The organism is Mesorhizobium sp. M5C.F.Ca.ET.164.01.1.1 (assembly GCF_004792125.1).
GTDB lineage: Bacteria > Pseudomonadota > Alphaproteobacteria > Rhizobiales > Rhizobiaceae > Mesorhizobium > Mesorhizobium wenxiniae.
Genome location: NZ_SRTG01000002.1, coordinates 740,878 through 795,386 on the forward strand (window position 1 = coordinate 740,878; position 54,509 = coordinate 795,386).

At 62.7% G+C, this 54,509-nt stretch carries 61 protein-coding genes (2 of these 61 only partly in view); 29 read left to right on the top strand and 32 right to left on the bottom strand.

Going from position 1 to position 54,509, the window contains the following annotated elements:
- From EN807_RS20225 to EN807_RS20265, 9 genes are all read right to left on the bottom strand, one after another.
- On the bottom strand, positions 1–202 hold the start of the coding sequence (locus EN807_RS20225; RefSeq protein WP_135936390.1) for a hypothetical protein. It extends 404 nt beyond the left edge of the window; the window shows 202 of its 606 coding nt (coding positions 1–202); its start codon is at positions 200–202; its stop codon lies beyond the left edge, outside the window.
- A gap of 22 nt (positions 203–224) precedes the next feature.
- Positions 225–1,715, bottom strand: coding sequence for a replicative DNA helicase (locus EN807_RS20230; RefSeq protein ID WP_135936391.1), 1,491 nt, complete (start codon positions 1,713–1,715; stop codon positions 225–227).
- Positions 1,716–1,957: 242 nt separating this feature from the next.
- Entirely contained in the window at positions 1,958–2,920 is a 963-nt protein-coding gene (locus tag EN807_RS20235; protein WP_135936392.1) for a small ribosomal subunit Rsm22 family protein, read from the bottom strand.
- Positions 2,921–2,923: 3 nt separating this feature from the next.
- Positions 2,924–3,247: a YnfA family protein gene (locus tag EN807_RS20240; RefSeq protein WP_135936393.1), complete on the bottom strand. Its 324-nt coding sequence runs from the start codon at positions 3,245–3,247 to the stop codon at positions 2,924–2,926.
- An 85-nt stretch (positions 3,248–3,332) separates the two neighbouring features.
- Positions 3,333–4,622 carry a cyclopropane-fatty-acyl-phospholipid synthase family protein gene (locus EN807_RS20245; RefSeq protein ID WP_135936394.1) on the bottom strand — a complete coding sequence of 430 codons (1,290 nt, stop codon included), beginning with the start codon at positions 4,620–4,622 and terminating at the stop codon, positions 3,333–3,335.
- A gap of 277 nt (positions 4,623–4,899) precedes the next feature.
- On the bottom strand, positions 4,900–5,484 hold the full coding sequence (gene rplI / locus EN807_RS20250; protein ID WP_135936395.1) for a 50S ribosomal protein L9: 585 nt from the start codon (positions 5,482–5,484) through the stop codon (positions 4,900–4,902).
- 266 nt (positions 5,485–5,750) lie between these two features.
- A complete protein-coding gene (gene rpsR, locus EN807_RS20255) occupies positions 5,751–5,999 on the bottom strand; it encodes a 30S ribosomal protein S18 (RefSeq protein WP_006203718.1) in 249 nt (82 codons plus the stop codon).
- Positions 5,999–6,493 carry a 30S ribosomal protein S6 gene (gene rpsF, locus EN807_RS20260; protein ID WP_029354402.1) on the bottom strand — a complete coding sequence of 165 codons (495 nt, stop codon included), beginning with the start codon at positions 6,491–6,493 and terminating at the stop codon, positions 5,999–6,001. Before rpsF ends, rpsR begins: the two co-directional genes overlap by 1 nt.
- A 299-nt stretch (positions 6,494–6,792) precedes the next feature.
- On the bottom strand, positions 6,793–8,736 hold the full coding sequence (locus tag EN807_RS20265) for an LTA synthase family protein (RefSeq protein ID WP_127313632.1): 1,944 nt from the start codon (positions 8,734–8,736) through the stop codon (positions 6,793–6,795).
- 247 nt (positions 8,737–8,983) lie between these two features.
- Here EN807_RS20265 and fabD point away from each other — a divergent pair, with 247 nt between their 5' ends.
- The 7 genes from fabD (at position 8,984) to gmk (ending at position 15,534) form a co-directional block, all read left to right on the top strand.
- Positions 8,984–9,925, top strand: coding sequence for an ACP S-malonyltransferase (gene fabD / locus EN807_RS20270; RefSeq protein ID WP_135936396.1), 942 nt, complete (start codon positions 8,984–8,986; stop codon positions 9,923–9,925).
- Between the two features lie 58 nt (positions 9,926–9,983).
- On the top strand, positions 9,984–10,721 hold the full coding sequence (gene fabG, locus EN807_RS20275) for a 3-oxoacyl-[acyl-carrier-protein] reductase (RefSeq protein WP_029354396.1): 738 nt from the start codon (positions 9,984–9,986) through the stop codon (positions 10,719–10,721).
- Positions 10,722–10,910: 189 nt separating this feature from the next.
- Positions 10,911–11,147: an acyl carrier protein gene (locus EN807_RS20280; RefSeq protein ID WP_006203723.1), complete on the top strand. Its 237-nt coding sequence runs from the start codon at positions 10,911–10,913 to the stop codon at positions 11,145–11,147.
- Between the two features lie 34 nt (positions 11,148–11,181).
- Entirely contained in the window at positions 11,182–12,444 is a 1,263-nt protein-coding gene (gene fabF, locus EN807_RS20285; protein WP_135936397.1) for a beta-ketoacyl-ACP synthase II, read from the top strand.
- A 102-nt stretch (positions 12,445–12,546) separates the two neighbouring features.
- Positions 12,547–13,785: an endolytic transglycosylase MltG gene (gene mltG / locus EN807_RS20290; RefSeq protein ID WP_135936398.1), complete on the top strand. Its 1,239-nt coding sequence runs from the start codon at positions 12,547–12,549 to the stop codon at positions 13,783–13,785.
- A 178-nt stretch (positions 13,786–13,963) separates the two neighbouring features.
- A complete protein-coding gene (locus tag EN807_RS20295; RefSeq protein ID WP_135936399.1) occupies positions 13,964–14,854 on the top strand; it encodes a YicC/YloC family endoribonuclease in 891 nt (296 codons plus the stop codon).
- A gap of 5 nt (positions 14,855–14,859) precedes the next feature.
- Positions 14,860–15,534 (top strand): guanylate kinase, encoded by a 675-nt coding sequence (gene gmk, locus EN807_RS20300; RefSeq protein ID WP_027152668.1) that lies wholly within the window; start codon positions 14,860–14,862, stop codon positions 15,532–15,534.
- A gap of 16 nt (positions 15,535–15,550) precedes the next feature.
- Here gmk and rsmA read toward each other — a convergent pair whose 3' ends face one another.
- From rsmA to EN807_RS20335, 7 genes are all read right to left on the bottom strand, one after another.
- Complete coding sequence (gene rsmA, locus EN807_RS20305) at positions 15,551–16,390, bottom strand: 16S rRNA (adenine(1518)-N(6)/adenine(1519)-N(6))-dimethyltransferase RsmA (protein WP_135936400.1); 840 nt, start codon at positions 16,388–16,390, stop codon at positions 15,551–15,553.
- 22 nt (positions 16,391–16,412) lie between these two features.
- On the bottom strand, positions 16,413–17,447 hold the full coding sequence (gene pdxA / locus EN807_RS20310) for a 4-hydroxythreonine-4-phosphate dehydrogenase PdxA (RefSeq protein ID WP_189522525.1): 1,035 nt from the start codon (positions 17,445–17,447) through the stop codon (positions 16,413–16,415).
- On the bottom strand, positions 17,444–18,376 hold the full coding sequence (locus EN807_RS20315) for a peptidylprolyl isomerase (protein ID WP_189522514.1): 933 nt from the start codon (positions 18,374–18,376) through the stop codon (positions 17,444–17,446). The genes pdxA and EN807_RS20315 overlap by 4 nt, the downstream gene beginning before the upstream one ends.
- Positions 18,377–18,613: 237 nt before the next feature.
- The gene (locus EN807_RS20320) at positions 18,614–21,031 is read right to left on the bottom strand and encodes an LPS-assembly protein LptD (protein WP_189522515.1); all 2,418 of its coding nucleotides are present in this window, start codon (positions 21,029–21,031) and stop codon (positions 18,614–18,616) included.
- Positions 21,031–22,113: an LPS export ABC transporter permease LptG gene (gene lptG, locus EN807_RS20325; protein WP_135936403.1), complete on the bottom strand. Its 1,083-nt coding sequence runs from the start codon at positions 22,111–22,113 to the stop codon at positions 21,031–21,033. Before lptG ends, EN807_RS20320 begins: the two co-directional genes overlap by 1 nt.
- 16 nt (positions 22,114–22,129) lie before the next feature.
- The gene (gene lptF / locus EN807_RS20330; RefSeq protein WP_135936404.1) at positions 22,130–23,332 is read right to left on the bottom strand and encodes an LPS export ABC transporter permease LptF; all 1,203 of its coding nucleotides are present in this window, start codon (positions 23,330–23,332) and stop codon (positions 22,130–22,132) included.
- Positions 23,329–23,637 carry a hypothetical protein gene (locus EN807_RS20335; RefSeq protein WP_135936405.1) on the bottom strand — a complete coding sequence of 103 codons (309 nt, stop codon included), beginning with the start codon at positions 23,635–23,637 and terminating at the stop codon, positions 23,329–23,331. Before EN807_RS20335 ends, lptF begins: the two co-directional genes overlap by 4 nt.
- Positions 23,638–23,731: 94 nt before the next feature.
- Between EN807_RS20335 and EN807_RS20340 the strand changes: the two genes are divergently transcribed.
- The 3 genes from EN807_RS20340 to EN807_RS20350 all read left to right on the top strand — a co-directional run bounded on the left by EN807_RS20340 (position 23,732) and on the right by EN807_RS20350 (position 26,232).
- Positions 23,732–24,154 (top strand): NAD(P)-binding protein, encoded by a 423-nt coding sequence (locus tag EN807_RS20340; protein ID WP_246684229.1) that lies wholly within the window; start codon positions 23,732–23,734, stop codon positions 24,152–24,154.
- A gap of 97 nt (positions 24,155–24,251) precedes the next feature.
- Positions 24,252–25,763, top strand: a complete 1,512-nt coding sequence (locus EN807_RS20345) for a leucyl aminopeptidase (protein ID WP_135936499.1) — start codon at positions 24,252–24,254, stop codon at positions 25,761–25,763.
- A 19-nt stretch (positions 25,764–25,782) separates the two neighbouring features.
- Positions 25,783–26,232, top strand: coding sequence for a DNA polymerase III subunit chi (locus tag EN807_RS20350; RefSeq protein WP_135936406.1), 450 nt, complete (start codon positions 25,783–25,785; stop codon positions 26,230–26,232).
- Between the two features lie 129 nt (positions 26,233–26,361).
- On the opposite strand, the gene EN807_RS20355 is transcribed toward EN807_RS20350, so the two are convergent.
- Both EN807_RS20355 and EN807_RS20360 read right to left on the bottom strand, forming a co-directional pair.
- On the bottom strand, positions 26,362–27,195 hold the full coding sequence (locus tag EN807_RS20355; protein WP_348640248.1) for a haloacid dehalogenase type II: 834 nt from the start codon (positions 27,193–27,195) through the stop codon (positions 26,362–26,364).
- A gap of 84 nt (positions 27,196–27,279) precedes the next feature.
- Positions 27,280–27,768: a RidA family protein gene (locus tag EN807_RS20360; protein ID WP_135936407.1), complete on the bottom strand. Its 489-nt coding sequence runs from the start codon at positions 27,766–27,768 to the stop codon at positions 27,280–27,282.
- Positions 27,769–27,965: 197 nt separating this feature from the next.
- Between EN807_RS20360 and EN807_RS20365 the strand changes: the two genes are divergently transcribed.
- The 10 genes from EN807_RS20365 to EN807_RS20410 all read left to right on the top strand — a co-directional run bounded on the left by EN807_RS20365 (position 27,966) and on the right by EN807_RS20410 (position 37,346).
- A complete protein-coding gene (locus EN807_RS20365; RefSeq protein ID WP_135936408.1) occupies positions 27,966–28,658 on the top strand; it encodes a TetR/AcrR family transcriptional regulator C-terminal domain-containing protein in 693 nt (230 codons plus the stop codon).
- Positions 28,659–28,889: 231 nt separating this feature from the next.
- Positions 28,890–29,630 (top strand): FadR/GntR family transcriptional regulator, encoded by a 741-nt coding sequence (locus EN807_RS20370; RefSeq protein ID WP_135936409.1) that lies wholly within the window; start codon positions 28,890–28,892, stop codon positions 29,628–29,630.
- Positions 29,627–30,802 (top strand): PLP-dependent transferase, encoded by a 1,176-nt coding sequence (locus EN807_RS20375; RefSeq protein ID WP_135936410.1) that lies wholly within the window; start codon positions 29,627–29,629, stop codon positions 30,800–30,802. Before EN807_RS20370 ends, EN807_RS20375 begins: the two co-directional genes overlap by 4 nt.
- 27 nt (positions 30,803–30,829) lie before the next feature.
- Positions 30,830–32,089 (top strand): sugar ABC transporter substrate-binding protein, encoded by a 1,260-nt coding sequence (locus tag EN807_RS20380; RefSeq protein WP_135936411.1) that lies wholly within the window; start codon positions 30,830–30,832, stop codon positions 32,087–32,089.
- 103 nt (positions 32,090–32,192) lie between these two features.
- Positions 32,193–33,128, top strand: a complete 936-nt coding sequence (locus tag EN807_RS20385; RefSeq protein WP_135936412.1) for a sugar ABC transporter permease — start codon at positions 32,193–32,195, stop codon at positions 33,126–33,128.
- 19 nt (positions 33,129–33,147) lie between these two features.
- Positions 33,148–33,981: a carbohydrate ABC transporter permease gene (locus EN807_RS20390; RefSeq protein WP_095483211.1), complete on the top strand. Its 834-nt coding sequence runs from the start codon at positions 33,148–33,150 to the stop codon at positions 33,979–33,981.
- A gap of 10 nt (positions 33,982–33,991) precedes the next feature.
- Positions 33,992–35,092: a sn-glycerol-3-phosphate ABC transporter ATP-binding protein UgpC gene (gene ugpC / locus EN807_RS20395; RefSeq protein ID WP_135936413.1), complete on the top strand. Its 1,101-nt coding sequence runs from the start codon at positions 33,992–33,994 to the stop codon at positions 35,090–35,092.
- 194 nt (positions 35,093–35,286) lie between these two features.
- Positions 35,287–35,910 (top strand): hypothetical protein, encoded by a 624-nt coding sequence (locus EN807_RS20400; RefSeq protein WP_135936414.1) that lies wholly within the window; start codon positions 35,287–35,289, stop codon positions 35,908–35,910.
- Between the two features lie 7 nt (positions 35,911–35,917).
- Positions 35,918–36,763, top strand: a complete 846-nt coding sequence (locus EN807_RS20405; RefSeq protein ID WP_135936415.1) for a 23S rRNA (adenine(2030)-N(6))-methyltransferase RlmJ — start codon at positions 35,918–35,920, stop codon at positions 36,761–36,763.
- Between the two features lie 130 nt (positions 36,764–36,893).
- On the top strand, positions 36,894–37,346 hold the full coding sequence (locus tag EN807_RS20410) for a hypothetical protein (protein ID WP_135936416.1): 453 nt from the start codon (positions 36,894–36,896) through the stop codon (positions 37,344–37,346).
- Here EN807_RS20410 and EN807_RS20415 read toward each other — a convergent pair.
- The 3 genes from EN807_RS20415 to EN807_RS35615 are packed head-to-tail and all read right to left on the bottom strand — an operon-like array spanning position 37,316 to position 38,589.
- Positions 37,316–37,657, bottom strand: coding sequence for a transcriptional regulator (locus EN807_RS20415; protein ID WP_189522516.1), 342 nt, complete (start codon positions 37,655–37,657; stop codon positions 37,316–37,318). The two genes, EN807_RS20410 and EN807_RS20415, sit on opposite strands and share 31 nt — an antisense overlap.
- 30 nt (positions 37,658–37,687) lie before the next feature.
- On the bottom strand, positions 37,688–38,041 hold the full coding sequence (locus EN807_RS20420) for a hypothetical protein (protein WP_135936418.1): 354 nt from the start codon (positions 38,039–38,041) through the stop codon (positions 37,688–37,690).
- Between the two features lie 56 nt (positions 38,042–38,097).
- The gene (locus EN807_RS35615) at positions 38,098–38,589 is read right to left on the bottom strand and encodes a hypothetical protein (protein WP_189522517.1); all 492 of its coding nucleotides are present in this window, start codon (positions 38,587–38,589) and stop codon (positions 38,098–38,100) included.
- 491 nt (positions 38,590–39,080) lie between these two features.
- Between EN807_RS35615 and EN807_RS20430 the strand changes: the two genes are divergently transcribed.
- A complete protein-coding gene (locus EN807_RS20430) occupies positions 39,081–39,677 on the top strand; it encodes a glutathione S-transferase family protein (RefSeq protein ID WP_135936420.1) in 597 nt (198 codons plus the stop codon).
- 150 nt (positions 39,678–39,827) lie between these two features.
- On the opposite strand, the gene EN807_RS20435 is transcribed toward EN807_RS20430, so the two are convergent.
- Positions 39,828–40,478, bottom strand: coding sequence for an outer membrane protein (locus EN807_RS20435; protein ID WP_095519591.1), 651 nt, complete (start codon positions 40,476–40,478; stop codon positions 39,828–39,830).
- Between the two features lie 405 nt (positions 40,479–40,883).
- Here EN807_RS20435 and EN807_RS20440 point away from each other — a divergent pair, with 405 nt between their 5' ends.
- The 5 genes from EN807_RS20440 to EN807_RS20460 all read left to right on the top strand — a co-directional run bounded on the left by EN807_RS20440 (position 40,884) and on the right by EN807_RS20460 (position 45,175).
- Positions 40,884–41,660, top strand: coding sequence for an SDR family oxidoreductase (locus tag EN807_RS20440; protein WP_135936421.1), 777 nt, complete (start codon positions 40,884–40,886; stop codon positions 41,658–41,660).
- A complete protein-coding gene (gene uvrC, locus EN807_RS20445) occupies positions 41,657–43,744 on the top strand; it encodes an excinuclease ABC subunit UvrC (RefSeq protein ID WP_135936422.1) in 2,088 nt (695 codons plus the stop codon). Before EN807_RS20440 ends, uvrC begins: the two co-directional genes overlap by 4 nt.
- Positions 43,745–43,843: 99 nt before the next feature.
- A complete protein-coding gene (gene pgsA, locus EN807_RS20450) occupies positions 43,844–44,440 on the top strand; it encodes a CDP-diacylglycerol--glycerol-3-phosphate 3-phosphatidyltransferase (protein ID WP_127316551.1) in 597 nt (198 codons plus the stop codon).
- A gap of 1 nt (position 44,441) precedes the next feature.
- Positions 44,442–44,699, top strand: a complete 258-nt coding sequence (gene moaD, locus EN807_RS20455) for a molybdopterin converting factor subunit 1 (RefSeq protein WP_135936423.1) — start codon at positions 44,442–44,444, stop codon at positions 44,697–44,699.
- Between the two features lie 2 nt (positions 44,700–44,701).
- A complete protein-coding gene (locus EN807_RS20460) occupies positions 44,702–45,175 on the top strand; it encodes a molybdenum cofactor biosynthesis protein MoaE (protein WP_135936424.1) in 474 nt (157 codons plus the stop codon).
- Between the two features lie 44 nt (positions 45,176–45,219).
- Here EN807_RS20460 and EN807_RS20465 read toward each other — a convergent pair whose 3' ends face one another.
- Genes EN807_RS20465 through EN807_RS20480 form a run of 4 tightly spaced genes read right to left on the bottom strand, consistent with a single transcriptional unit; the run spans position 45,220 to position 47,786 of the window.
- Entirely contained in the window at positions 45,220–45,723 is a 504-nt protein-coding gene (locus EN807_RS20465; protein WP_135936425.1) for a DoxX family protein, read from the bottom strand.
- Entirely contained in the window at positions 45,720–46,520 is an 801-nt protein-coding gene (locus EN807_RS20470; RefSeq protein ID WP_135936426.1) for a DNA-binding domain-containing protein, read from the bottom strand. The genes EN807_RS20465 and EN807_RS20470 overlap by 4 nt, the downstream gene beginning before the upstream one ends.
- Positions 46,507–47,430, bottom strand: a complete 924-nt coding sequence (locus EN807_RS20475; protein WP_135936427.1) for a DUF692 domain-containing protein — start codon at positions 47,428–47,430, stop codon at positions 46,507–46,509. Before EN807_RS20475 ends, EN807_RS20470 begins: the two co-directional genes overlap by 14 nt.
- Positions 47,431–47,462: 32 nt before the next feature.
- The gene (locus tag EN807_RS20480; RefSeq protein WP_065008956.1) at positions 47,463–47,786 is read right to left on the bottom strand and encodes a DUF2282 domain-containing protein; all 324 of its coding nucleotides are present in this window, start codon (positions 47,784–47,786) and stop codon (positions 47,463–47,465) included.
- A 281-nt stretch (positions 47,787–48,067) separates the two neighbouring features.
- On the opposite strand from EN807_RS20480, the gene EN807_RS20485 reads away from it, so the two are divergent.
- Positions 48,068–48,832 (top strand): YbaY family lipoprotein, encoded by a 765-nt coding sequence (locus EN807_RS20485; protein ID WP_135936428.1) that lies wholly within the window; start codon positions 48,068–48,070, stop codon positions 48,830–48,832.
- Between the two features lie 137 nt (positions 48,833–48,969).
- Here EN807_RS20485 and ndk read toward each other — a convergent pair whose 3' ends face one another.
- The 4 genes from ndk to EN807_RS20505 form a co-directional block, all read right to left on the bottom strand.
- Entirely contained in the window at positions 48,970–49,392 is a 423-nt protein-coding gene (gene ndk, locus EN807_RS20490) for a nucleoside-diphosphate kinase (RefSeq protein ID WP_135936429.1), read from the bottom strand.
- A gap of 129 nt (positions 49,393–49,521) precedes the next feature.
- Positions 49,522–49,818, bottom strand: coding sequence for a DUF1905 domain-containing protein (locus EN807_RS20495; RefSeq protein ID WP_029354315.1), 297 nt, complete (start codon positions 49,816–49,818; stop codon positions 49,522–49,524).
- Positions 49,819–49,948: 130 nt separating this feature from the next.
- Positions 49,949–50,584 (bottom strand): 5,6-dimethylbenzimidazole synthase, encoded by a 636-nt coding sequence (bluB, locus tag EN807_RS20500; RefSeq protein ID WP_135936430.1) that lies wholly within the window; start codon positions 50,582–50,584, stop codon positions 49,949–49,951.
- An 89-nt stretch (positions 50,585–50,673) separates the two neighbouring features.
- Positions 50,674–51,369 carry a glutathione S-transferase family protein gene (locus tag EN807_RS20505; RefSeq protein WP_065008960.1) on the bottom strand — a complete coding sequence of 232 codons (696 nt, stop codon included), beginning with the start codon at positions 51,367–51,369 and terminating at the stop codon, positions 50,674–50,676.
- Positions 51,370–51,460: 91 nt separating this feature from the next.
- Between EN807_RS20505 and EN807_RS20510 the strand changes: the two genes are divergently transcribed.
- Entirely contained in the window at positions 51,461–51,973 is a 513-nt protein-coding gene (locus EN807_RS20510) for a DinB family protein (protein ID WP_065008961.1), read from the top strand.
- Positions 51,974–52,073: 100 nt separating this feature from the next.
- Positions 52,074–52,862 (top strand): GGDEF domain-containing protein, encoded by a 789-nt coding sequence (locus EN807_RS20515; RefSeq protein WP_127210807.1) that lies wholly within the window; start codon positions 52,074–52,076, stop codon positions 52,860–52,862.
- An 86-nt stretch (positions 52,863–52,948) separates the two neighbouring features.
- Here the strand turns inward: EN807_RS20515 and EN807_RS20520 are convergent, their stop codons facing one another.
- Together EN807_RS20520 and EN807_RS20525 are read right to left on the bottom strand one after the other, a co-directional pair.
- Positions 52,949–53,251: a DUF982 domain-containing protein gene (locus tag EN807_RS20520; protein ID WP_135936431.1), complete on the bottom strand. Its 303-nt coding sequence runs from the start codon at positions 53,249–53,251 to the stop codon at positions 52,949–52,951.
- Between the two features lie 156 nt (positions 53,252–53,407).
- A protein-coding gene (locus EN807_RS20525; protein WP_135936432.1) for an ATP-dependent helicase crosses the window boundary here: on the bottom strand, positions 53,408–54,509 show its 3' portion. It continues 980 nt past the right edge of the window; the window shows 1,102 of its 2,082 coding nt (coding positions 981–2,082); its start codon lies beyond the right edge, outside the window; it ends in the stop codon at positions 53,408–53,410.

Consider the following 54,509-nt stretch of genomic DNA (forward strand, 5'->3'; position numbering starts at 1 on the left):
CCTTGGCAAGGAATTTCCTCACCAATGTAACGTTCTCGGATGTCGGTTCATTCGAGTAGCAAAACACCAATATCGCGGTGTTGGACTCCAGGCGATAAGCCGACCCTGCGGATTTCAAATAGTCAGTGAGTTGAGAGCGTTCGTCCTCAGAGATTTCATACTCTTCGAATTTCATTCTCTGATAGATATTGTTGAAATCCAACTGGCTGCTCTGAGATCAAAAACTACTCGAACCTGTCCGGCAAATGATGCTCCTCGGCGAGGTCGGAGAAGCGGGTGAACTCGCCCTGGAAGGCGAGGCTGACCGAGCCGGTCGGCCCGTGGCGCTGCTTGGCGACGATGACTTCCGCCTTGCCGCGCATCTCGTTCATTTCGTTTTCCCATTTGATGTATTCGTCGGTGCCGGGCTTCGGCTCGCGGTTCTTCAGATAGTATTCCTCGCGATAGACGAACATCACCACGTCGGCGTCCTGCTCGATCGAGCCCGATTCGCGCAGATCGGAGAGCTGCGGGCGCTTGTCGTCGCGGCTTTCGACCTGGCGCGACAGCTGCGACAGCGCGATGATCGGCACGGCAAGCTCCTTGGCCAGCGCCTTCAGGCCGGTGGTGATCTCGGTGATTTCCTGCACGCGGTTCTGCGAGGATTTGGCGCTCGACCCCTGCATGAGCTGGATATAGTCGATGACGATGACGTCGAGACCACGCTGGCGCTTCAGCCGGCGCGCGCGCGCCGAGAGCTGGGCGATCGAGATACCGCCGGTTTGATCGATGAACAGCGGAATCTTCTGCATGGTCTGCGAGCAGGCGACCAGCTTTTCGAAGTCCATCTCGCTGATCTCGCCGCGGCGGATTTTTGACGACGGGATTTCGGTCTGCTCGGAAATGATGCGGGTGGCGAGCTGTTCCGACGACATTTCGAGCGAGAAGAAGCCGACGACGCCGCCATTGGCCGCCTTGAACGAGCCGTCGGCCTGTTGCGCCGGCACATAGGCTTCGGCGATGTTGAAGGCCATGTTGGTGGCGAGCGAGGTCTTGCCCATGCCGGGGCGGCCGGCGATGATGATCAGATCGGATGGCTGCAGGCCGCCCATGCGGCGGTCGAGATCGCGCAGGCCCGTGGCGACGCCCGACAGGTGGCCGTCGCGCATATAGGCGGCGTTGGCCATGTCTACGGCGGTTTTGACCGCATCGGTGAAGCTCTCGAAGCCGCCATCGTAGCGGCCGGTCTCGGCCAGTTCGAACAGGCGCCGTTCGGCATCCTCGATCTGCTCGGAGGGCGACATGTCGACCGGCGCATCGTAGGCGATGTTGACCATGTCTTCGCCGACGGTGATCAGTGCGCGTCGCGTGGCGAGATCATAGATGGCACGGCCGTAGTCGGCGGCGTTGACGACGGTGACCGCTTCGACGGCCAGCCGTACCACATATTGAGCAACCGTCATGTCGCCGACCTTCTCGTCGGCAGGCAGGAAGGTCTTCAGCGTGATCGGTGTCGCAATCTTGCCCATACGGATGAGTTCGGCGGCGACTTCGAAGATTTTTCTATGCAGCGGCTCGTAAAAATGGCCGGATTTCAGGAAATCCGAGACGCGGTAGAAAGCATCGTTATTGACGAGGATGGCGCCGAGCAGCGCCTGCTCGGCTTCGATGTTGTTCGGTGCCTCGCGATAGAGCGGTGTTTCCGCCACGCCGAATTTTCGTGCTGCCTCTGCCATGATGTCCCCGATTTCGATCCCGGCTCCTCGATATCAGAATGGGAAAAATCAGTGCTGACTTATCTGCAACAGTACCTGTCCAACCGGCTTTGATGCCCACTGTTCACAGGAACGATAAACCGTCCACAGGACGGAATTCCCGTGCTCCGATTCCGGTTGACTCGGTAAGGTCGTGATTCTGCGCGATAGCTAGAACAAATGAAGAACAAAATCAAGTGTGTAGTGGACGCGGGCCGAAGCCGCTAGACGGAATCACCCCAGTCCAGCCGCCGCGCCGCCTTAAACAGTTCACCGTGGCGCTTGGTGAACAGTTTCTCGTCGGCACTGCCGTCCTTTTCGCAAAGTTTCAGCAGGACCTTGCCGGAGCCGGATTTCGGCGGCGCGATCACCCGAGCGGCGCGGGATGGGGCAGCTTGCCGTGAGGCAGCGACGTAGATGAATTTCTCATCCTCCCATGGCACGTCGGCGTCTTTGGCAAGCCGGTGCAGGCGCGAACGCGCGACACGGCGCGAAAAATGGCACCAGTCGGGCGGCACGAGCGGGCAGGGAGCCTCATGCGGGCAAGGCGCAAGCACATGCGCGCCCGCCTCGACCAGCTGCCGGCGCACGGCAAGGATGCGCTGCCATCCGGCCGGCGTGCCCGGCTCGACGACCAGCAGCGTGTTGTCGGTCAGGTGCCAGAGCCGGTCGATGAGTTTTGGCAGCGACGCCGGTCCGATCTCGTCCAGCACATAGGCGCAGGTGACCAGCTCAGCCGGCTTGAGATCGGCGAGATCGAGGGTGACATCGCCGGCCTGCCAGGCGACCATGGCCGTCATCGCCTCAGTGGCAAGCGCCTCGCCGACCCGGCGCACCGCGGCGCTCGCCTCGATGAGCACCGCCTGCTCGAGGTCGGGCCAGACATCGAGCGCGGCCCAGAGCACCGTACCAGGGCCGGCGCCTATATCGAGCAGGGTTTTCGGAGCATAATCGGGTCTTGCCTCGCTGAGCGCATCGAGGCTGGCACGGACGGCGGCATAGGTCGCCGGCAGCCGCGTCGCCAGATAGGCCTTGACCGCCATCTCCTCGGCCATGTGCAGGCGGCCGTCGCGCAGTTCGGCGCGGTAACGGTCCGACAGCGTTTTTGCCGCTTGCTTCAGCGTCGGCAGCGGCACTTTTTCGAGGAGGCGCTCGACGCCCTGTCGAAGCGGGATAGGCAGTTCCATAGCTCAGGCACCCCGAGGTGCGAGCAGGATGACCGAGGTGCCGACGATGCAGAGCGCGGACCCGGCAAGATCCCAATGGTCGGGACGCACGCCTTCCACCAGCCACAGCCATCCGAGCGAGGCGGCGATGTAAATGCCGCCATAGGCAGCATAGGCACGGCCCGCCGCGCTGACGTCTACCAGCGCCAGCAGGAAGCCGAACAATGCGAGCGAGGCCAGGCCTGGCGCCAGCCACAGCAGCGACTTTTCCAGCCGCCACCACGCCCAGATCGAAAAGCAGCCGGCGATCTCGGCGAGGGCAGCAACGATGAAGATGAGATAGGTCATGAAAAAAGGTCTCGCGGCGACGACGAGACCTTTTTCAGCGTGCGGGCCGGCAAAGGCAAGCCGCAATGGGGCGATCGCCGGCAGTCTATTCCGTATCCGCCACCTTGCGCCGCCGCGCGGGCTTGGCGGTAGGGGCTTTTGGGCGATGTCCCATGTCGCGCATCTCCAGCGCCTTCTCGCATTTGGCCATATAGTCGCGAGACATCGGCAGCGTGTCGTTCTTCTTGGCGATCTGGATTTGGAAGATCACCAGATCCTGCCAGCGGAAGGCGGCTTCCGAGGCTGCTAGGTAGAACTCCCACATACGGCAGAAACGCTCGTCGTAAATCGCCTTAGCCTTGTCGCGGTTTGCGGCGAAGCGCTCGCCCCAGTGCTTCAGCGTGTCGGCATAATGCAGCCGCAGGATTTCGATGTCGGTGACGATGAGGCCCGACTTTTCGATCGCAGGCATCACTTCCGAGAGCGAGGGGATATAGCCGCCCGGGAAGATGTATTTGCGGACGAAGGCGCTGGTTGCCCACGGCACGCCGGAGCGGCCGATCGTGTGCAGCAGCATGACGCCGTCCGGCTTCAAGAGCGTCGCCGATTTGTCGAAGAAGGTGCGGTAGTGGTTGACGCCGACATGCTCGAACATGCCGACCGAGACGATGCGGTCGAAGCGCTCGTTGAGCTCGCGATAATCCCTCAATTCGAAATGCACGCGGTTTTCCAGGCCTTGCGCATGGGCGCGGTCGGTGGCGACGCCATGCTGCTCGGTCGACAACGTCACACCTTGCACGTCTACGTCGAAGGACTTGGCGAGATAGAGGCCGAGCCCGCCCCAGCCGGAGCCGATGTCGAGCACCGTCTGACCGGCCTTCAGCCTGAGCTTGGCGGCGATGTGGCGCTTCTTGGCGGCCTGGGCTTCGTCGAGCGTCATATCCGGCCGCTCGAAATAGGCGCAGGAATACTGCATGTCCTCGTCCAGGAAGAGCCGGTAGAGCTCGCCCGATAGATCGTAGTGGCGCTGCACGTTGCGGCGCGCGCGCGCCGCCGTGTTGATCTGCTGCAGGCGGCGGAAGGCGTGGCGCAGACCCTCGATTGCCTTCGACCAGGTGGCATCGATGCCGCCGCTACCCATGTTCTGGAAAGCGATACGCATCACCCCCAGCACGCCGCCCTCGAGTATGTCGAGTTCGCCGTCCATGTAGGCCTCCGGCACCGCCAGCATCGGATCGAAGGTGATGGCGCGCTCGGCATGCGCGGTCTTGATGTGCATGTGCACCGGATCGCCAGTGCCGTCGCCGAAAATCACCGAGAGGCCTTTCGGTCCGGTGACTTTGAGGTTGCCGGTGCGCACCAGGCGGTCGAGAATGCGTTTCAGCAGAATATTCATGACCAATATCCCCTCTCGGCCAGACGCGCTATCTCGGCGCATGGCCCCGAAAATCGGATCCCATTTTCGGAAAGGATCATGCGCCAAAACAAGTTCTACAGCTTCCTTTGCGCGTCAAAAGGACGCGCCGCACTGTAGTCTGCCTCAACATATAGGGGTTCGAAAAGTTCCTTTTGGCACAAAAATGCCCAGGCGAGGGGCCCGGGCATTGGTCCAGAAGTGACTGGAAGCCGACGAAACGCTTTCAAGCGCCGCTCTGACGCCTTGTGACGTGCAATCAGCCGTTGTCTTCGCCGCCTTCGAACTCGGCATTGGGATCGAAGAAGTTGTCCGGGCGCGCATTGTCGTTGATGTCGTCGCCATAGATAGCTTCGGCTGTGGTCAGCGTCTCGCCCTTGGCCTGGCGCTCGGCTTCGTCGGCGGTGCGGGCGATGTTGAGCGTAATGGTGACCTCGACTTCCGGATGCAGCGCGATCGCCACATTGGTAAGGCCGATGGTCTTGATCGGCTGGTTGAGCAGGATCTGGTTGCGGTTGACCGAAAAGCCTTCCGCCGTCAAAAGCTCTGCGATGTCGCGGGTCGACACCGAGCCGTAGAGTTGGCCGGTTTCGCCGGCCGATCGCACGGCGATGAAGCTCTTGCCGTCGAGCTTTTCCGAAATCTGCATGGCCTCGGACTTGCGCTCGAGGTTGCGGGCTTCGAGCTGGGCGCGCTGGCCTTCGAATTTCTTCTTGTTCGCTTCGTTGGCGCGCAGCGCCTTGCCCTGCGGCAGCAGGAAGTTGCGGGCGAATCCATCCTTGACCTTGACGGTATCGCCCACCTGACCGAGGCGGGAAACGCGCTCGAGAAGAATGACGTCCATAGTTTTGTTCCTTCGTTTGGGCGCCAATCACTGGCATCGACGCTGAATTGTCTGGAACAGGTCAGGAAGCTGAGGGCGTTGCCGCCTATGTCGCTGTCCTGCCTGTCGCGGCAGTTAGAGGTCTTCACCTCAACCCGGGATTTTCAATGCATGTCGCCCAAAAGTGGTCCCGGTTTTGGGACAACGACATGCATCGATCAAGTTCAACCCTGCGGCGCCCGTCGCCGTTGGGTAAAGCGGGCGGCGAACCGCCCGCTGAAAGAGTGTTAGCGAACCACGTAGGGCAGCAGTCCGAGGAAGCGGGCGCGCTTGATCGCCTTGGCGAGCTCGCGCTGCTTCTTCTGGCTGACGGCGGTGATGCGCGACGGCACGATCTTGCCGCGCTCGGAAATGTAGCGCTGCAGAAGACGTACGTCCTTGTAGTCGATCTTAGGCGCGTTTGCTCCGGAGAACGGGCAGGTCTTGCGGCGGCGATGGAACGGGCGCCGGGTCGGGATCTGGTTGATGTCGACCATTATTCTGCACCCCCTTCAACACCTTCGCGCGGACGGCGCGGACCACGATCTGCACCGGCATCGCCACCGAAACTGCGCGGCGGGCGATCGCCACGGTCGCCGCGATCGCGGTCGCCGAACGAGCGTGGACCGCGGTCACGGTCGCCGAAGCCGCCGCGTTCCGAGCGCTCTTCGCGCTTCTGCATCATCGCCGACGGGCCTTCCTCATGTGCATCGACCTTGATGGTGAGGAAACGCAGCACATCCTCGGACAGGCCCATCTGGCGCTCCATCTCGTTGAGCGCGGCCGGCGGGCAGGTGATGTCCATCAGCGTATAGTATGCCTTCCGGTTCTTGTTGACCCGGTAGGTGAGGGACTTCAGTCCCCAGTTCTCGACCCGGCCGACGGACCCGCCATTCGCGGAGATGACGCCCTTGTACTGTTCGACAAGCGCATCGACCTGCTGCTGCGAGAGGTCCTGCCGGGCAAGAAACACATGTTCGTAAAGAGCCATATTGTTCTTTGCCTTTCTTCGTTTCTCTCCCGGTTCCGCGGCAAAAGCCTCTGCAACTTCTCTGACCCGCCGATCCCTAGAGGGGGCGGGGAAGAAAGGAGCATGACGAGACGGTCGAGAGCGGAGACACGGGAGGCGGAAGCGCTTCTGGCTCCACACGAAGGTTTCGAAAAACCTCCGGCCCTCCGTTCAGCCCCCAGCAAGGACCGGCAGATTGCGGGCGTCTATACAGGAATTTGACCGCAAGGCAAGGGCGAGCAGAAAACCCGCCGCTCCAAGGACGATACGTCGCGGCATCTTCAGCTTGTATGCGGGACGCGCTTGTTCACCGTTTCCGGGAAGAAATCGGGCGCCGCATGGCGCTTGCCGAACATCATGTCGTATTGCAGCAGACGGAAATCGCGAATGGCCGGATCGATCTTCTTCTGTCGCGCCCAGTCGGGCGTGTCCTCGCCCGTCGGCGTCATCAACAAATTACGATCGACGACGCTGTAGCGCTCGCGCATCTGGCCGAGGAAGCCGGTGTAATAGGGATGGCTGATCCCGGCCGTGGTCAGGATATGGTAGGGCAGGAAAGCCGGACTTACCGCGCCCATGTCCGCGGCCGGCCCGGTGCGGTTCGACCATACGACCAGCGGCGTCTGGTGATGCAGCAGCATCTGGTCAGGCGGCTCTTTGCGCGGCGCGACATTATCCTTGAGGAAGCCGGTCTCGACATAGACCGGGCCGAGCGGCGGCAGATGGTCGCCGAAGAAGGCGATGACTGTCGGCCGTTGGCGATTCTTCGCCCATTCGACAAGGCGCTCGAGGCCCTTATCGGCGTCGGATGCACCCTCGGTGAAGCTCAGCAGTGAATCCTTTGCCCACTGGCTGGTCGGCGCCTGCACCTTGTGGGTCGGATTGTAGTAGCGATTCGGCTCGTAGGGTCCGTGATTCTGCAGGCTGACGGCGAAGAAGAAGAGCGGATCGTCGGTGGCATCCGCCTCGCGGATGATCTCGTCGGTCATCGCCGCGTCCGAGGCCAGAGGACCGCGCTTTTCGAGATATGGCATATTTTGTTCCGACTTGAAGTCGTCGAAGCCGAAATCCGCATAGACCGGCGTGCGGTTCCAGAACCAGCTCGTCCCCGGATGGATTGCGCGCGTCTCATAGCCCTGGCTCTTCAGGAACGTCGCCATCGACGGCACCGGCGCGCGGACATATTGCTGGTAGGGGATGCTGCCGGCCGGCAGGAAGGCGTTGGAAAAGCCGGTCAGCGCCTCGAATTCGACATTGGCGGTCATGCCGCCGAATTCGGGTGAGAACATGTAGCCCGAGCGCAGCGCCCGCACATTGGGAATCGGATCGGGCGTGATGGTGACGCCGGGCAGCTCAGTCGGATCCCAGAAGGATTCGCTCATGACGATGATGATGTCGGGCTTCTCGGCCGGTACCGAGGCCGTCACATCAGGCCTGTCGATCGCTGCGATCGACTTGCCGGAATAACCGGCAGGCGCCGAGACATGGGCCATCGGCACATTGAGCGCGAAGGCGAGCGCGAAACCGTTGGAGGCGTAGTTTTCCTTCTGGTCCCACATGATCGGGATGATCTGCAGCCGGTCACGCGTCCACGAGAAGGTTGCATAGTCCATGATCGAGACGAAGAAGGCGAGCAGCGGCACGGTCAGCGTCAGCCGGGCCAGGCGCCCCTTGCGGCTGAGCACCGGTACCCGGCGACGCCAGAGCCGCCAGCCATAAACGAGCAGCGACAGGCTGCCAACGATGCCGATCGCCAGAGCGATGGCGGTTCCCGGACGTTCGCGCACCAGCAGCGGCATCAGCGCCACGATCTGGCGTGAATAGAGGAAATCGGTCGGATAGAGCGGATCGCCGAGATAGAGCGATTTCTGATGGCCGACAAAGGCCAGCGCCAGCGTCAGCGGCGCGACGATCATCAGGCTCTGGTGGCTGCGGCCGAGCACGGCGTCGAGGCCGACCAGGATCAGCGCGAAGATGATGATGGTGGTCCAGCCCGGCTTGAAGGGCTGCAGGAAGAAGGCGACGGTACCGGCAAAGTCGCCGCGCACGATCAGTTCGATCGCAAAAACCAGGATGGTGGCGGCGAGCAGGCTGACGAGGCCATAACGAATAACAGGCCATTTCCGGCCCGGCAGATAGCCAGTGGCCGGATCGCCTTCCAGAAACTGTGGCGCGGCTTTGCCAACGCCCTTCCTAGTCCTTGCCACCTTAGTTCCCCCGACCATACACAAAAGTGTCATTGAGCTGTCATCGATATGTCACGAAAAGCTAGCGCCTGTGGCTGAAATATGAAGAGCCAGCAAACGAATCGTGAGCGATTTTCATCATGAGTGATCGAAAAAAAGCCTGTTGGAACAGGTACTCGGCCAGCGATACCGAGCCGGAGCGACCCGGGTCGGGCTGCCAGCGGACTTGACTTGCCTGCCCGCCTTGCGTCACAGGCAGGAAAAATCAGCCGCTTGGGAGCCACACATGGCCGTTGCATTCACCTTTCCGGGACAGGGCAGCCAGGCTGTCGGCATGGGCAAGGACCTCGCGGACGCCTTTCCCGAATCGCGACATATCTTCGAAGAGGTCGATGACGCGCTTGGCGAAAACCTGTCGAAGCTGATCTGGGAAGGGCCGGAAGAGAGGCTGACGCTGACCGCCAATGCCCAGCCGGCGCTGATGGCTGTATCGCTCGCCGCGATCCGGGCGCTGGAATCGCGCGGCCTCTCGCTGAGGGACAAGGTCGCCTATGTCGCCGGCCACTCGCTCGGCGAATATTCGGCACTTGCTGCCGCCGGTTTCGTTTCGGTGGCCGATGCGGCCCGGCTCTTGCGTATCCGCGGCAATGCCATGCAAGCGGCTGTGCCGGCCGGTGAAGGCGCCATGGCGGCGATCATCGGGCTGGAACAGGCCGATGTCGAAGACGCCTGCGCTGAAGCGGCCAAAGATTCAGTTTGCCAGATCGCCAACGACAATGGCGGTGGCCAACTGGTGATCTCCGGCGCCGGCGCGGCGGTCGAACTGGCGGCGAGACTGTGCATGGAAAAGGGCGCCAAGCGGGCGCTGATGCTGCAGGTCTCGGCGCCCTTCCATTCGGCGCTGATGGCACCGGCGGCCGAGGTCATGCGCGAGGCATTGGCCGAAGTCACGAAGAGCGCGCCGTTCGTGCCCGTGGTCTCCAACGTGTCGGTCACTCCGTCCAGCGATCCGGACGCAATCGCCCGCCGCCTGGTCGAACAGGTGACCGGCCGCGTGCGCTGGCGCGAAACGGTGGAATGGTTCGACGCGAATGGCATTGCGACGCTTTACGAGGTGGGCGCCGGCAAGGTGCTGTCGGGACTGGTGCGGCGCATCAACCGCGATATGGGCACCGGCGCCGTCGGCACGCCGGCGGATGTCGACGCGGCGCTGGCGGCGCTCGCATAACCAACCGAGATTTGACCCCGCCCGCAGGGTGTTCTCTCTTAGATCAGGAGATCAAGACATGTTCGAATTGACCGGCCGCAAGGCCCTCGTCACAGGCGCATCGGGAGGCATCGGCGAGGCGATCGCCAGGGTGCTGCATGCGCAGGGCGCCGTCGTCGGCCTGCACGGCACCCGCGTCGAAAAGCTGGAGACGCTGGCGGCCGAACTCGGCGACCGGGTCAAGCTGTTCCCGGCGAACCTTTCCAATCGCGACGAGGTCAAGGCGCTCGGCCAGAAGGTCGAGGCCGATCTCGAAGGCGTCGACATTCTCGTCAACAATGCCGGCATCACCAAGGACGGTCTGTTTGTACGCATGGCGGACGCCGACTGGGATACGGTGCTCGAGGTCAATCTGACCGCCGTGTTCCGGCTGACCCGCGAACTCACCCATCCGATGATGCGGCGCCGGCATGGCCGCATCATCAACATCACCTCCGTGGTTGGCGTCACCGGCAATCCCGGCCAGACCAATTACTGCGCCTCCAAGGCCGGCATGATCGGCTTTTCCAAGTCGCTGGCGCAGGAGATTGCCACCCGCAATATCACGGTCAACTGCGTCGCCCCCGGCTTCATCGAATCGGCGATGACCGACAAGCTCAACGACAAGCAGAAAGAGGCGATCATGGCGGCGATCCCGACACGGCGCATGGGCACCAGCGCCGAAGTCGCTTCGGCCGTCGCCTATCTCGCTTCCAACGAAGCTGCCTATGTCACCGGCCAGACCATTCACGTGAATGGCGGCATGGCGATGATTTGACAGTTGCGGGAAAACACCCCTTTTCGCCTTGGACCTAGCCCGATTTTCGTGTAATGCGGCCCGCAACCCGGCGGTTCGGGCAAAAACCGGTCCGGTGCCGTTGCGTTTCCGACAGGACCATCTTTCAGCTTGATTAGCGGCATTCCGCCCGCTAACGAAGACAGACAAACAAAAGACGAGGATGCCCAAATGAGTGACACCGCAGAGCGCGTCAAGAAGATCGTTATCGAGCACCTTGGCGTCGATGCCGACAAGGTGACGGAGCAGGCGAGCTTCATCGATGATCTGGGCGCGGACAGTCTCGACACGGTCGAACTCGTCATGGCGTTCGAAGAAGAATTCGGCGTCGAGATCCCGGACGATGCGGCCGAAACCATCCTGACTGTTGGCGATGCGGTGAAGTACATCGATAAGGCTTCGGCCTGACGCTATTTGCAGTCACCACTGAGGAGGACCTGCGATGAGGCGTGTCGTCGTCACGGGCCTTGGGCTGCTTTCGCCGTTCGGCGTGGGCTTCGAGCATGGCTGGAAGGAGCTTCTGACCGGCCGCAGCGCAGCCAAGCGCATCACCGAGTTCGAGGTGGAGGATCTTGCCTGCAAGGTCGCCCACGTCGTTCCCCGCGGCAATGGTGAGAACGCCACCTTCAATCCCGAGGCCATTCTCGAGCCGAAGGAACTGCGCAAGATCGGCGATTTCATCCTCTACGGGATCGCGGCCGCCGACGAGGCGCTGAAGGATTCGGGGTGGGCGCCGAAGTCCCATGAGGAGCAGTGCGCCACCGGCGTGCTGATCGGCTCCGGCATCGGCGGCATCGAAGGCATCGCCGAGAACGCGATGATCCTGAAGGAGCGCGGTCCGCGCCGCATCAGCCCGTTCTTTATCCCCGGCCAGATCATCAATCTCGTCTCCGGCCAGGTTTCGATCAGGCATGGGCTGAAAGGCCCCAACCACGCCGTCGTCACCGCTTGCTCCACCGGCGCGCATGCTATCGGCGATGCAGCTCGGCTGATCATGTGGGGCGATGCCGACGTGATGGTCGCAGGCGGCGCGGAAGCGCCGGTGACCCGGCTGTCGATCGCCGGTTTCGCCGCTTGCCGGGCGCTGTCGACCGACCGCAACGAAGCTCCGGAAACGGCCTCGCGTCCCTATGACCGTGACCGCGACGGCTTCGTCATGGGCGAGGGTGCCGGCGTCGTCATTCTGGAGGAGCTGGAACACGCCAAGGCGCGCGGCGCCAAGATCTATGCCGAGGTCACCGGTTACGGCTTGACCGGCGATGCCTATCACATCACCGCGCCGGCCGAAGATGGCGACGGCGCCTTCCGCTGCATGGTGGCGGCGCTGAACCGGGCCAAGCTGACGCCCGCAGACGTCGACTACATCAATGCGCACGGTACCTCGACCATGGCCGACACGATCGAGCTCGGCGCCGTCGAGCGGCTGGTCGGCAACGCCGCGTCGAAAATATCGATGTCGTCGACCAAGTCGTCGATAGGCCATCTTCTGGGTGCGGCGGGCGCCGCCGAGGCGATCTTTTCGATTCTCGCCATTCGCGACAACATCGCGCCGGCCACCATCAATCTCGACAACCCGGAGCGAGAGACGGCGATCGACCTGGTGCCGCACAAGCCGCGCTCCCGCCAGATCGACGTGGCGCTGTCCAACTCCTTCGGCTTCGGCGGCACCAACGCCTCGCTGATCTTCCAGCGCTACAATGGCTGACCGGTCAGCCGGCCGGCACGGCGTATGCGTGCCGTCAATTTTGCCATATTCGCCCCTACTCTGCCCAAGGGGATTCGTTGCAAGACCAAGCGGTAGGGCGCCATGAACACGAATGCGGCGGACAACGGGGAATTCGGGCAACGGTCCACACCGTCGAGTCCGATCGTGCCGAAGACGGCCAGCGAGGCATTGCGGCCCGAAGCCGGCACGCCGCCGCCCAAGCGCTCGCGCGCCTCGCGCAGCCAGTTCGTTGTGTTCATGAACTTCGTCATCTCCTTGGTGATGCTGTTGATTCTGGCGGCCGGTTTTGCATTGTATTTCGGCAAGCAGGAATTCAACGAGCCCGGCCCGTCTGCCAATGCCGACACCTTTCTGGTCAAGCCGAACACCGGCGTCCAGGAAATTGCAGAGCAGCTCGAGCGGCGCGGACTGATCAGCGACGCGCGCATCTTCCGCCTTGGCGTGCGTGCCTTTGGCAATGATTCTGCCCTGAAGGCCGGCGAATACGAGGTCAAGCCGCAGGCCTCCATGCGCGACATCATGGAGTTGCTGAAGAGCGGCAAGTCGGTGATGTATTCGCTGACCGTCCCCGAGGGACTGACGGTCGAGCAGGCGCTGCAGCGCATCGCCGAGCAGGCAGCGCTCGACGGCGATATGCCGGCGACCATTCCACCCGAGGGCAGCCTTGCTACCGACACGCTGCGTTTCACCCGCGGCGCGACACGCCAGCAGATGGTCGACAAGCTTTTGGCGGATCAGAAGAAGCTGGTCGAGGATGTCTGGCAGCGGCGCGCCCCCGATTTGCCTCTGGCCAATGTCGACGACTTCGTCATCCTGGCTTCGATCGTCGAGAAGGAGACGGGCAAGGGCGACGAACGCTCACGGGTCGCCGCCGTCTTTCTCAACCGGCTGGCCAAGGGTATGCGGCTGCAGTCCGATCCGACCATTATCTACGGCCTGTTCGGCGGCAAGGGCAAACCCGCGGACCGCCCGATCTACCAGTCTGACATCAAGAAGCCGACGCCCTACAACACTTATCTGATCAATGGCCTGCCGCCGACGCCGATCGCCAATCCTGGCCGCGCGGCGCTGGAAGCGGTAGCCAACCCGTCGAAGACCGACGACCTCTATTTCGTCGCCGACGGCACCGGCGGTCACGTCTTTGCCGCGACGCTCGCCGAGCACAATGAGAACGTCGCCCGCTACCGGGCGCTGCAGAAGAAGCTGGCCGATGACGCTGTCAAGGCCGGAACTGCCAAGGCCGACGCCGCCAAGGTGGAAGGTCAGACCGATGCGCCGGTGGACGGCGGCGATGATGGCGACGCGGGAGCGGCGCAGTAGCGCCGGACGGTTCTGGGATCGTTCCTCCGATTCGTTTGACGGCAGGGACGTGCTGATTTTGTGATTATGAGCGCCTTGCGTCCGATTCGGCGCGAAGGGCGCTCCGGCATTTTGAAGCCGCGCATGTCTGGCCGGAACCGCTTCCGGGATCATGCGCCAGGGGGGAAGCAAGGGCATCATGAATTTGCAGAGCATGACCGGTTTTGCACGGGCCGTCGCCGAACATGACGGCACGTCGATCGCCTGGGAGGTCAAGTCGGTCAACGGCAAGAGCGTCGAGGTCAGGCTGCGGCTGCCGCAGGGCCTCGAGCGGCTCGAGCCGGCGGTCAGGCAGACGGTGCAAAAGCGCTTTGCGCGCGGCAATTTCCAGGCAACGCTGACAGTCAGCCGTGCCGCCGGCCAGCAGGCGCAGCCCGTAGTCAACGAGGCCTTCCTGAGGGATCTGGCGGGGCTGGCGAAGCGGCTGCAGGAGCAGTTCGGCGTAGCGCCTGCGACAGCCGACGGGCTGCTTTCGCTACGCGGCGTGCTCGACATCCCCGAAACCACCGAAACCGAAGAGGCGCGGGCGGCGCTCGACAGCGCGATTCTCTCGGCGCTCGAAGTGGCGCTGGGCGGGCTGGAGCAGGCACGCCAGGGCGAGGGCGCCGCCCTACGCTCGCTGCTGTCCGGCCATATCGACGCTATCGAGGCGCTGACGGTGCGCGCCGAGGCCGATCCGTCGCGCGAGCCGACGGTAATTCGGGAACGGATTGCCGAGCAGGTTCGGCTGCTGATGGATGCCTCCGCCAATCTCGACGCCAGCCGGTTGCATATGGAGGCGGCGTTCCTAGCCACCAAGGCCGACATCCGCGAGGAAATCGACCGGCTGAAGACGCATGTGGCGTCCGGTCGGGTGCTGCTGGCAGGCGGCGGCACCATCGGCCGCAAGCTCGATTTTCTGGCGCAGGAATTCAACCGCGAATCGAATACGCTGTGTTCGAAGTCGAACGCCGCTGCGGTCACTGCCATAGGGCTGGAACTGAAGGCGGTCGTCGACCAGTTTCGCGAACAGGTCCAGAATCTGGAGTAACCCTGATGGTCGCCAAGGAGCCTATGGTTGCCAGGGATTTGGGTTCCCGCATTCGCCGCCGGGGTCTTATGCTCGTGCTGTCGTCGCCGTCCGGGGCCGGCAAGTCGACGATCGCGCGCAATCTTCTGGAAAGCGATTCCAGTCTCGAACTGTCGGTCTCCGTCACCACGCGGCCGCGCCGCGGCAGCGAGATCGAAGGCGTCCACTATCATTTCCGCACCATGCGCGAGTTCGAGCGGCTGCGCGATTCAGACGAACTGCTCGAATGGGCCGAAGTGCATGGCAATTGCTATGCGACGCCGCGTGAACCGGCCGAACTGGCGCTGGCACAGGGCCGCGACATGCTGTTCGACATCGACTGGCAGGGCGCCCAGCAGCTCAAGGAGAAGATGCGCGCCGACATCGTCTCGATCTTCATCCTGCCGCCCTCGATGAAAGAATTGAAGGCGCGGCTGAAGCGCCGCGCCGAGGACCAGGAATCGGTGATCGAGACGCGTCTGAAAAACGCCCGCAACGAGATCGAGCACTGGAAGGAATATGATTTCGTCATCATCAACGACGATCTCGACCGCGCCTTCGCCGAAGTGCGTGGCATAGTCATCGCCGAACGGCTCAGACGCGACCGCCGGCCCGGTCTATTCGATTTCGTCTCGGGGCTGCTCGACGAGAAGACGGATTAGGGGCGCGCCCGCGCAGTTACACTGCGTTGGCCAGTCGCACGAACTCCTCGACGTCAAGCGTTTCGGCGCGCCGGGTCGGATCGATGCCGGCGCGAGTGAGCAGGGCTTCGCCGCCGAGGCTCTTGACGCTCTGCCGCAGCATTTTGCGGCGCTGGCCGAAGGCCGCTTCGGTGACGCGGCCGAGCTTCTTGACCTCGGTGGGCAGGGGACTTGCCCGCGGCACCAGATGCACCACCGACGACACCACCTTGGGCGGCGGCGTGAACGCTTGCGGCGGCACATCGAAAGCGATTTTTGCCTCCGTCCGCCAGCCTGCCAGCACACCCAGCCGGCCATAGGCATCGCTGCCGGGGTGGGCGACGATGCGCTCGGCCACCTCGCGCTGGAACATCAGCGTCATCGATGCGTAGAAGGGTGGCCACTCGGCGACGGTCAGCCAGCGTATCAAAAGCTCGGTGCCGATATTGTAGGGCAGGTTGGCGACGATCCTCACAGATCCATTGTCCCCATGTGCGCCTTTGGCAAGCGCCGCAAAATCCGTCTTCAGCGCATCGCCGGCAATGATCTCGAGCCCGCCCGGATAGTGGTCCGACACCTCCGCAAGCGCTGCCAGGCAACGCTCGTCGCGCTCGATGGCGATGACCCGAGCCGCGCCGTGGGACAGCAGCGCCCGGGTCAGGCCACCGGGACCCGGACCGACCTCGATCACCGTGGCGCCCGTCAGGTCGCCGGCGGCGCGCGCGATCTTGCCGGTCAGATTGAGGTCGAGCAGAAAATTCTGACCGAGCGCCTTTTTCGCCTGCAAGCCATGGCGTTCGATCACCGCGCGCAACGGCGGCAGCCCGTCGATGCTCATGCGACCGCTCTCATGCAAAGCCTCATGCGGCGGCAGCCTTCGTCCCGATGTCGGCAAGCCTGCGGGCGAGTCTGAGCGCCGCGATCAGACTGTCGGCACGGGCTATGCCCTTGCCGGCGATATCGAAAGCGGTGCCGTGATCCGGTGAGGTGCGGATGAAGGGTAGGCCGAGCGTAACGTTGACCGCCTCGTCGAACGCCAGCGCCTTGGCCGGGATCAGCGCCTGGTCGTGATACATGCACAGCGCCACATCGTAGCCGGCTCGGGCGCGGGCATGGAACAGCGTGTCGGCCGGCAGCGGCCCGAAAGCGTCGATGCCCTCCGCCCTCAGCCTGTCGATCGCCGGGCGGATGATGCGCTCGTCCTCGGCGCCCATCGCGCCGCCTTCGCCGGCATGCGGATTGAGGCCGGCAACGGCAAGCCGCGGCTTGGCAATGCCGAAGCGATGTTCGAGGTCGGCGGCGGTGATGCGGGCGGTCGCGACGACCAACTCCGTGGTCAGCGCTTTCGGCACCTCGCGCAGCGCAATGTGGATGGTGACCGGAACCGTGCGCAACTCGGGGCCGGCAAGCATCATCACCGGCATCGCTTCTGCGCCGGTGTGGAGTGTCGCCAGGTGCGCCAGATATTCGGTATGGCCGGGGAAACGGAAGCCGGCATCGTAGAGCGGCTTCTTGGCGATCGGGCAGGTGACGACTGCCGCCGCGCGGCCGCCAAGGCAGTCGTCAACAGCGCGGTCGATGGCCTCGATGATGCCGGCGGCGTTGGCTGGGTCCGGCCGGCCAGTGCTGTCGACGAAGCGGGCGACTAGGGGCACGACGGGCAGGGCGCGTGCAAAGACGCGCGCCGCTTTGGCTGGTATCGTCTCCGTGATTGGCACATCGGCGCCGAGCAAGCGCGCCCGTGCGGCAATCAACGCCGGATCGGCGATAAAATAGAAGGGCGGCACACCGGCGCTGTCGCGCGCTCGCCAGGCGGCAATGGCGATTTCCGGCCCGACGCCGGATGGATCGCCGACGCTCAGCGCCAGCGGAAGCTCTGCCTCTGGCGACTTCAGCGCTCGACGATGCGGGCTTTCTTCCGCAACTCCTCGACATACTTGTTGGAGAGCTCGTCGGCGTCCTTGCCGCTCGAGCCTTCGCTCTGGAACACCATCTGGGCGGCCTTGTCGTCGGACACTTCGCGCGACGAGCAGATGCCGATGAACTCGACGCCGCGGTCTGTCTCGCGCGTGGGGGTGGCGCCGCCGACCTTGGTGGCCTTGATCTGGTCGGCCCAGTCCGGCGGCAATTGCGGCGCCAGTATCCGGCCGAGATCGCGAACGGTGACGTCGATCAGGCCCTTGGCAAATTCGCGCGAGGTGTTGCAGCTGTTGAAGCGGGCGCGCATGGCATCGGCTTCGCGCTTGCGCTTGGACAGCGTAGCGCTGCGCTCGGCCGCCGGCACGACGAAAATGACCTGCTGCAGCATGTACTCCATGGCGGTCGGCTTGGTGCCGCCATTGTCGAGCATGCGCCTGACCACGTCCTGCTCGCTCAACGCGCCGCCGCTCTTGGAGCGATGGCGCGCGGTCAGCGCCTGGTTCCAGGCCATCTGGGAGCGGATGAACTCCTTGAAATGTTCCTTGCCGACGCCGGACTGCGCCATGACGCCATCGAGTTGTTTGAGCTGCATCTTGTTGGTCGTGGCAAAGCGCTGATAGGCAGCGTCGACCTGGGCGTCGCTGATGCGGATCCCGAGACGCCTGGCTTCGGCGACGCGCAGCGTCTGCTCGATCATTTCCTCGGCAGCGTCGCCTTTCTTGCGCTGCAGGCGCAGGAAGGCAGCCCGATGCTGGATGTCGCCGGTCGTGATCGGTACATTGTTGACGACGTATTTGATCTGGCTGGCGAAGGCCGGCGGCGTCATCACTGTGATCGAGGCCGAGGTAGCCGCCACCAGCAGCGTGAACCCTGCCGAAAAGAGGTATTTCCTCATCGAAAGCATCCCAATTTTTATCTCGGTTCCGGCCCAATTCTATCCCATTTTGAGGGAGCTGGAATCCGTGCCTGCCCTATGCGGCGAAACGATGTCGTTAGAAGCGATGTGCGTCCAATAGGACGCACAAGATACGCTCTAACACTTTGAATCTACGCATCGTGCTTTCCGAAAATCAATTCCGATTTTCGGGCCGATGCGTTGGCCGGCCGCCCGTTCCGCCCGTCTGTAATTGGCAGGCGCCTGCTACTGGACAGCGTTGAAGGAGCTTTGTGTCGAGCCGAAATCGCCGAGTGTGCGGAACGACAGGTTGAAACCGATGTTCTGCGACACTTCCTTGGTGCTCAGGTCGCGGGATTCCGAGAATGTCATCAAGTAGGTGAAACATGAATCGCTATAGGCAAAGCCGACCCCGTCCTTGACCAGGACACTTTGCTCCAGATCGTAGGTGCCGGTACCGAAGACACGCCAGTTCTCTGCAAGTTGCGTCGAGGCGCCAAGCGTGACCTCGTGACGATCGGTCGTGAAGCCATAGAGCGGCTGCGCTTGGATGAAGGCGTATTTGGCGCTGAACGAAATCGGCAGGCCGGAATAGGCTGCCTTGACCTCGGCGCGGCGAACCTCGAAGCTCTGCTCGTCGAAACGGCCGCTGATCGAGCCGGAAAGCCCGCTGGGGCTGTTGAAGCCGACGAGACCGACATAATCGGAGGTCGCGGTCTCAAGGCCCGAATCGGCGCCGACGTTGACCAGGTCCGGCGCGGCGAAGGAGTTCTGGCCGTCAAGCTGGTAGGATTGGCCGAACAGCGCGTTGGTGCTCCAGCCATTGTCATAGGCGCCGGAATAGCGCAGCCCGACATTGGCGCGCGTGCCGCCTTCCAAGCGGTCGTAACCGGAGAACTTGTCGCGCTCGAACAATGTTGTGGCGTCAAAGACGAAGCTCTGCGCGTCCTCGTTGGGAACAGCGAGGCCGCCGACATACTGCTCGTTCGGACGCACGAACACCTGCGCCATCGGCTCGAAGATGTGGCTGGAACTGGTCGACGAGAACAGCACCGGCCAGCGCATTTCCAGCCCGGCGGTCGCCATGAAGCGGGCGAGCGATGATCGCATATCGTCGTCGACGCCGAGGTTAGACGCCATCTGATTGATGGCATTGAGCGATCCCGAAGAGGCATTGACATAGCCGGCGTCGCCGCGCAGCGCCAGCAGCGGCGTCAGCAGCAGCCCTCCATCGGTGGTGAAGGTGCGTTTCCATTCCGCTTCGGCGGTGAGACGGCCCGACTGGCCCTCGATGCCGCGTACACTGGTCACGGACGCAGCGTTGTTCGGATCGGCAAGGACCCTGTCCAGCCTGTCGCGGCTGATGGCCTGCGCGTTGACATTGAACGATAACTGCCCGCCGCCCACCGCCATGTCTGGGATGTAGGCGTAGTCGAGCGAGGGCAGCACCCAGGGCTGCTTGCCGGCGCGCGCGGTCGGATCGTCAGAGAGCGTCTCTTCCTGGACCTCGAAGCGCATGGCGCGCACATCGAAATAGTTGCGGCCGTTGAGGCCGGTCAGGTAGATCGAGGAGCGATGCACGCTGTCGTTGAAGTCTTCGATGGCGTAGGTGCGCGAGAAGTTCTTGTCGGTCTGCAGCAGGACATCCCAGCCGAAGTCCCAGCGCGGATTGATGGCGAACTGGCCCTTGGTGCCCATCATGCCGCGGAATTTGTTCGGGTCGCCGGCCGCTCCCGAATCGACATTGTGCCCGTCGCTGTCGATGAACTCGTCGGGATCCACTTGCCGGATGCCGGCGATCTTCAGGCTGTACTGGCCGTTGTTGAAGCGCTGACGCCACTCGGCTTCGCCGAGAAAGCCCTGCTTGGTGTAGCCGCTGCCGGTGACGGTGAGATCGTAGGTTGGTGAGAGAGCGAAATAATAGGGGACTTTGACGCCGACGCCGAGATCGCTCTTGTAGGAGATGCCAGGGATCAGGAAGCCGCTCTTGCGCTTGACGGTCGGGTCGGCAATCTCGAAAGCCGGCAGATAGGCGAGCGGAAAGCCGAAGAACTCGAAATTCGAATTCTCGAAGCGAACCGTCTTCTTCTCGCCGTTCCAGATGATTTTTCTGGCCTTGATGCGCCAGGTCGGCGCTTTGTCGGGTTTGTCCTCGCACGGCTCACAGGCCGTGTAGACGCCGTTGTGGAACGTCGTCAGCACGCCGCCCATGCGTTCCGCGCTTTCGGCGGCGAAATAGGCCTTGTCGACGGTTTCGACACGCAGCGCGTTGACGAAGCCGTCGGCGAAATCGTCGGTGATGTCGATGTGCTGCGAATAGATCTTGGTGCCGTCGCTGTTGACGACCTCGACATTGCCGCTGGCGACGAGCCGCTTGGTGTTGCGATTGTATTCGACCCGCTGGGCGACGAGGCGGTTGCCGCCATAGTCGATCTGCACGCCGCCGACGGCCGTCACTGTCTGGTTGTCGTTGTCATAGACCAGCGTATCTGCCGCCAGCAGCATTTGCGAGCCGGCGGGCACGTCGGCTGCCATGTCGCTGATATCCTGGGCAAAAGCCGGGATGCTCGGGACGACAGAAGCGAGCAGGCATGCCAAGGCGCTCGCCCCATAGAGGCGCGCCAAACCGGCCTGCCTATGGATGCGCAAAACCGCCCCCCTCACTAGCCGTCTTCCTTGTACAGCAAGAAAGTCACCCCGAAGAACATAGCCACGATAACCGGAACCCATGCAGCCACGACTGTGGGTACGAATCCCGCCACGCCGAATGCCTTGACCAGCACCGTCACGACATAAAGCAGAAACCCGGCCAGGACGCCACCCAGAATCATCGTCCCGGATTGTCCCATCCTCGCAAATCGCATCGACACCGTTGCGGCGATCAGCGTCATGGCGACGAGAAGGAACGGCAGCGCCACCAGCGAATCGAACTGCATGGCAAAGGCATTTGCCTTGAGGCCGAAGGAGCGGGCAACCTCGATCTTGCCGGGCAGATCGTAGAAAGGGATGGTTTCCGGGCGCGCCAGCCGCTCTTGCACGAATTCGGGCTTGAGATTGGTCGGCACCCGGTCGCTTGCCACCGATTGGATATTGCCGTCCCGGAAAACCTTGACGTCCTGCAGTTCCCAGTAGCCATCCCGCAAAAAGGCGTGCGCCGCGTCCTTGCGTTCGACGATGTCGCCTTGCGGATTGAGGACGAAGAAGACGGCATCGGCCATCTCCAGGCCCTGATTGAGAATGGCGCGCGCGCCGATGATGGTATCGCCGGAACTGGTCTTCTGCCGGATCCAGGGCTCGGCGTCGGCCGAGACGGTGTTCGACTTGCCGGAGCGGAGCTGGGTTTCGATTTTTTCGGACCAGGAAAACGCATGCGCGGCGATCGGATTGATGACGCCGACCGACAACACCCCGAACAGCAGCGCCCCGATGCAGCACGGCAGCAGGAATTGCCAGGCGGACACGCCGGCGGAACGCGCGATGACCAGTTCATACCTGCGATTGAGCGAGACCAGTGTCGCCATCGCCGAGAACAGGCCGACGAACGGCACCGTCTGCAGCATGATCATCGGCATCCGCAACCCTGAAATGGCGAACGCCGTGCCGTAGGTGAAACCCGGCAAGCCGGTCGTGCGGCCGGAAAGTTCGGTGAAGTCGATCAGGAACACAAGCGCCAGCAGGCCGATGAAGAACCAGATGGTGATCGTCACGTAGCGGAAGAAGAAGTATCTACCCAGAGTCCAGCCCATTAGCGTATCCAGCCCATTAGCCGGCCCCTTGGCCAGAAGCGCCGCGCCTGGCGAAGCGGAGCTTCAGGGCGCTCCAGCCGTCACTGAAGCGGCCGGCGAAATTCGTCATCCAGTCGGCCCAGGCGACCGGCAGTTCCATGGTCCGGTTGGAGACGATGAACCATGTCGCGACCGCGGACGCCACGATAGGAACGCCGTAGACCATATAGGCGTATTGCGGAACGTTGTCGGCCTTGCCGGCGGCAAAGAAACCGAGCCAGCGCACGAAAAGCGCAATCGCGATCGACGTGATCAGCGGATGAATGCGCGCCTCGCGATGGGAGCGCGCGTCTCCCGCGACCGCAAGCGCGATCAGCGCGAAGACGAGTGAATAGGACCATTCGGAAAAACGCTGGTTGAGTTCGGCCAGGTACTTGTTCGGCTTTTTCTGGAACACCTTGTCGTTCGGACTGGGATTGAGCAGGTACTGCGTCGTCCGGTCCTTCGGCAGAAGCAATACGTCCGATGAGGCCGACATGAAGGCGGACAGGTCGAAGGCATAGGAGGTGAACCGGATGACCGAAAGATCGCCGGCCAGCGTTTCGCGATGGATGACGCCGTCATTCATCATCAGCACTTTCTCGTCGCCGTTTTCGATGATGGCGCCGGTCTTGGCATAGTAGATGAGGTTGGCGCCTTCTTCGCGCGAATCGGCGACGAAGATGCCGCCGAGCCGGTTGTCCGGAAGCCGCTCGCCAATCTGCAGGAACAGGCCGTCGTCGATCTTGCGGAAGGTGCCTTCCTGGATGATCAGCGACAACAGATCGGCGCGCGACGACGCCACCAGCTCGCGGTTTTTCTGTCGTGCATAGGGATCGACGCCGTTGTCGACGGCGAACGAAAAGATGCTGGCCGCCAGCGCCAGGAACATGATCGGCCTGACGATGGTCCAGCGCGAAGCGCCCGCTGCGTTCAAAACGGCAAGCTCAGAATCGGAATTCATCGCGCTCAGTGTCTGAGCGACCGCGACCACCAGGGCGAAAGGCACGACGATCGGGACGATCGACGGAATGATCAGCGCAGCGACCTCGAAGAAGGTCAGCACCGACTGCCCGCTGTCGGTGACGAGGTCGATGCGGGCGAGCACCTGCGTCGTCCACACGATCGCCAGCGTCCAGATGAGCGCTGCCAGGAAGACCGCTAACGCACGACGCATGATGTAGCGTTCAACGACCTTCATGAAGGCTTTTCTCGATTTTGCCGAACGGCATCATGCCTCCAGACAAGGTAGTCGCCCGGCGACGCCTGTACAACCGGTCCGTTGGCGGTTCGATCTGGTTCCCGTCCCACATCGATATTTCCGGTGGCCGGAGTGTCGGCGGCAATGGATAAGAAAGGGCGAACATCAATGGTTAACAACACGTTGCGGCAGGAAAGCGGGGCCGTGCCGCGACGAATCGCCATCGATTCCATCCGCCATATGGGATCGGATTCCGGCAAAGTCTTGCCAAATGCCGGAAAACGACCAAATGTCGCGCCGATCAACGGTTATGGCCGCCGTGGCTGCGACAGGTAGAGGCATGGAAGCAGAAGTAACAGAATTGCGCAGCCAAACCGGCCAGATTTTTCACGGTGCGTCGTGATCGGCGCCGGCGCAGCGGGGCTGGCCGCCGCCCATGCGCTGATAAAGGCTGGCGTACCGACACTTGTCCTGGAAAAGGAAAGCCGGCTTGCCGAACCTTGGTATCCGCGGCCCGAACGGTTGCATCTCAATTCGCATCGCGATCTCTCGACACTGCCTGGCGTCGACTATCCCGCTGGCACACCCGCTTTTCCCCACAAAAACGCCGTCGTCCGCTATCTGAACGAGTTCAGCCGGCGCATGGTCTGCCGGTCTGGCTTGGCGTCGCCGTCGAGGAGATCGCGTTCAACGGCGATTACTGGACTGTTGAGACCAGTGCAGGGCGAGGCATGCGGCCAAGCATTCGCGGTTGCTTCGCCAATGCCGGAATTCAGGCCAACGCAATCGCGCAGCAGATCGTCAGGCAGGGGCGATGATTGAAAATTGGAGTGGTGCTTCCGGTCGGAAACAGCCAAATATCTAGTTTCATCAAGGCACTCTCCCAAAAACCCAACGCCGTTCCCGAAAGCAGGACATGATGACTTCGAGACCTTCCATCGCCTTCGCCAAATTCTCAGCGCCTAAAAAGGGCAGTGTCTTCGTGCTGGCGGCCAACGATGGCGGTCTCGGCGACGCCGCAAAGGCTTGCGATCCGGCAAAGACCCTGGAGCGGGCGTTCCCGGTGGCCGACTTTTCCGGCAAGTTCGCCGGCTTGGTCGAAGTGCTGGCGCCCGAGGGCACACCGCTCGACCGGCTGGTGGCGGTCGGCGCCGGCAAGGTCTCGGGACTCGACGATCATGCCTGGCTCAAGCTTGGCGGCACCATCGCGGCATCCTTGCGCAAGGCGACAGAGGTGGCCGTCGTGCTCGATCTTCCGGGTGCTGACGTCGGCGGCAGGCAAGCGGCACAGCTTGCCGCGGGCATCCTTCTGCGCAGCTACGCTTTCGACAAGTACAAGACGAAAAAGGACAATGGCGACGGCCAGCGCGATGGCAAGAAGGCCGAGCCCAAAAAGCCGGTAAAGGTGACCATCCACACCACCGATCCGTCGGCCGCGAAAAAGACCTTCGCCGACGAGGCGGCGGTGATCGACGGGGTGCTCCTGGCGCGCGATCTGGTCAATGAGCCGGCCAATGTACTCGGGCCGGTGGAATTCGCCGCCCGCGTCAACGAACTGGAAGCGCTCGGCGTCACGGTAGAGATCCTGGTCGAGAAGGAGATGAAGAAGCTCGGCATGGGCGCGCTGCTCGGCGTCGCGCAAGGCTCGCCGCGTGGCGCTCGCCTGGCCGTCATGCGATGGGACGGCGGCAAGGCCAAGGACAGCCCGATTGCCTTCGTCGGCAAGGGTGTCACTTTCGACACCGGCGGCAATTCGATAAAGACGGCCTCCGGAATGGAGGACATGAAGGGCGACATGGGCGGCGCGGCCGCGGTGACCGGGCTGATGCACGCGCTGGCCGCCCGCAAGGCCAAGGCCAATGTCGTCGGCGTCATCGGGTTGGTGGAAAATGCCGTTGACGGCCATGCGCAACGCCCGGGCGACATCGTCACTTCGATGTCGGGCCAGACCATCGAGGTGCTCAACACCGACGCAGAAGGCCGCCTCGTTCTGGCCGATGCGCTGTGGTACTGCAACGATCGCTACCAGCCGAAATTCATGGTCAATCTGGCAACGCTGACCGGCGCCACCATGGTCGCGCTCGGCCAGCACTATGCCGGCCTGTTCTCCAACAATGACGAACTGGCGAACAGGCTGACGAGCGCCGGGCAGGCGACGCAGGAACGCGTGTGGCGGATGCCGCTCGGCACCGAATACGACAAGCTGATCGATTCGAAAAATGCCGACATGAAGAACATCGGCGGCCGCTACGGCGGCGCTATCATCGCCGCACAGTTCCTGCAGCGCTTCGTCAAGGATACGCCCTGGGCGCATCTCGACATTGCCGGCACGGCGATGGGCGCGCCGTCCAGTGAGATCAACCAGTCATGGGCCTCCGGGTTCGGCGTCAGGCTGCTCGACCGGCTGGTGCGCGACAATTACGAGGGGTGAGGCCTTTCAAGGCGCAATCATGGCCGACGTGCTGTTCTATCACCTGACCGAATCGACTCTGGAGGATGCGCTGCCCGGCCTGCTCGAGCGCAGCGTCGATCGTGGTTGGCGCGCCGTGGTGCAGACCGGCACCGAGGAGCGGCGCGACGCGCTGGACCAGCATCTTTGGACCTTCACGGACGATTCCTTCCTGGCGCATGCGACGGACCGCGAATCCTACCCGACCGAGCAGCCGATCCTTTTGACAACCGGCCATGACAATCCGAACGAGGCGCAGATACGCTTCCTGGTCGACGGCGCGGTGCCGCCGGAGCTTGTCGGTTATGAACGCGCCGTGTTCCTGTTTGACGGCCACGACGCGGCCCAGGTCGAGGCGGCGCGCACGCACTGGAAGACGATGAAGGAAGCCGGCCATGTGGTCACCTACTGGCAGCAGACTTCAGACCGGCGCTGGGAACGCAAGGCGTAAAGCTGCCGCGTTGGCTATCCTCAACCTGCGATCAGATCGCTGAGCAATCGGGATCACGATGCCGAAGAGAGCATCGGACCGAAATTTGGAAGAACCCTGAAGGGGCGGTTTGCTGATCGTTGAGACGCGCTATAACTGAAGCCGTTCAGCCAAATCAATGAAGTCGCTGGCCACCAAGTCCCAGGCTTGATCGGGGTGCAAGTCCGTGGTCTGCGCTAACCCGTGCTCGGTCGGACGCGGGACAAAGGCTGTTCGTAGTCCGCATGCCCGAGCCGCTGCAAGGTCGCCATTGTGGGCGGCCACAAGACAGATCTCATCCGGCTTCATTGCCAGCACGTCAGCGGTGCGAAGATAAGCTTCCGGCATCGGCTTGTACGCTTGCACGAGTTCGGCGCCGAGGATCGCATCCCAGGGGATACGACTACGCTTCGCCATGTTGAGCATGAGGACGATGTTACCGTTCGAGAGCGGCGCGATGATATAGCGGGCCTTTAGCCGCGTGAGGCCAGCCACCACGTCCGGCCATGGCTCCAATCGGTGCCATGCCAGGTTCAGTTCGTCCAGTTCGGAGGCTGGCACCGAAGCCGGGTCGATCCCGAATTCCGGCAAAACAGCTTCCAGATTCTCCCGATGCAGCACGTCGAGACGTGTAAAGGGCCGCCGGCCGCTGCGCACCTCCTCCATCGCTGGCGAGTAACGGCGGCGCCACGCATCCGCGAAAGCGGTAGGAATGGCCGTTCCGGCTCCATACCGCTTCAGGAACGGTTCAGCTTCGCGCGCCACGCCGCTGCGCCAATCGACGACAGTGCCGAATACGTCGAACACCAACGCACGTACACCATCCAAGACCATCACATCCGGCTCCTCGATCCGCACTACTGCATGACCGTCGCATTCGCGTGGCGAGCGCCCCTTGCGGCTGTCGCAAAAATCGGTCGCGAAACACCACTTTTGCGAGGACATTTGCGACAGGCAAACCATTGACTTGGATGGACAGGGTGAAACTACCGCGAAGCTTAGGATATTTGCGAAAGGCGATCGGCACCACTACTCCAGAATGACGACGGCTTCCACCTCGAAGAGCATGGGGTCAATTGCAAGTTTGGGCACGGGAATCAGGGTCTGCGCCGGCAGCGCCTCACCGAACATTGTCTTGACGTTCTTGGTCAACACCTCAAGCTTGGACATATCGTGATCCACCACGAAGACCGTGAGCTTTGCGACCTGATCCGGCCTGGCACCGAGCGCATCAAGGGCGGTGCGCAAATTCGCGTAGGCCTGCTCGACCTGGACAGCGAAGTCGGGCGACAAGGCTCCCGTACTGTCTTGGCCGCCTTGTCCGGAGATGTAGGCCACCCGGGCTTCGCGGGGCGTGATCACCGCCGTGCTGTAGCCGATCGGCGACGGGTCGTAGAGGTTTTGTGGATTGACGATGGTCAGCTTGAGATCGTTCTCATTCGCTGTCGTCGCAGTGGGAACTCCGATGGTCATGATGATTAGCCCTCCGGTAAGCAGATGCTTGATTTCGCGTGACATGATTTTCTTTGGCTTTGCGGACTGCGAGCAACGTACCCTCGCGGCCGGCATGATTGAACTTTAACCGTATCGCCTATTACGATGACTCGTGCGACGTACGAGTCATCGTATGGTACACCGTACGAGTCAATCGTCCAAGAATCGACATTCCTTGCGTTGCCGGTCAAAATCGACGTTCTCAACAGCGAGGAAGACGGATGGCAGCCAAACGTACCGGCGCCCGGAGCGAACGGTCTCAACCGATAAGTGAGTGGCTCCAGCCCACGCAGGCGCGCAGTGAACCGCCGCTCTCTCGGGAACGCATCGTGGCGACCGCGGTAGAACTGCTGGACGCCCAGGGAGTCGACGGATTGACGATGCGTCGGGTGGCCGATCGCCTCGGCTCGGGCGTGATGAGCCTATATTGGCACGTCGACAACAAAGAGGATGTCTTTGATCTGGCGCTCGACTCGGTGCTCGAATATCGCGGACCGCCACAAATGGGTGAGTCTCAAGACTGGCGCGGAGAAGTCGTTCATATGCTTGAAGACTGGCGCGTCAGCATGCTGCGCCATCCTTGGTCGGCATCGCTGTTGCCGCGCCGGGCGCTCGGCCCGAACATGCTCAGCCGCCTGGAACTGCTAAGCAAGACCTTGTCCAGAGCCGGTGTAGCGGACGCAGATCTGAACGTCGCGATATGGTCGCTCTGGAACTATGTGATGGGCGCCACCATCACCCGGGCGAGCTTCGATCTCTCGGACGACGACAGGGTCGCCGCGCAGCAGCGCCTTACACGTCTCAGCGAACGTTACCCGACAATCGAAGGCTCTCGTCTGCTTTTGGACAACGATTGGGACGGCGCTTTCCGGAAAGGCCTCGGCTTTCTGCTCGATGGCCTCTCTCCAAGATGAGGCTGAACGGTAGCTTTGGGACTCAAAGCCACTGTCGCAAAATCCCGATTAGAACGACAGTTTGCACCTGATTTTTGCGAGGTCGCATCAAAAGCCTTTGCGGCAGGTTCAAGGTTCCACAAGTGGGTCGTGAGCCGAAATGCAAGCTGAGACACTGTTCTGGCACTTGACGAAAGGTCGGCCGCGCGCAATTCTGCTAAGATGTCAGACCAATTTTGGACGTAGGTACCCATGCGAGCGCGCGGCGAACTGCCCGGGGCACCTGGCACGCGTGTGGCAATCGCCACGCTCCCGCCGTTGGACCGCGGCAAGCAGGTTATGGAAGCGCTGGCCGACTATGTCGAGCGCGCTGCGCTGAAGAGCGGTGACCGGCTTCCGACCGAACGCGAATTGATGGCCGCGCTTTCCGTCGGGCGCTCGACGATACGCGAGGCGATGGGGCGTTTCGAAGCGCTCGGCGTCACCGAGACCCGCAAAGGCAGCGGCACCTATCTGCTGAAGCCGATATCCGCCGGCACGATCCATTTGCCGCTGTCGCTCGATACGGCAGAGCTGCGCGATGGTCTGTTGCACACCCTCGAGGTACGCCGCGGCATCGAGGCCGAGGCAAGCATGGTCGCGGCGCGGCGGCGGACAGTCGACGATCTGCGGACGATCGAGGAAAAACTCATCGAGATGGAGCGCGTCCATCTCGCTACCGGCACGTCGGGTCCGGAAGACTTGGCCTTTCACCTGGCCGTCTACGACGCCACGCACAACCCGCTTTTCCGGCAGCTCCTGGGGCAGATGCGCGAAGCGTTCGAGCGCTTCTGGGACCATCCTTTCGACCGGCAGGATTTCGCGCGGCGATCGTTCCCGTATCACCGCGAGCTGTTCGATGCCATCGTCGCCAGGGACGCGGAGCTGGCGCGCGGAAAAACGCTGAAGATCCTCGAGATCGTGGAAGAGGATATCGAGGAAATGTCGAAATGAACGGTGCCGATTTTTTCGACCAGGCGTCGCTGATCGCCGCCCATGACGAGGGCAACGCCTTCGATGCCGTCGTTCCGCCGATCGTGCAGACCTCGCTCTTCACCTTCCCGAACTATGACGAGATGCTCGAGACATACCGCGGCGAAAAAGTGCGGCCGACCTACACGCGCGGGCTGAACCCGACCGTGCGCACGTTTGAGGAAATGCTGGCAAAGCTGGAGGGCGCCGAGGACGCGATCGGTTTTACAAGCGGCATGTCCGCCATCTCGTCGGCAGTGCTGAGCTTCGTCGAGCCGGGCGACCGCATCGTCGCGGTCAGGCATATCTACCCGGACGCGTTCCGGCTGTTCGGGACGCTGCTCGCGCGCATGCGCATCGAGGTGACCTATGTCGACGGGCGCGACGAGGCGGCTGTCGCGAGCGCCCTGCCTGGCGCCAAGCTGTTCTATATGGAAAGCCCGACCAGCTGGGTCATGGAAACGCATGACATCGGTGCACTCGCTGCGCTGGCAAAATCCCGTGGCATCCCGACCATCATCGACAACAGCTGGGCCAGCCCGGTCTTCCAGCGGCCGCTGTCGCTCGGCGTCGACGTTGTGGTCCACTCCGCATCCAAGTATCTGGGTGGCCACAGCGATGTGGTGGCCGGCGTGGTCGCGGGCTCGAAGGACTTGATCGGCCGCATCCGCGGCGAAGCCTATCCATATCTCGGCGGCAAGCTGTCGCCATTCGACGCCTGGCTCTTGATCCGCGGCTTGCGCACGCTGCCGATCCGCATGCGCGCGCATCAGGCCTCCGGCCTCGAAATCGCACGGCGCCTGCAGGATCATCCGATCGTCGAGAAGGTCTGTCATCCGGGGTTGGCCAACCAGCTTCCTGCGGGGCTCACCGGCACGTCGGGCCTGTTCTCATTTGTCTTCCGCGACGGCATCGATATCCGCACGTTTGCCGACCGCCTTAAGCTGTTCAAGCTGGGCGTGTCCTGGGGCGGCCACGAAAGCCTCATCGTGCCCGGCGAGGTGGTGCTGCAGCAGAAGGCCCAACCCAATTCCGCGATGGCGTTCGGCGTCAATCCGCGGTCCGTGCGTCTCCATGTCGGCCTTGAGGGAACCGAGGCGCTGTGGAGTGACCTGGAAACGGCGATCGACGCCGCTTCCGAAGAAAAGACCTGAAGCAACCAGACAAGAAGGGAACGGAAAATGAAGAAGCTTCTTATCGCCGCATTCGCCACCGTACTGATGTCGGGTGCTGCACTCGCCGACACGACGCTGAAGCTCGTGGAGGTGATCACCAGCCCCGAGCGCACCGAAACCCTGAAATCGATCGTCTCCAAATTCGAGGCTGCCAACCCGGGCACGAAGGTCGAAATCATCTCGCTGCCATGGGGCGAGGCGTTCCAGAAGTTCGCGACCATGGTGTCCGCCGGCGAAATCCCCGACGTCATGGAGATGCCGGACACCTGGCTCTCGCTCTATGCCAACAACGGCCTTCTCGAAAGCCTCGAACCCTATCTTGCCAAATGGGAGCACACCTCGGGCCTCACCGATCGCGCGCTCGAACTCGGCCGCGACGTGAACGACACCGCCTACATGCTGCCCTACGGCTTCTATCTCCGGGCGATGTTCTACAACAAAAAGCTGTTCCAGGAGGCTGGTGTCGCCGAGCCGCCCAAGACGATGGACGAGTTCGTGGCGGCGTCGGAGAAAGTTTCCAAGCTTCCGGGCAAATATGGCTACTGCCTGCGTGGCGGGCCGGGCGGCCTCAACGGCTGGATGATGTTCGGCGCAACCATGGCCGGGTCCAACAAATTCTTCAACGACGATGGCACCTCGACGATGAACAGCGAAGGCTGGATCAAGGGACTGACCTGGGTCGTCGATCTCTACAAGAAGGGACTGGCGCCGAAAGACAGCGTCAACTGGGGCTTCAACGAAATCGTCGCCGGATTCTACACCGGCACCTGCGCAATGCTTGATCAGGATCCGGACGCACTGATCGCGATCGCCGAGCGGATGAAGCCGGAAGACTACGGCGTCACGACCATGCCGAAGGGGCCTGGCGGCAAGACGTTCCCGACCATCGGCTATGCCGGTTGGTCGATGATGGCGGCCAGCCAGAACAAGGACCTGTCCTGGAAGCTGATCGAAACGCTCGAAGGGCCCGAGGGCAACGTCGAGTGGAACAAGCGCACTGGAGCGCTGCCGGTCCACAAGTCGGCCGAAAAGGATCCCTTCTACGCAAGCGAGCAGTTCAAGGGCTGGTTCGCCGAACTCGAGGACAGGGATGCAGTGCCGACGGTCATGCCGACCTATCTCGAGGAGTTCGCCTTCTTCAAGGACTCGATGGTCATCAAGACCAGTCAACAGGCCCTGCTCGGCGATATCACACCCGAGGAAATGGCCAACCAGTGGGCCGACTATCTGACCAAGGCGCAGCAGAAATACCTGGCCAAGAAATAAACGGCGGACCTAGAGCATCGGAGCCGCCCATCGTGGGCGGCTCCGATAGATCTTATCCATGGTCGATTGGAAGGATGGCCAATTGGAACGAAAGCGTTAGCTGATGGTTTTTGACGCCACCGCCGGGTTCACGGAACCGCGCCGCCGGTCGCTGGTCGACCGGATCACGCGCCATGCCGAGCCGTATCTTTACACCGCCCCGGCGCTGATTCTGATCGTCACCATCATGCTGGCGCCGCTGGTGCTAGGCCTGTCCTACGCCTTCCGCGACGTGCACTTGCTCAACCCCTTCTCTGGCGGCTATGTCGGGCTCGATCATTTTCGCACCCTCTATGACGACGACAATTTCTATCGGGCGCTGCGCAACACGCTGTGGTGGACCGGCGCATCCGTCTTCCTGCAATTCGTGTTCGGCCTGGTCCTGGCGCTGTTGCTCGACCGGCCGTTTGCCGGCCGCGCCATCGCGCAGGCGCTGGTGTTCCTGCCCTGGGCGGTGCCGACCTTCCTCACCGGGCTCAACTGGGCGTGGCTGTTCAACCCCGTCATCGGACCGCTGCCGCATTGGCTTTATGCGCTCGGCCTGATGAGTGAGCCGGCCAACATCCTTTCCAATCCGCAACTCGCCATGTGGGGACCGATCATCGCCAACGTCTGGTGGGGCATTCCCTTCTTCGCCATCACGCTGCTGGCGGCGCTCCAGGCCATCCCGCGCGACCTCTACGAGGCGGCGGCGATCGACGGCGCCGGCGCGGTCAGGCGGTTCACGTCGATAACGTTGCCATTCCTTGCGCCGACCATTGCGATCACCATGCTGTTGCGCACCGTCTGGATCGCGAACTTCGCCGACCTGATCATCGTCATGACCAGCGGCGGCCCAGCCGACCGCACGCAGATCGTCGCGAGCTACATCTTCACGCAGGCTTTCAGGGCGCTTGATTTCGGCTACGCCTCGGCCATTGCGCTGGTGCTGCTCGTCCTGCTGCTCGCCTATTCGATGCTGATCGTCATGCTTCGGCAAGTCCTGATGGATCGGGCTTGATGGATCGGGCGATGACCAGATGAACAGGTATTCGATTTTCGGCACCGCGCTGCACCGCCTGGCGATCCTCTGCTACGTGGTCTTTGCGCTGTTCCCGCTGTTCTGGCTGTTGAAAGTATCGGTGACGCCGAACGATCTCCTCTATTCGGAGGGCGTGCGGATGTGGCCGTCGCGGATGAGCTTTGAACATTTCCGCTTCGTGCTCGCCCACAGCGCATTCCCGGTCTTCTTCAGGAACAGCATGATCGTTGCCGGCGCAACGGCCGTGATCGTGACGCTGCTCGCGTCTCTCTCCGGCTATGCGTTGTCGCGCTTCACCTTCCGCGGCAAATACTGGCTGGTCGCGCTGATGCTGCTCACCCAGATGTTTCCATTGGTGATGCTGGTCGCGCCGATCTTCAAGATGCTCTCGCCGCTCGGGCTGACCAACAGCCTGACCGGGCTGGTCGTCGTCTACACCGCCTTCAACATCCCTTTCGCGACGTTCCTGATGCAGTCGTTCTTCGACGGCATTCCCAAGGAGCTGGAGGAGGCAGCCAAGATCGATGGCGCTACGCAGTTCATGGCATTTCGCCAGATCGTCCTGCCGTTGACGCTGCCGGGCATTGCGGCGACGCTGGGTTTTGTGTTCACCGCCGCATGGAGCGAACTGCTGTTCGCGCTGATGCTGATTTCGGGCAACAGCGCCGCCACGTTTCCGGTCGGTCTGCTCACCTTCGTGTCGAAGTTTTCGGTCGATTTCGGGCAGATGATGGCGGCCGGCGTGCTGGCACTGATCCCGGCCTGCCTCTTCTTCCTGTTCATCCAGCGCTATCTGGTCCAGGGCCTGACGGCCGGCGCGGTCAAGGGCTGAGTGAGGTTTCATGGCATCGATCGACATCTGCAACGTCCGCAAGAATTTCGGCATCGTCTCCGTGCTGCACGGCGTCGATCTGGCGATAAAGAACGGCGAGTTCGTGGTGCTGGTGGGCCCGTCGGGCTGCGGCAAGAGCACGCTGCTGCGGATGATCGCCGGGCTCGAGGAGGTGACCGAAGGTGAGATCCGGATCGACGGCATGCGCGTCAATGAGCGGGCGCCCAAGGACCGCGACATCGCCATGGTGTTCCAATCCTACGCGCTCTACCCACACATGAACGTCGCCGAGAACATGAGCTATGGCCTGCGGATCCGGAAGGCCGCCCACGAGAAGATCACAGCCGCTGTCAGCAATGCCGCCCGGAAGCTTGAGCTGCAGCCGCTGCTTGCGCGGCGGCCGAAGGCACTCTCGGGCGGTCAGCGCCAGCGCGTCGCGATGGGCCGCGCGATCGTGCGCCAACCCAAAGCATTCCTGTTCGACGAGCCTCTGTCCAATCTCGACGCGCGCCTGCGTGAGCAGATGCGGGCAGAGATCAAGAAGCTGCACCGCGATCTCGGAGCGACTTCGATCTATGTCACCCACGACCAGATCGAGGCGATGACACTGGCCGACCGGATCGTCGCCATGCATGAGGGCGTGGTGCAGCAGGTCGGCAGCCCACTGGAGCTTTACGACCGCCCTGCCAACCTGTTCGTGGCCGGCTTCATCGGATCGCCGGCCATGAATTTTCTGTCGGCACGCTATGAGGTCGACGCAGGCACGGCCGTCGCACGATTGCCTGACGGAACGCTGATTGGGCTTTCGTCTGGTTATCAACTGGAGGAAGGCGCGGCGGTGACGCTCGGCATCCGGCCGGAGCATGTCGAGATGTCGCCGGCCTCGGAGAGCAGCCTGAGGGCGACGGTCGAGCTGATCGAGCCGACCGGCTTCGGCATCATCCTGCATCTCGGCCTGCACGGCCTGCCATTCAACGTCTTCACGCTCGACCGGGCGGCGCTGACGGCCGGCCCGACGGTGACGGTGGCGTTCCCGCCGCAACATCTGCATTTGTTCGATGAGACGGGAAAGCGCGCATTGGAATCGAGCCTCCAGAAGGGGAAGGGCTGATCCTCCTTATCGATCGCTCAGATCATTCGGATTCTTCCAAAACCGGTTTCCACTCTTAGGTCCCATGTTATTGTCTATGTTGGCACCGCCGAATTCGATACGACGTCCGAGCTCGGCCTCGACATGCTCTTGGACGAAATGGAACGCGCCCGCGGCGGCGCTAATGCTAATATCCGGGCAAGGTAGTCGAGCGCATGCGCTTTCTGTTTTTTCTGATCCTGCTCGCCGGCACCGGCATCGGCGTCGTCTATCCCTGGGCGATGGGCAATTTCTCCGGCCATGAGATCGGCACCTGGCGGGTCTACGAGCAGGGCTGGTTCAAGCCGGTGACGGTACCGCTCGCCGCTCGCGACGCGCCGGTGCGGGTGCTGGTCGACCTCACCGCGAGGGCCGAACGCATCGTCGTCTCGCAACAGCGCACCGTGCTGACGCTGACCGCCGCCACCGGCGGCAGGACGGTGCTCGCCTCGACGCTGCAATTCAACCATTCGGAAAATCCGCGCCAGGTCAGCCCGCAACTGCCGGACAAGATCTTTCGCGACGAGGCAGGCCTGATCCCGACGGTCAGCCCCGGCCCCTACATCTTCACCGTCGGCCCAGGCGACGCCGAGGGCATCGAGATGCGGGCGGTGGACCTAGTGCTGCGCTCCGGCGTTGGCGAGGTCGATCAACGGGCGCAGCCGGTCGGCTTCTCGTTGATGGCAGTCGGCCTGATCGGGCTGGTGCTGGCGTTTCGTTTCGGTGGCGGCGGCCGGCCGCAAAATCCGAATTCGCAGCCGCCACCGCCGCGCTGGGGCAGGGGCGGGTCGTCGAATTGAGTATCGCATGAACTATCGCCACGCCTATCACGCCGGAAACTTCGCCGATGTCTTCAAGCATGTCGTGCTGAGCCGGCTCGTCGAATATCTGAAGCAGAAGGACAAGGCGTTTCGCATCATCGACACCCATGCCGGCATCGGCCGCTACGACCTGTCATCGACTGAAGCGCAAAAGACCGGCGAATGGCAAGGCGGCATCAGCCGGCTTTTCGATGCCGCGCTCGACGCGCCGGCGGCAGCACTTCTGGCGCCTTATCTGGAAGCCGTCCGCTCGCTCAATTCTGAAGGCGGCCTGAAAAAATATCCGGGCTCGCCGCTGATCGCGCGTCATCTCATGCGCAAGCAGGACCGGCTGTCGGCGATCGAGTTGCATCGCCAGGATGCCGCGAAGCTGAGAGCGCTATTCGCCGGCGATTTCCAGACCCGGGTGATCGAGCTCGATGGCTGGCTGGCGCTCGGCGCGCATCTGCCGCCGAAGGAAAAGCGCGGTCTCGTGCTGGTCGATCCGCCGTTTGAGGAGGAGGGCGAGTTCGACCGCCTCGTCGACGGGCTGCGGAAAGCCCACAAGCGCTGGCCGGGCGGCATCTATGCGCTGTGGTATCCGGTCAAGGACCGCAAGGCGGTCATCGCCTTCCGGAAAGCGCTGGTGCAGTCAGGCGTCCCGAAGCTGCTCGACATCGGCTTCGAGATCAGGCCGCCATCGGCCGAGCCCAGCCTCGACGGCAACGGGATGGTCGTGGTCAACCCGCCGTTCACGCTGGAGCGCGAGCTGCGCACGCTGCTGCCGGCCTTGCACAAAGTGCTTGTCGTCGAAAAACCGGCGCACTGGACGCTGGAATGGCTGGCGGCGTAGAGCGGAGAGGTATCCGCGCGCCTGCATTGAATGAAGACGAATTCAAACTAAGAAACCATCGTGTCTACAACCGCTTGACCGCGCGCAAGCGAATCCGCACAGTGCGCGCAGTCGACCATAAGAGGCTGCCATGACTCGCTTCGCCCAATCCGCCCTTGCCGCACTGATCGCCCTTTGCACGCCGCTCGGCGCGTCCCTCGCTGTCACCCAGGCAGCAAAGGCGGCCGACCTTGCCGTCTATACCGAAGAAGACAGCGGCGTTTGCGGTGAGGCCTGGGTGCTGAACAAGATCACCAGCCGCTTCTCCTACCAGGTGCGCCACGTGCCGAATCTGCCCGACGTCGAGATCACCGATTTCCAGCGGATCCACCAGCACCGCTATCTGCCAGCCAATGAAACCTGGCCGATCGGCCGTCGCTATTGCGGCGCCACCGTCAGCCTGTCCGATGGCCACGCCCGCACCATCTGGTATCTGATCGAGGAAGGGCAGGGCTTTGCCTCAATCGGCGATAATGTCGAATTCTGCGTCGCGGGCTTCGACCGCTGGATGGTCTATAACGGCCGCTGCCGCGTCCTGCGCTGAACGCATTTACCTGGCTGCTCCGCCTCATCGAGGATGGCGCGAAGGAAGGCGGCGTGACCGCGAAAGGCGCGCCGTCCGATTGACGTCGCCTTGACCCGCGTTTGCGGCCGGCGTCCGACAAACAGCTTTTCGACATCGACATATCCCGCCTTGGCAAGCGTATCGATATGCGCGCCGAGATTGCCGTCGGTGGCATTGACGATGGCCTTCAATCGGGTGAATTCCAGCGCTTCGCGCCTTTCCAGAGAATTCAGCGCCGCCATGATCCTGAGCCGCACGCTCTGGTGGATGATTTCGTCGGCAGCCATCATTGGGCCTGCTATGGTGTCAGGCGTTCAGTCTCACTGATCTGGGACAGCGCCGCTAGATCTTGCGCGAATGACATTACGCTTCTCCCACGCACCAGAATACTCTGTCGGATCGAGTAATCTGTCAACTAGCAGAATGGTTGCCTTCTCGAGCCCAGACAAGTCATGGCGCAGAACGAGCTGGGCTTTGCTTTTGTAGCTTGTGTAGATCGTCTCGTTGGCCAAGACGATGAGATCGATGAAGCAGCCCATCATGATGTTGCCGGTCGATGATAGACGAGCAAAACGCTTGCTAACCTTCAGCACTTTGTAGTGGGATTGGTTCCGGCTAACCGCGCAGAATGTCTGTCGCAAACCCTCGGCAAGCTCGAAGAGCAGCAGCGACATTTTGCAAAATCAGGACGAGCGTGGGTCGCCGGTAATCAAAATTTAAACTGAAAAAATCATGCTAATGCTTCGCTGGCTAGACAAGCGCGAGTCAGATATGCATTACGCGCCGGGTCATTAACGGCCGTCGGCACAACGAAGGGGCATGATATGGCTAAACAGTCATCCAAAGCGCCGGCATCCAAGTCTCCGGCAAAGAAGGCACCGGCAAAGAAAGCACCAGTAAAAGCAGTGGCGGAAAAGGCCGCAGCAGCTGTGAAGAAAGCAGCACCTGCCGCCAAGCCGAAGACCGCCGCGGCCAAGGCAAAAGCAGCGCCGGCCAAGAAGCCGGCCGCGAAAGCCGCGGCAAAGCCGGCAGTGAAGAAAGCAGCACCAGCCAAGGCCAAAGCAGCACCAGCCAAGAAGCCGGCTGCAAAGGCCGCGGCGAAGCCGGCAGCGAAGAAAGCAGCACCTGCCAAGGCTGCACCGGCCAAGAAGGCTGCGCCGGCAAAGAAAGCGGCTGCAGCGAAGTCTTCGGTAGCAGTGAAGAAAGCAGCGCCGGCGGCCAAGCCGAAGGCGAAGGCAGCGCCCGCGAAGGCGAAAGCCAAGAAGTAATCGCGTTTCTTTAGCTCGCGGAGGACAGTGCTGAAGACCGTGGAGGGCGGGTTCCGGACAGGCGCCTCGCTCGCAGGGTCAGTGCTCGGGCAAGAATAGAGGCGGAGGGAAGACAGCTTTTCGCAACTCCCAGGACTTTGCCGTAAGGCGAAGTCCGGTGGGGAATTTCTCTGTGCCCGGGAGAGAAATTCTCGGTGCAAGACCGGGTTGGCTAGGTTCGGATCTGTCTGACCTGTTCAGACCCTCTTGGGCTGCAACTGCCTTACCGCTCATTGCCTAAGATCGCGGAGGAGGACGTCGTTCTCCGTGGCGCCCGGTTTTTCCGCCTGTGGCTGTTGATCGTGCCGGCATGTCCAGTCAACAGTGCACAAAATCAAAGCGCTACGGCGTCCTTTGCGCGTCCAATAGGATGCGCGCGCTGCAGCCGGCAACCAGGAACCCGATCATGCCCAGACTGCTCTACGCCTCCACGTCACCTTACAGTTCCAAGGTGCGCATGGCCGCGCTTTATGCCGGCATCGCAGTCGATCTCGTGCCGATAAAAACCGAAGACAAGCCGGCCGAGCTGATCGACGCCAATCCGCTCGGCAAGATCCCGGTGCTGGTGCTCGACGACGGCCGCTCGATCCACGACAGCCGCGCCATTACCCAGCATCTCAACCGCATGTCGAAGAACGCGCTGTTCCCGCGCAATCCCGACAAGCGCCTCGAGGCAGAAGTACTGGAGGCACTGGCCGACGGCATCTGCGACTGCGCGCTGTCAATGGTCTATGAGCGGCGCACGCGCCCCGAAGACATGGTCTACCAGCCTTGGCTCGACCGCCAGTGGGCGAAGATCACCGGTGCGCTCGATCTGCTCAACGCCAATCCGCCAAAGCTGCCGAAGAAGATCACCGCCGGCCAGCTGGCGCTGCGCGCCTGCCTTGGCTATCTCTCGCTGCGCTTTGCCGGAAAATGGGAAAAGGGCCGCAACCGGCTGGTCCGCTGGGTAGCGCGCTTCGACGAGAAGTTTCCGGAGCTGAAACCCTGCGTCCCGGCGTGAGCTGGCTGGCACCCAGCTAGAGCATTTTTGCAGCCAAGTGGAATCACTTGGCGTCGTAGAAATGCGGCTTCAATCTGAATGCATCCCGCTCTAGAGACAAAAAAAGCCGGGCACGAGGCCCGGCTTTTTCGTGTCGTGGCTTGGACGTATTTAGAATTTCATACCGACGCCGAAAGTGACGCGGTTGTCGGTCGACTTGACCTTGCCGATACCGTCGAAGTCCTTGTCGCCGAAGTCGGTGTAGCGATACTCGACACGGCCGAACACATTGTCGGTGATCTTGATGTCGGTACCGACGCCGGCCGTCCAGCCGAGCATGGTGTTTTCGTCGCTGGAGCCAGCGGCTTCGATTTCCTGGTTCTTGAGCGCGCCACCGGCGGTGCCGTAGAGCAGGATCTCCGGGGTGACGGCGTAGCCGAGGCGGGCGCGCAGCGAGCCTTCGAAGCCGCCCTTGGCCTCGACGCCGGCATCGTCGCCCTCGATGCCGCTATAGCCGATATCGGCTTCAGCACCGTACACGAAGTTCTCCTGCTGCCACTGATAGCCGCCGAAGACGCCGCCGACGAATCCATCGGTGTCGACGTCAACGCCGATATCGTCGGCATCGGCATGACCGCTGAAGCCGTAGCCGACGCTTACACCGGCATAGGGACCGGCCCAGGAAGCGACCGGAAGTTCGGCGATCGGGGCGGGTGCCGGCGGCTCTTCCGAGATGACGTCAGCAGCATAGGCGGTTCCGCCGAGGGCGAAGAGCCCGAGCGCCACCGCCAGCGGTCGCGCAAATTTAAGATTGGCTTGCATTGTTCTTTACTCCTTAAGCCACAGGCACAGGCTTGCTTTCACGAGCGCCCTCAACCCGCCGGGGGGAAAAACGGATCTGGCGCTCAACGGTTCCGAATGTCGTGTCAAAATGCGGCTGAAGCGAACCTGAACTTGGGTCATTACCGGGCACGAATGAGGCCGAACTTTGACGTTGCATCTGCGCAACAGATGGTGGCAGGAGGCTTTGCCGTGCCATGCTGAACACCGCTTGGAGCAAGGAGTCCGCCGCCCTATATTGCGGTCTGGCAGCCGAGTCCCGGCCACAGTCGAAGACCGATCCGGCCGCTTTGCCACAATGCTGCCCAAGGTCCGAACGGCATTTAACGCTTGGCCGGCCATATTTCGCTGGCGGGCTGAAATCGAAGCCCATTGAGGATTGACAGGATGAGCAAGGCCGCTGGAACGGCGCTGGTGACGGGCGGGGGCAAGCGGATCGGCAAGGCGATCGTCGAGGATCTTGCCGCGAACGGTTTTGCTGTCGCCATCCATTGCAACCGCTCGCGGGCCGAGGCGGAAGCGTTGGCCGCGCGGATCAACGGCGGCCATTTTGGCCAGGATGGCCGTGCCGCTGTGGTCGCCGCCGACCTGAGCGACATGGCCGCGGTCGGCGACATGATCAGCCGCGCCGAAGCCGCGCTCGGACCTGTTACACTGCTGGTCAACAATGCCTCGCTGTTCATGGACGACACGGTTCAGGACGTCGACTGGCTTGCCTGGGACCGTCACTTCGCCGTCCATGTGAAAGCGCCGGTACTTTTGGGGCAAGAATTCGCCCGCGCGCTGCCGGAAGGCCAGGAAGGGCTGATCGTCAATATGATCGACCAGCGCGTCTGGCGCCCGACGCCACGCTATTTCTCCTACGCGCTGTCGAAATCGACATTGTGGACGCAGACGCAAATGATGGCGCAGGCGCTGGCGCCTCGCATTCGCGTCAACGCCATCGGCCCCGGCCCGACGCTGAAGAGCGCGCGCCAGGAAGACAGCGATTTTGCCGCGCAGGTCGACGGCCTGATCCTGAAGCGCGGCCCGGAATTGCCTGAATTCGGCGCCACCATCCGCTATCTCTGGGGCGCGCGCTCGGTCACCGGCCAAATGATCGCGCTCGACGGCGGCCAGCACCTTGCATGGCAGACGCCGGATGTGACAGGCATTGTCGAATGAGTCCCATGGACCAGAAACACAAACGAGGCGGCGCCGCCGACGACCTGCCCCCCGATGTCGACCTCGAGGACGAGGCGGCGGAGGAGATCGTCGAAACGTCAGCTCCCGGTTCCGGCGGTCCTGAAGTTGCCTTCACGGCCATCGATTGGACGCCGCATGCCGGCGATGCCGACGGCATGGTCGGCGCCGAAGTCATCCAGACGCTGGTCAAACGGCTGCCCAACGCGCCCGGCGTCTACCGCATGATGAATGCCGCAGGCGACGTGCTCTATGTCGGCAAGGCGCGCAGCCTGAAGAAGCGGGTGACCAATTACGCGCAAGGCCGTTTCCACACCAGCCGCATCGGCCGCATGGTGCGCGAGACCGCGACGATGGAATTCGTCGTCACCCGCACCGAGATCGAAGCGCTGCTGCTGGAAGCCAACCTCATCAAGCGCTTGCGGCCGCGATTCAATGTGCTGATGCGGGACGACAAGTCGTTCCCCTACATCCTGCTGACCGGCGATCACGTCTCGCCCGGCATCTACAAGCATCGCGGCGCGCGTTCGCGCAAGGGCGATTATTTCGGCCCCTTCGCATCGGCCGGCGCCGTCGGCCGCACCATCAACTCGCTGCAGCGCGCCTTCCTGCTCAGGAGTTGCACCAACTCCTTCTACGAGAACCGCACCCGGCCGTGCCTGCTGTTCCAGATCAAGCGCTGCGCCGGCCCGTGCACCGGCGAAATCTCGCATGGCGACTATGCCAAGCTGGTCGCCGAGGCGAAGGAGTTCTTGTCCGGCCGCAGTCAGAAGGTGAAGACCGATATCTCCGCTGCCATGCAGCAGGCTTCGGAAAATCTCGATTTCGAGCGCGCCGCCATCTATCGCGACCGGCTGGCGGCGCTGTCGCATGTGCAGAGCCATCAGGGCATCAACCCGCAGACCGTCGACGAGGCCGATGTCTTCGCCATCCACCAGGAAGGCGGCCAGGTCTGCATCCAGGTGTTCTTCTTCCGCACCGGGCAGAACTGGGGCAACCGCGCCTATTTCCCCAAGGCCGATCCGGCGCTGGACGCGGCCGAGGTGCTGGGCTCGTTCCTGGCGCAATTCTATGACGACAAGCCGACGCCGCGTACCATTCTGTTGTCGCATGGCGTCGAGGACCAGGAGTTGCTGGCCGAGGCGCTCTCCACCCGCGCGGGCCGCAAGGTGGCTATCTCGGTGCCGCAGCGCGGCGAGAAGAAGGATTTAACCGACAACGCACTGCAGAATGCCCGTGAGGCGCTCGGCCGCCGGCTGGCCGAGACCTCGACGCAAGGGCGGCTGCTCACCGGCTTCGCCGAGACCTTCGGCCTGAAGAAAACACCGGTCCGCATCGAGGTCTACGACAACTCCCACATCATGGGCACCAACGCCGTCGGCGCCATGGTTGTCGCCGGCCCTGAAGGCTTCGTGAAGAACCAGTACCGGAAATTCAACATCCGCTCGACCGAGATCACGCCGGGAGATGATTTCGGCATGATGCGCGAGGTGATGGAGCGGCGTTTTTCCCGACTGCTGAAGGAACATGGCGACGTGCCGCCGAGCGAACAGGCGGCGGACGACATCCTGTCCGAACAGGGCGACGATATCGAGGATGCGGGCGGTTTCCCGGCCTGGCCGGACGTCATCCTCATCGACGGCGGTCAGGGCCAGATGACAGCGGTGCGCAAGATCCTCGCCGATCTCGGCATCGAGGACCGTGTCCAGGCCATCGGCATCGCCAAGGGCCAGGACCGTGACGCCGGCCGCGAACGCTTTTTCGTCATGGGCAAGCCACCGTTTTCGCTCCCCGTGCGCGACCCCGTGCTCTATTTCGTCCAGCGGCTGCGCGACGAGGTCCACCGCTTCGCCATCGGCACGCACCGCGCCCGCCGCAAGAAGGAGATGGTCAAGAGCCCGCTCGACGAGATCAGCGGCATCGGTCCCGGCCGCAAACGCGCGCTGCTCATGCATTTCGGCACCGCCAAGGCGGTCAGCCGCGCCGCGATCGAGGATTTGGTCAAGGTCGACGGCATTTCCGAGCAGGTGGCGAAGCTGGTCTACAACCATTTTCACGAGAGCTGATGGATTCGGCTATTTTCGCTTGGTCCATCGACTATCGCCTGTTGACCCCCCACATTCGCTTCTGATTTGAGTAGGCAGGCAGAAAGAGTTCCCAAAAATATGGCCCAGCGCGCATTCAACCTGCCCAACATGCTCACCTATGCCCGCATCCTCGCGGTGCCGCTGGTTGTGCTGTGTTTTTTTCTCGAAGGACATCTGAAGTCGAGCGACTTCGCCCGCTGGTCGGCGCTGATCATTTTCCTGCTGGCCTCGATCACCGACTATTTCGACGGCTATCTGGCGCGCGCCTGGCAGCAGACCTCGAATATCGGCAAGATGCTCGATCCGATCGCAGACAAGTTGCTGGTCGCCACTTGTCTGCTGCTGCTGGCGGCCGACACCGATCGCCATGCCGGCATCGCAGGCTGGTCGCTGTGGGCGGCGATCATCATCCTGTGCCGCGAGATCCTGGTCTCGGGCCTGCGCGAATATCTGGCGGCGCTGAAGGTCTCGGTACCGGTGACGCAGCTGGCAAAGTGGAAGACCACCATCCAGATGGTCGCCATCGCCTTCCTGCTCGCGGGACCTGCCGGCGACAAGATCTTCCCGCTGACCACCCAGACCGGGCTCGTGCTGTTGTGGATCGCCGCCTTGGTCACGCTCTACACCGGCTACGACTATTTCCGCGCCGGCCTCAAGCACATCATGGACGAGTAGGATGTCGACGAGGCTCATTTATTTTGCCTGGGTGCGCGAGCGGATCGGCAAGCCGCAAGAGGATGTCGAATTGCCCGCCGGCATCGAGACGGTGGCCGACCTGCTGCGCTGGCTGAAATCGCGCGGCGAGGAGTACGAGCACGCGCTGCAATATCCTGATGTGATCCGCGTCGCCATCAACCAGGAACATGTCGAGCACGGCGAGAAGATCGCCGGCGCGCGCGAGATCGCGCTGTTCCCGCCGATGACGGGTGGCTGAAAATGCCTGGCGCGGTGGTGCCGACGGTGCGTATCCAGGCGGAGGATTTCGATGTCGCCGCAGAGATCGCCAAGATGACGCAAGGCCGCGCCGACATCGGCGCCGTGGTGACTTTCTCGGGTCTCTGCCGCGATGAAGCGGGCAGGCTCGCGGCACTCGAACTCGAACATTATCCCGGCATGGCCGAGGCCGAGATCGGCCGCATCGCCGCCGAGGCGGTTCACCGCTGGCCGCTGCGGGGCCTCACCGCCATCCACCGCCATGGCAGGATCGCGCCCGGTGAGAACATCGTGCTGGTGGTCGCTGCCTCCACGCACCGGCAGGCGGCATTCGAGGCGGCGAACTTCCTGATGGATTACCTGAAATCGCGCGCGCCGTTCTGGAAGAAGGAACACCACACCGACGGCTCGCAAGGCGGCTGGGTCGATGCCAAGGAGGCCGACGACGAGGCCGCAAGCCGCTGGAAGCGAAATTGACGTTTCGCGTCACCGCCAGAGGGTGGAAACCCATCAGCCCCCGATCAGCCCTTGTCGGTGCCGATCCAGTGATCGAGCGCAATCCGGCCGGGTCCCCACGCCATGATGCCGAGCGCCATCGCCGCCCAGGTGATGTGCAGCGGCCAGCCGTCCGGCACGGTGAGCTGTATGATCAACGTCATCAGCAGCAGCCCGAATGCCGCCAGTCGTGTCGCCAGGCCGAGAACGAGAAGAATTGGCAGCAGGATTTCCGCCGATCCTGAGACGAACGCCACCAGCCCAGGTGCAGGAAAATCGTAAGGGCCGCCGGGCAGATGCAGCTTGAGCTCCGAGCTGAAAAGCAGCACGGCGACATCGTTCAGCTGCAAAAAACCGTCCCATTTGTTGACGCCGGACCGCCAGAACGGGACGGCGAGTGCGCAGCGCAGGACGAGCTGCGTCAGCGACGGTGTTGCACTCGTGCGAAGGGCGGCATTCACCCTCTCGACGAGGGCGGCGATCCCTCGCGGCTCGATGCTGGCGTTCTGCCCATGGTTCGTCACGCTCATCCTCCCTGGTGTGCCGCTGTGAAGGCGCCTGCTTGCAGCAGGTCGGCAATGTTGGCGGAAAGGTCGAATTCGGCACGCTCCGCAAACGCTGCCGCGGCCGCCGCGCCGAGCGGCTCACCCGCCATGAGGCGATCCAGAAAAACCGCGGTGCCGGGCGGCAGATGGAGGACATAGACTTCGAGGCCGGGTCGCGTGATCAGCGCATCTTCACGGCCGCTTGCGTCGATCCGCCCGACAGGACCGTCGCTCCGGTTTGCCGCGAAGATCGTCACGACGGGATAGCGCGAGCGTATGGCGCGCGTCGCCGGGTGCGGCACGAACACGGTATCGGCCAGTCGTTCGGACGGGATCGACGCCAGTGCTCCGGAAGCCAACGGTTCCGCGTCGGCGGCATGATAGGCGTCGAGCCAAGCCCGCTCCATGCGCGCCACGTCGGCCAGCCACGGCATCGACTGCGCGTATTCGTAGCGCTCGATGAAATCGGGAAAGTCGCGGCCGTACTCGAATAGAAGCGGCGAGGTGGGCGGTGTTTCGCGAACATGAAAGCGCGCCATTGCGCGAAAAAAGTTCGGGCCGGTGATGCGCAGCGTCGCTGGAAAGCTGGCGGCCAGCGCATCGATCAGGCTGACCGTGACGTTGTTGCGGTAGACGGCATATCGCTTGATCGCAGCCTTCCCGTTCGGTCCGGAGACAACGTCAGGCGGGGCTCGGTCAGGATCGAGCAAACCGGCGGTGAATGCCGCGGCATAGTCAAACCGGCGGCAGAGGTCGCCCGACTGGAAATCATCCTGCGGCATGGGCTTTTCCGAACATATGATCGCTGTCGGCATGACGGTCGAGGATCGTTTGGGCGGCCGCCGCCTCTGCCTTGAGCACCGGCCAGTCGGGAATGTCGCTGTCCCATTCGATGAGCGTCGGGAGCGGTCCGCATAGTCCGGTGATGATATCGAAAAGCTTCCAGACCGCGTCGGCGACCGGGCCGTCATGGCTGTCGATGAGCAGCACCTCGCCCTCGTCATCCTCCTGCTCCGCGTGCCCGGCCAGATGGATTTCGCCGACATGATCTATCGGGAAATCCGCGAGGTAGGAAAGGGCTGAATAGCCGTGATTGGTGGCTGAAACGAACACGTTGTTGACGTCGAGCAGCAGGCCGCAACCGGTACGCCGCACCAGCTCGCGAGTGAAATCTGTCTCGCTCATCGTCGATTCCGGGAAAAGGACGTAGGTCGAGGGGTTCTCGAGCAGGATCGGGCGGCCGATCGCCCGCTGCATTTCGTCGATGTGGTCCGCGACCCGCGAAACCGTTGCCGGCGTATAGGGCAGCGGAAGCAGGTCGTTGTAATAGGTGGTGTCGTGGGTCGACCAGGCGAGATGCTCGGAAACGAGCGCCGGCTCATAGCGGTCGACGAGCGCCTTGAAACGGCCGAGATGCGCTTTGTCGAGCGGCCGCGGTCCGCCGATCGACATGCACACCCCGTGCAGCGAAACGGGATAGTCGCGGCGGATCTTGGTCAACGCATCGTGAGGCGGGCCGCCGGCGCCCATGTAGTTTTCGGCGTGGACCTCGAAGAAACCGTCCTTACCGCCGCCGGCAATAATTGCCTGCAAATGTTCATGCTTGAAACTGGTGCCGGCAAGGCCGGCGAGCGGGTGTGCCGGAAAGCGCGAGGTTTTCGACATGCGGGATGCTGGGGCCAGTCCGTTCATCTTCGCCTCCGCTTTCCGGGCAGTTGCATTGCTTACGACGGGATGTCGCGGGCCAATTCCGTAGGCGAGCCCTTGCGGTCGCCGGGTAGGTCCATCGTCGTGCAGGTGCCGCCGTCGACAAACTTCCAGGCGTTGCCTTGGTAATCGACAGTCGAGGTGCCTTGGCAGGTAGTGCCAGGTCCTGCCGCGCAGTCGTTCTGCCCCTTCAGGGCGACGCCAAAGCACTTCTCCTTGCCGGCATCCATCGCCGCCTTGGCCTCTGCCTCGGATAGCGGCGCGGCCGTCGCAAAAGAAGCAAGAGCCGTGGCAACGGCGCCGGCCAGAAAGGCTGCGCTCACGGTTGATCTCGTTGTCATGATTTCACCTCCGATTGGGTTGTTGCGCGCCCGTTCCTCAAGCGCGCATTGGTAAGTTCGGTCCGGAGGCCGCTGTGTTACATCTTTTGGGGAACACGACTTCGTGATCGCCTGGGACCTGGCTTGAGCATAATTTTGCCGGTCATGCCAAGGAGGCCGACGAACAAAGACCACAAGCCGGATGGCACCGCCGTGCGAACAGTGCGTGTGTGGGGCGCCACGGAACCACCGCAATCCTGCGAGACGTTGCGACCAGTTTGGTGCGCTGGGGGAGCAGAATCATGCTGGGCAGGATCGCCGAGTTCTTCATCTTCGGTGTCATGCCGCTGGTCGTTGGTATACTGGTGCCTGAGTTGTCCGTTGCTGCCGAGAAGACCCTGAAGGGCGAGGTGACGTATCGCGAGCGCATCGCGCTGCCGCCCAACGCCGTGCTTTTCGTGCAGCTTGCCAATGTCCCGCAGGCCGATGCGCCGGCCGCTGTCATCGGCGAGCGCAAGATGGCGCCGGCCGGCCAGGTGCCGATCAAGTTCGAGATCAGCTTCGATCCCCAGGTGATCCGGCCTGATATGACCTATGTGCTGCAGGCGCGCATCACCGTCGACGACAGGCTGTTGTTCATCTCCGATACGCGCCACCACGTCGATCCGCTGAGCGACGCGCCGCAGACCATCATGCTGAAGATGGTGACGTCGAGCGAGCAGCCGGCGTCGGCGCCGGTGTTCGGGCAGAGCTGGCTGATCGAGTATATCGACGGCATTGGTGTGATCGCCGAGCCGCAGGCGACGTTCAGGATCAGCGAGGCCGGCAAGGCCGGCGGCAACGGTCCTTGCAACGTCTACTTCGCCATCGCCAAAGTCGATGGTTCGACGATCGCCATCAATGACATCGGTTCGACCTTCAAAGCCTGCGCGCCCGAGATCATGGCCGAGGAAAAGGCGCTGTTCGAGGCGCTGGCCAAGGCGGCGACCTACCATGTCGACGCCGGCAAGCTTGTTATCGCAGACAAGGACGGCCGCGTCATTCTGCGCTTCAACGCCGCGAGCTGATCGTTCAAGCCGGTTTCGGTTTTTGAGCATCATGCGCTGTGGAGGGCGCCGGCATCCGGTGCAGGATCGCCGCAACGAATAAAGGCCAGCATTGCGCCGGCCTTTTTTGCATGTGACGTGGTGATGGACTTATCGGCTTAGCCGACGATCTCTGTGTCCGAGAACCAGTATTTGATCTCCTGCGCGGCGGTCTCCGGCGCGTCGGAGCCGTGCACCGAATTCTCGCCGATCGACAGCGCGTGCACCTTGCGGATGGTGCCTTCGGCGGCGTTGGCCGGGTTGGTGGCGCCCATCACGTCGCGGTTTTTGGCAATGGCGTCCTCGCCTTCCAGAACCTGCACGACGGTCGGGCCCGACGACATGGACTCGACCAGCTCGCCAAAGAACGGACGCTCCTTGTGGACGGCATAAAAGCCTTCCGCCTCGCGGCGGCTCATCCACACCCGGCGCGAAGCGATGACGCGCAGGCCGGCATCTTCCAGCATCTGGGTGATGGCGCCGGTGAGATTGCGCCGGGTCGCGTCCGGCTTGATCATGGAAAAGGTGCGTTCGAGCGCCATGGGATCGTCCTTGTGATGGAGAGTGGAATTCAGGGTGGCGGGCTCTATACAAGCCGCCCGCCGGCTTGCCAAGGGGAGGCTGGCACTAGCCGCCGCATAGCGTGTCGCCGTCAGCCAGAACCAATGTTGTTATAACTGCATCTCGATCGTCAGGTTGGCCGTGTCGCCAGCCCGAAGGCCTTCGCGGACCCGGACCGCCGTCTTGATCGGCAAGAGCAGGCTGCCGGACTTTTTGTCGGGAAACAGCGATGTCCGCCATCTGGTCTGGCCGATGATGGCTTCCACGCCCAGCGAGCCCCAGGGCCGTGCCATCCCCGCCGTCGCCGTCTTGATCCGTGCCCCAAGCTCCGGCGGCAGCGTCACGAAATGCCAGCCGCCCTTGCCTGGATAGACCCAGATCTCGGCCTGCACGTCGTAGCGAAACATTTTGTGCCTTCCTCCGATCAAAGCCGTCGCGGCTGGCTTCGCCATGGTGCCTTGTCGGCAACGCCGGCGATTGGCGAAACATCCATGATGTCGATTCCTCCTCGCAAAGACTGGCAGCGCCGCCGATGCACTACCGCCTTATTACGATCGAAGCGCGCCGGACTTCCCAGCCTTCCCGTTCCAGTTCCGGCACGCTGTGGTTCTCGCTCGGATAGCCGACGCAGAAGTAACCGATCAGCGTCCACTCCGGCGGCGCGTCCAGGATCGTCGCCATTTCGGCCGGATCGAGGATCGAGACCCAGCCCATGCCTATTCCTTCCGCGCGCGCCGCCAGCCAAAAGGTGTGGATCGCCATCACCGCCGAATAGTCGATGGTGGCGGGCATGGTCAGGCGGCCGAGCCCATGTCCCTGTTCTGTCGCGCGGTCGGCGAAAACCGCGAATTGACAGGGCGCCTCGTTCAAGCCGGCGAGCTTCAGGCGTGCATAGAGCGCGGCGCGTTCGCCGCCGAACGATGCGAGCGCCTCTGCATTGCAGCGCTCGAAGCATGTCCTGACCGCGGCGCGGAATTCCGCACTCTCGACCATGACGAAACGCCAGGGCTGGCTCAGCCCGACCGAGGGCGCAATGCTGGCGAGGTCAAGCAGCCGCTCCAGAGCGCCTTCCGGAAGCGGCGTCGGCTTGAATCGCCTGACGTCCCGCCGCCACAGGAAGAGGTTGCCCAACTCGGCGCGAAAATCGTCCGGGAATTCCGGGCCTGACGTCATGGGGTCGTGCTGCCTTTGTTAGGGGAGTAGGGGAGTAGGGGAGTAGGGCAGTAAGTCATGGCGGTGCGCATACCTACTGCCCTACTGCCCTATGCGGCAGCCGCCGCCACCTTGCGGCCGAGGCCGCCATGCAAATCGAGGCAGCGCTCGAACCACTGCGCCACCACATCGCTGTCGTCGAGCAACCGGTAGGGTGAGGCGATGCGCGCCCATTGCAGCGCGCCGAAGACGATGTAGTCGGCAAACAGCGGTGATTGGCCGCCGATGAACGGCTGATAGGTGAGCATCGAGCGCAACGGCTCCAGCGAGGCGCGGAAGGCGCCAAGGCCGAGGTCTCGCGCCGCCATCACCTCTTCCAGTCTCTTGCCGAAGCGCTGCTCGCGGCTCTGGCGGAAATAGGCGGCGTTCGGCTCATCCTGCATGGCGTGGAGGTCCATGATCGCCGCAGTGGTGACATAAGGGTGGATGGTCAGTTGCGACCAGCGTTCGATGAAGCGCGCCATCGCCTTGCCGCCGTCGCCGGAAAACAATGTCGGCCGCTCAGGATAGGCCTCATCGAGATAGAGCGCGATGGCGAAGGAATCGGCGACCACCTTCTCGCCGTCGCGGATCACTGGAACGAGTTTCGAAGCGCCGCCTTCAACAGTGGGCACTTCGAGAAAACGCGTCGGCACGGTTGAGATGTCGACCCCCTTGTGGGCAAGCGCCATCGTCGCCTTCCAGCAATGTGGGCTGAACGGACGGGCGGCATCGCGTCCGACGAGGTCATAGAGCAGAATGGTCATTGGCGGCAGCTTCCTTGCGGTCTACTAGAGCGACGTTTCGGGCCGATGCGGTAGGCACCCGAAACGGGGTCTCGCGGGTCGGGAGAAAAAGATGAAACAGCACTTCATGATGTTTGCGGCCTACAATCAATGGGCCAATAGCCGCATCTACGATGCCGCCGCCGATCTCGACGAGGAAGAATTTCACCGCAATGTCGGGGTTTTCTTCGGCTCGATGATGGGCACGCTCAACCATGTTCTGACTGCCGACCGCATCTGGATGAGGCGCTTTACCGGCGAGGGCGACGCGCCGGCCAGGCTCGATACGATCCTGCACCGCGCCTTGCCGGGCTTGCAGCTGGCGCGCGAGGCCGAAGACAAAAGGATTATCGACTGGGTCGGGGCGTTAAGCGACAAGGCTTTGTCCGGCCGCTTCTCCTACATGACCGTCTCCGACATGCGCACCGTCTCGCAGCGATTGGCGCCGGCGCTTGATCATTTTTTCAACCACCAGACCCATCACCGCGGCCAGGCGCACGCGATCCTGACCGTTCTCGGCCGGCCTTCGGTGCCACTTGACCTGACGCTGTTCCAGCGCAGCGAAGAGGGCCGCGCCTTCGCCTGATTTGGATTATCCGGATCGATCACGATCGAATTGAAGCAAAGTCTTAGGACTTCATTCGTGTTCCGGCTTCAAAATAGCCTGCCATAGCGGGAGCAATGGCATGCGGATCGATTTTTCCCCCACGAGTTGGGGCAGGGTGGTGGCCGTCACCGTTGTCGGCACCGCGGTCTGCATCGCCGCCGCCTTCTTCGTCGATTCCTTCAATTTCCCGTATCTGTCGCCTGAAGCGCTGTGGCGGGCGAAACTCACCGATCTGCTGCTGCCGCTGGTGCTGGCCGGTTCGTTCCTGTCTTTCCTGATGTGGAAAATGCGTCAGCTGGCAATCGCGCAAAAGGAACTGACAATTGTCGCGGCGACCGACAGCCTGACAGCGGTGTTCAACCGCGGCGCGTTTTCAATGCTTGTCGAAGCCTATCTCGAGCAAGCTCGCAGCCATTCTGTCGCCAGCTCCGGCGCCTTGCTGATTGTCGACGCCGACCATTTCAAGTCCGTCAACGATCGCCTCGGCCACGACTGTGGCGATCAGGCCCTCAAGCTGATCGCCAAGACCATTCAAGACCAGCTGCGCGGCGCCGACATCGTCGGGCGAATTGGCGGTGAGGAATTCGCAGTCTTCCTTCCCGGCGCCGACCCGTCGCATTCCTGGCTGGTCGCGGAGGGGATACGGCGCCGTATCCGCGAGGCGGATTTTTCCCCGGGCGGGCAACCCTGTCCCCTCTCGGTAAGCATCGGCGGCGTCGCCTTCAGCGGACCGACCACCTATGCCGAGATGTTCGTTGTGGCGGATAAACACCTATACAGGGCTAAATCAAACGGCCGCGACCAAGTCAGCTTTGAAGCGGCGACATTGAGCGGTTTTCCGAACGGCGACCTGATGACGGTCCATTGAGGGCCGCGCCTGATATCCATGTCGGAAACCCGTCGAAGACGAACAGCATCTTCGGCGGGCCATAGTCGCAAAAGAGGCCTAGCCAGTCATGCGGCGTATCCGCCCTGGCCCCGCGCGACCGGCTTGACCGAGACTGCCGGTTGGGCCGAAGGCCAGAGAATGCCTGCCGCCGCCGCGAAGGTGATCATGGCATCGCGCGCCGCTTCGGGCGAGATCTCGCCGGCACGTGCCGCCTCGCATGCCTTCACCGCCGCGCCATAACTCAGGCGTCGCCGCGATGGTGGGAACTCGGTCAGGAACTCATGCATGTCGAAGAGCGAAGCGATTATGCGCTTGTGGCCGGCGCCGACGGTAACGGCGACGGGGGTGAAGAGGATCGTGTCGTGCATTCTTGCCTCTCGAATTGGGCGGAGGTGACGGCGGACGCCGCTCTCCGATCTGAATTGGACGCCCAGAAACGCGGATTGCGGCATCAGGTTCCATGTTGCCGAGATTTGATTTTCGCCACCAAGCTCCGTGGCATCAGCGCCGTGTCGAAAGGCAGCCTATTTCCACATGTCGCGCATGCGGGCGCCAAGGTCGACGCGCACTTGCGGCTGGCGGCGCGGATCGTCCTTGGCCTGGACGCTCGCCCATGATGTCTGTTCGAAGGCGCCGAGGATCGAGGCCGGGATGAAGCGGGTGCGCGAGGCGTAAACGTGGCGATCGCCGCGCGCCGCCTGGCCGTGGACGAAAAAGCGCTGCGGCATGACCAGGTGCAGGCCGTCCTTGGCCCGCGTCATCGCCACGTAGAGCAGGCGGCGCTCCTCGTCGATATCCTCCTTCGAGCCGACGGCGAGATCGATCGGGATGCAGCCGTCGACGGTGTTGAGCACGAAGACGTTCTTCCATTCCTGGCCCTTGCCCGAATGGATGGTCGACAGGATCAGATAGTCCTCGTCGCGATGCGGCGGCCCGGCCTCGTCGCTGGTTGCATCCGGCGGATCGAGCGTCAGTTCGGTCAGGAAACGCTCGCGCGAGGCATAGCCCGAGGCGATTTGTTCGAGCTGCAGAATATCGGCCCGGCGCGTCGTTGCGTCCTCGTGGATGCGGTCGAGATGCGGCTCATACCAGAGCCTGACCTGTTCGAGATCAACAGGCCATTTTCCCGACCCGGTGCGAAGCTGCGAGAACAGCGCGACGAAACCCGGCCAGTCGTCGGCGGCGCGTTGCGGCGGCCGGTAGCGCGCCAGCCCCATCGTTTCGTCGAGCGAAGTCGCCATGGTGTCGACGATCTGCGAAGCCGCCGAAGGGCCGATACCGGGCAAAAGCTGCAGCACGCGAAAACCGGCGACGCGGTCACGCGGGTTTTCGGCGAAGCGCAGCACCGCCAGCACGTCCTTGACATGGGCGGCGTCGAGGAATTTCAGCCCGCCGAACTTGACGAACGGGATGTTGCGGCGCGTCAGCTCGATCTCCAGCGGCCCGCTGTGGTGCGAGGCGCGAAACAGCACGGCCTGCGCTTTCAGCGCCGTGCCGGCCTCACGCTCGGTCAGAATAGCCTGGCAGACGTAACTCGCCTGCTCGGCTTCGTCGCGAACGCTGACCAGCCTCGGCTTTTCCGCCGATTTGCGCTCCGACCAGAGGTTCTTGGTAAAGCGCTCCGAG

What these genes read in the sequence shown, in the direction of transcription:
- EN807_RS20230 (WP_135936391.1), bottom strand. Translation starts at nt 1,715, where the DNA reads ATGGCAGAGGCAGCACGAAAATTCGGCGTGGCGGAAACACCGCTCTAT.
- EN807_RS20235 (WP_135936392.1), bottom strand. Translation starts at nt 2,920, where the DNA reads ATGGAACTGCCTATCCCGCTTCGACAGGGCGTCGAGCGCCTCCTCGAA.
- EN807_RS20240 (WP_135936393.1), bottom strand. Translation starts at nt 3,247, where the DNA reads ATGACCTATCTCATCTTCATCGTTGCTGCCCTCGCCGAGATCGCCGGC.
- EN807_RS20245 (WP_135936394.1), bottom strand. Translation starts at nt 4,622, where the DNA reads ATGAATATTCTGCTGAAACGCATTCTCGACCGCCTGGTGCGCACCGGC.
- rplI (WP_135936395.1), bottom strand. Translation starts at nt 5,484, where the DNA reads ATGGACGTCATTCTTCTCGAGCGCGTTTCCCGCCTCGGTCAGGTGGGC.
- rpsR (WP_006203718.1), bottom strand. Translation starts at nt 5,999, where the DNA reads ATGGTCGACATCAACCAGATCCCGACCCGGCGCCCGTTCCATCGCCGC.
- rpsF (WP_029354402.1), bottom strand. Translation starts at nt 6,493, where the DNA reads ATGGCTCTTTACGAACATGTGTTTCTTGCCCGGCAGGACCTCTCGCAG.
- EN807_RS20265 (WP_127313632.1), bottom strand. Translation starts at nt 8,736, where the DNA reads ATGGTCGGGGGAACTAAGGTGGCAAGGACTAGGAAGGGCGTTGGCAAA.
- fabD (WP_135936396.1), top strand. Translation starts at nt 8,984, where the DNA reads ATGGCCGTTGCATTCACCTTTCCGGGACAGGGCAGCCAGGCTGTCGGC.
- fabG (WP_029354396.1), top strand. Translation starts at nt 9,984, where the DNA reads ATGTTCGAATTGACCGGCCGCAAGGCCCTCGTCACAGGCGCATCGGGA.
- EN807_RS20280 (WP_006203723.1), top strand. Translation starts at nt 10,911, where the DNA reads ATGAGTGACACCGCAGAGCGCGTCAAGAAGATCGTTATCGAGCACCTT.
- fabF (WP_135936397.1), top strand. Translation starts at nt 11,182, where the DNA reads ATGAGGCGTGTCGTCGTCACGGGCCTTGGGCTGCTTTCGCCGTTCGGC.
- mltG (WP_135936398.1), top strand. Translation starts at nt 12,547, where the DNA reads ATGAACACGAATGCGGCGGACAACGGGGAATTCGGGCAACGGTCCACA.
- EN807_RS20295 (WP_135936399.1), top strand. Translation starts at nt 13,964, where the DNA reads ATGAATTTGCAGAGCATGACCGGTTTTGCACGGGCCGTCGCCGAACAT.
- gmk (WP_027152668.1), top strand. Translation starts at nt 14,860, where the DNA reads ATGGTCGCCAAGGAGCCTATGGTTGCCAGGGATTTGGGTTCCCGCATT.
- rsmA (WP_135936400.1), bottom strand. Translation starts at nt 16,390, where the DNA reads ATGAGCATCGACGGGCTGCCGCCGTTGCGCGCGGTGATCGAACGCCAT.
- EN807_RS20315 (WP_189522514.1), bottom strand. Translation starts at nt 18,376, where the DNA reads ATGCTTTCGATGAGGAAATACCTCTTTTCGGCAGGGTTCACGCTGCTG.
- lptG (WP_135936403.1), bottom strand. Translation starts at nt 22,113, where the DNA reads ATGGGCTGGACTCTGGGTAGATACTTCTTCTTCCGCTACGTGACGATC.
- lptF (WP_135936404.1), bottom strand. Translation starts at nt 23,332, where the DNA reads ATGAAGGTCGTTGAACGCTACATCATGCGTCGTGCGTTAGCGGTCTTC.
- EN807_RS20345 (WP_135936499.1), top strand. Translation starts at nt 24,252, where the DNA reads ATGACTTCGAGACCTTCCATCGCCTTCGCCAAATTCTCAGCGCCTAAA.
- EN807_RS20350 (WP_135936406.1), top strand. Translation starts at nt 25,783, where the DNA reads ATGGCCGACGTGCTGTTCTATCACCTGACCGAATCGACTCTGGAGGAT.
- EN807_RS20355 (WP_348640248.1), bottom strand. Translation starts at nt 27,195, where the DNA reads ATGTCCTCGCAAAAGTGGTGTTTCGCGACCGATTTTTGCGACAGCCGC.
- EN807_RS20360 (WP_135936407.1), bottom strand. Translation starts at nt 27,768, where the DNA reads ATGTCACGCGAAATCAAGCATCTGCTTACCGGAGGGCTAATCATCATG.
- EN807_RS20365 (WP_135936408.1), top strand. Translation starts at nt 27,966, where the DNA reads ATGGCAGCCAAACGTACCGGCGCCCGGAGCGAACGGTCTCAACCGATA.
- EN807_RS20370 (WP_135936409.1), top strand. Translation starts at nt 28,890, where the DNA reads ATGCGAGCGCGCGGCGAACTGCCCGGGGCACCTGGCACGCGTGTGGCA.
- EN807_RS20375 (WP_135936410.1), top strand. Translation starts at nt 29,627, where the DNA reads ATGAACGGTGCCGATTTTTTCGACCAGGCGTCGCTGATCGCCGCCCAT.
- EN807_RS20380 (WP_135936411.1), top strand. Translation starts at nt 30,830, where the DNA reads ATGAAGAAGCTTCTTATCGCCGCATTCGCCACCGTACTGATGTCGGGT.
- EN807_RS20385 (WP_135936412.1), top strand. Translation starts at nt 32,193, where the DNA reads ATGGTTTTTGACGCCACCGCCGGGTTCACGGAACCGCGCCGCCGGTCG.
- EN807_RS20390 (WP_095483211.1), top strand. Translation starts at nt 33,148, where the DNA reads ATGAACAGGTATTCGATTTTCGGCACCGCGCTGCACCGCCTGGCGATC.
- ugpC (WP_135936413.1), top strand. Translation starts at nt 33,992, where the DNA reads ATGGCATCGATCGACATCTGCAACGTCCGCAAGAATTTCGGCATCGTC.
- EN807_RS20400 (WP_135936414.1), top strand. Translation starts at nt 35,287, where the DNA reads ATGCGCTTTCTGTTTTTTCTGATCCTGCTCGCCGGCACCGGCATCGGC.
- EN807_RS20405 (WP_135936415.1), top strand. Translation starts at nt 35,918, where the DNA reads ATGAACTATCGCCACGCCTATCACGCCGGAAACTTCGCCGATGTCTTC.
- EN807_RS20410 (WP_135936416.1), top strand. Translation starts at nt 36,894, where the DNA reads ATGACTCGCTTCGCCCAATCCGCCCTTGCCGCACTGATCGCCCTTTGC.
- EN807_RS20415 (WP_189522516.1), bottom strand. Translation starts at nt 37,657, where the DNA reads ATGATGGCTGCCGACGAAATCATCCACCAGAGCGTGCGGCTCAGGATC.
- EN807_RS20420 (WP_135936418.1), bottom strand. Translation starts at nt 38,041, where the DNA reads ATGTCGCTGCTGCTCTTCGAGCTTGCCGAGGGTTTGCGACAGACATTC.
- EN807_RS20430 (WP_135936420.1), top strand. Translation starts at nt 39,081, where the DNA reads ATGCCCAGACTGCTCTACGCCTCCACGTCACCTTACAGTTCCAAGGTG.
- EN807_RS20435 (WP_095519591.1), bottom strand. Translation starts at nt 40,478, where the DNA reads ATGCAAGCCAATCTTAAATTTGCGCGACCGCTGGCGGTGGCGCTCGGG.
- EN807_RS20440 (WP_135936421.1), top strand. Translation starts at nt 40,884, where the DNA reads ATGAGCAAGGCCGCTGGAACGGCGCTGGTGACGGGCGGGGGCAAGCGG.
- uvrC (WP_135936422.1), top strand. Translation starts at nt 41,657, where the DNA reads ATGAGTCCCATGGACCAGAAACACAAACGAGGCGGCGCCGCCGACGAC.
- pgsA (WP_127316551.1), top strand. Translation starts at nt 43,844, where the DNA reads ATGGCCCAGCGCGCATTCAACCTGCCCAACATGCTCACCTATGCCCGC.
- moaD (WP_135936423.1), top strand. Translation starts at nt 44,442, where the DNA reads ATGTCGACGAGGCTCATTTATTTTGCCTGGGTGCGCGAGCGGATCGGC.
- EN807_RS20460 (WP_135936424.1), top strand. Translation starts at nt 44,702, where the DNA reads ATGCCTGGCGCGGTGGTGCCGACGGTGCGTATCCAGGCGGAGGATTTC.
- EN807_RS20465 (WP_135936425.1), bottom strand. Translation starts at nt 45,723, where the DNA reads ATGAGCGTGACGAACCATGGGCAGAACGCCAGCATCGAGCCGCGAGGG.
- EN807_RS20470 (WP_135936426.1), bottom strand. Translation starts at nt 46,520, where the DNA reads ATGCCGCAGGATGATTTCCAGTCGGGCGACCTCTGCCGCCGGTTTGAC.
- EN807_RS20475 (WP_135936427.1), bottom strand. Translation starts at nt 47,430, where the DNA reads ATGAACGGACTGGCCCCAGCATCCCGCATGTCGAAAACCTCGCGCTTT.
- EN807_RS20480 (WP_065008956.1), bottom strand. Translation starts at nt 47,786, where the DNA reads ATGACAACGAGATCAACCGTGAGCGCAGCCTTTCTGGCCGGCGCCGTT.
- EN807_RS20485 (WP_135936428.1), top strand. Translation starts at nt 48,068, where the DNA reads ATGCTGGGCAGGATCGCCGAGTTCTTCATCTTCGGTGTCATGCCGCTG.
- ndk (WP_135936429.1), bottom strand. Translation starts at nt 49,392, where the DNA reads ATGGCGCTCGAACGCACCTTTTCCATGATCAAGCCGGACGCGACCCGG.
- EN807_RS20495 (WP_029354315.1), bottom strand. Translation starts at nt 49,818, where the DNA reads ATGTTTCGCTACGACGTGCAGGCCGAGATCTGGGTCTATCCAGGCAAG.
- bluB (WP_135936430.1), bottom strand. Translation starts at nt 50,584, where the DNA reads ATGACGTCAGGCCCGGAATTCCCGGACGATTTTCGCGCCGAGTTGGGC.
- EN807_RS20505 (WP_065008960.1), bottom strand. Translation starts at nt 51,369, where the DNA reads ATGACCATTCTGCTCTATGACCTCGTCGGACGCGATGCCGCCCGTCCG.
- EN807_RS20510 (WP_065008961.1), top strand. Translation starts at nt 51,461, where the DNA reads ATGAAACAGCACTTCATGATGTTTGCGGCCTACAATCAATGGGCCAAT.
- EN807_RS20515 (WP_127210807.1), top strand. Translation starts at nt 52,074, where the DNA reads ATGCGGATCGATTTTTCCCCCACGAGTTGGGGCAGGGTGGTGGCCGTC.
- EN807_RS20520 (WP_135936431.1), bottom strand. Translation starts at nt 53,251, where the DNA reads ATGCACGACACGATCCTCTTCACCCCCGTCGCCGTTACCGTCGGCGCC.